40 protein-coding genes, 1 pseudogene and 1 riboswitch are annotated in these 44,733 nt (G+C 71.1%); of the genes and pseudogenes, 32 read left to right on the plus strand and 9 right to left on the minus strand.

Annotated elements, in window-relative coordinates; translation table 11 throughout:
• Positions 1 to 49: 49 nt before the first annotated feature.
• Positions 50 to 113: riboswitch (cobalamin riboswitch) on the plus strand.
• 108 nt (positions 114 to 221) lie between these two features.
• The 3 genes from E1193_RS08875 to E1193_RS08885 all read left to right on the plus strand — a co-directional run bounded on the left by E1193_RS08875 (position 222) and on the right by E1193_RS08885 (position 3,092).
• The gene (locus tag E1193_RS08875) at positions 222 to 1,157 is read left to right on the plus strand and encodes an ABC transporter substrate-binding protein (RefSeq protein WP_132182044.1); all 936 of its coding nucleotides are present in this window, start codon (positions 222 to 224) and stop codon (positions 1,155 to 1,157) included.
• A 100-nt stretch (positions 1,158 to 1,257) separates the two neighbouring features.
• Positions 1,258 to 2,286, plus strand: a complete 1,029-nt coding sequence (locus E1193_RS08880) for an iron ABC transporter permease (protein WP_243707440.1) — start codon at positions 1,258 to 1,260, stop codon at positions 2,284 to 2,286.
• Entirely contained in the window at positions 2,283 to 3,092 is an 810-nt protein-coding gene (locus E1193_RS08885) for an ABC transporter ATP-binding protein (RefSeq protein ID WP_132182046.1), read from the plus strand. Before E1193_RS08880 ends, E1193_RS08885 begins: the two co-directional genes overlap by 4 nt.
• Before the next feature lie 87 nt (positions 3,093 to 3,179).
• On the opposite strand, the gene E1193_RS08890 is transcribed toward E1193_RS08885, so the two are convergent.
• The 4 genes from E1193_RS08890 to E1193_RS08905 all read right to left on the minus strand — a co-directional run bounded on the left by E1193_RS08890 (position 3,180) and on the right by E1193_RS08905 (position 7,059).
• Complete coding sequence (locus tag E1193_RS08890; RefSeq protein ID WP_132182048.1) at positions 3,180 to 3,938, minus strand: VOC family protein; 759 nt, start codon at positions 3,936 to 3,938, stop codon at positions 3,180 to 3,182.
• A gap of 179 nt (positions 3,939 to 4,117) precedes the next feature.
• A complete protein-coding gene (locus E1193_RS08895; protein ID WP_132182050.1) occupies positions 4,118 to 5,356 on the minus strand; it encodes a serine hydrolase domain-containing protein in 1,239 nt (412 codons plus the stop codon).
• 135 nt (positions 5,357 to 5,491) lie between these two features.
• Positions 5,492 to 6,181: a response regulator transcription factor gene (locus E1193_RS08900; RefSeq protein ID WP_279433310.1), complete on the minus strand. Its 690-nt coding sequence runs from the start codon at positions 6,179 to 6,181 to the stop codon at positions 5,492 to 5,494.
• A 17-nt stretch (positions 6,182 to 6,198) separates the two neighbouring features.
• Positions 6,199 to 7,059 (minus strand): histidine kinase, encoded by an 861-nt coding sequence (locus tag E1193_RS08905; protein WP_132182054.1) that lies wholly within the window; start codon positions 7,057 to 7,059, stop codon positions 6,199 to 6,201.
• 262 nt (positions 7,060 to 7,321) lie between these two features.
• On the opposite strand from E1193_RS08905, the gene E1193_RS08910 reads away from it, so the two are divergent.
• Genes E1193_RS08910 through E1193_RS08920 form a run of 3 tightly spaced genes read left to right on the plus strand, consistent with a single transcriptional unit; the run spans position 7,322 to position 10,336 of the window.
• Entirely contained in the window at positions 7,322 to 9,277 is a 1,956-nt protein-coding gene (locus tag E1193_RS08910; protein ID WP_243707437.1) for a hypothetical protein, read from the plus strand.
• A gap of 11 nt (positions 9,278 to 9,288) precedes the next feature.
• Positions 9,289 to 9,963 (plus strand): ATP-binding cassette domain-containing protein, encoded by a 675-nt coding sequence (locus E1193_RS08915; protein ID WP_132182058.1) that lies wholly within the window; start codon positions 9,289 to 9,291, stop codon positions 9,961 to 9,963.
• Positions 9,964 to 9,979: 16 nt separating this feature from the next.
• Positions 9,980 to 10,336 carry a hypothetical protein gene (locus tag E1193_RS08920; protein WP_132182060.1) on the plus strand — a complete coding sequence of 119 codons (357 nt, stop codon included), beginning with the start codon at positions 9,980 to 9,982 and terminating at the stop codon, positions 10,334 to 10,336.
• Between the two features lie 101 nt (positions 10,337 to 10,437).
• Here E1193_RS08920 and E1193_RS08925 read toward each other — a convergent pair whose 3' ends face one another.
• The gene (locus E1193_RS08925; RefSeq protein ID WP_132182062.1) at positions 10,438 to 12,513 is read right to left on the minus strand and encodes an AAA family ATPase; all 2,076 of its coding nucleotides are present in this window, start codon (positions 12,511 to 12,513) and stop codon (positions 10,438 to 10,440) included.
• A gap of 498 nt (positions 12,514 to 13,011) precedes the next feature.
• Here E1193_RS08925 and E1193_RS08930 point away from each other — a divergent pair, with 498 nt between their 5' ends.
• Entirely contained in the window at positions 13,012 to 13,863 is an 852-nt protein-coding gene (locus E1193_RS08930) for a menaquinone biosynthesis protein (protein WP_132182064.1), read from the plus strand.
• 14 nt (positions 13,864 to 13,877) lie between these two features.
• On the opposite strand, the gene E1193_RS08935 is transcribed toward E1193_RS08930, so the two are convergent.
• Positions 13,878 to 14,819: a hypothetical protein gene (locus E1193_RS08935; RefSeq protein ID WP_132182066.1), complete on the minus strand. Its 942-nt coding sequence runs from the start codon at positions 14,817 to 14,819 to the stop codon at positions 13,878 to 13,880.
• Positions 14,819 to 15,796: a hypothetical protein gene (locus E1193_RS08940; protein ID WP_132182068.1), complete on the minus strand. Its 978-nt coding sequence runs from the start codon at positions 15,794 to 15,796 to the stop codon at positions 14,819 to 14,821. The genes E1193_RS08935 and E1193_RS08940 overlap by 1 nt, the downstream gene beginning before the upstream one ends.
• A gap of 360 nt (positions 15,797 to 16,156) precedes the next feature.
• On the opposite strand from E1193_RS08940, the gene paaA reads away from it, so the two are divergent.
• The 5 genes from paaA to paaE all read left to right on the plus strand — a co-directional run bounded on the left by paaA (position 16,157) and on the right by paaE (position 20,145).
• A complete protein-coding gene (gene paaA / locus E1193_RS08945) occupies positions 16,157 to 17,221 on the plus strand; it encodes a 1,2-phenylacetyl-CoA epoxidase subunit PaaA (protein WP_132182070.1) in 1,065 nt (354 codons plus the stop codon).
• Entirely contained in the window at positions 17,218 to 17,529 is a 312-nt protein-coding gene (gene paaB, locus E1193_RS08950; RefSeq protein ID WP_132182072.1) for a 1,2-phenylacetyl-CoA epoxidase subunit PaaB, read from the plus strand. Before paaA ends, paaB begins: the two co-directional genes overlap by 4 nt.
• 116 nt (positions 17,530 to 17,645) lie before the next feature.
• A complete protein-coding gene (gene paaC, locus E1193_RS08955) occupies positions 17,646 to 18,377 on the plus strand; it encodes a 1,2-phenylacetyl-CoA epoxidase subunit PaaC (RefSeq protein ID WP_243707438.1) in 732 nt (243 codons plus the stop codon).
• A gap of 173 nt (positions 18,378 to 18,550) precedes the next feature.
• Positions 18,551 to 19,027, plus strand: a complete 477-nt coding sequence (paaD, locus tag E1193_RS08960; RefSeq protein ID WP_132182074.1) for a 1,2-phenylacetyl-CoA epoxidase subunit PaaD — start codon at positions 18,551 to 18,553, stop codon at positions 19,025 to 19,027.
• Positions 19,024 to 20,145 (plus strand): 1,2-phenylacetyl-CoA epoxidase subunit PaaE, encoded by a 1,122-nt coding sequence (gene paaE, locus E1193_RS08965; RefSeq protein ID WP_132182076.1) that lies wholly within the window; start codon positions 19,024 to 19,026, stop codon positions 20,143 to 20,145. Before paaD ends, paaE begins: the two co-directional genes overlap by 4 nt.
• Here paaE and E1193_RS08970 read toward each other — a convergent pair.
• Positions 20,123 to 20,317 (minus strand): hypothetical protein, encoded by a 195-nt coding sequence (locus E1193_RS08970; RefSeq protein WP_132182078.1) that lies wholly within the window; start codon positions 20,315 to 20,317, stop codon positions 20,123 to 20,125. The genes paaE and E1193_RS08970 overlap by 23 nt on opposite strands.
• 275 nt (positions 20,318 to 20,592) lie before the next feature.
• On the opposite strand from E1193_RS08970, the gene mqnC reads away from it, so the two are divergent.
• The 20 genes from mqnC to E1193_RS09075 all read left to right on the plus strand — a co-directional run bounded on the left by mqnC (position 20,593) and on the right by E1193_RS09075 (position 44,260).
• Complete coding sequence (gene mqnC, locus E1193_RS08980; RefSeq protein WP_132182080.1) at positions 20,593 to 21,783, plus strand: cyclic dehypoxanthinyl futalosine synthase; 1,191 nt, start codon at positions 20,593 to 20,595, stop codon at positions 21,781 to 21,783.
• 455 nt (positions 21,784 to 22,238) lie between these two features.
• A complete protein-coding gene (locus tag E1193_RS08985) occupies positions 22,239 to 23,462 on the plus strand; it encodes an LPXTG cell wall anchor domain-containing protein (protein ID WP_132182082.1) in 1,224 nt (407 codons plus the stop codon).
• 124 nt (positions 23,463 to 23,586) lie between these two features.
• Positions 23,587 to 24,297 carry a demethylmenaquinone methyltransferase gene (locus tag E1193_RS08990; RefSeq protein WP_132182084.1) on the plus strand — a complete coding sequence of 237 codons (711 nt, stop codon included), beginning with the start codon at positions 23,587 to 23,589 and terminating at the stop codon, positions 24,295 to 24,297.
• 375 nt (positions 24,298 to 24,672) lie between these two features.
• On the plus strand, positions 24,673 to 24,897 hold the full coding sequence (locus E1193_RS08995) for a hypothetical protein (protein ID WP_132182086.1): 225 nt from the start codon (positions 24,673 to 24,675) through the stop codon (positions 24,895 to 24,897).
• 167 nt (positions 24,898 to 25,064) lie between these two features.
• Positions 25,065 to 26,339, plus strand: a complete 1,275-nt coding sequence (locus E1193_RS09000; RefSeq protein WP_132182088.1) for a geranylgeranyl reductase family protein — start codon at positions 25,065 to 25,067, stop codon at positions 26,337 to 26,339.
• Between the two features lie 141 nt (positions 26,340 to 26,480).
• Positions 26,481 to 26,846, plus strand: a complete 366-nt coding sequence (locus E1193_RS09005; protein WP_132182090.1) for an NADH-quinone oxidoreductase subunit A — start codon at positions 26,481 to 26,483, stop codon at positions 26,844 to 26,846.
• A gap of 14 nt (positions 26,847 to 26,860) precedes the next feature.
• Complete coding sequence (locus E1193_RS09010; RefSeq protein WP_132182092.1) at positions 26,861 to 27,538, plus strand: NADH-quinone oxidoreductase subunit B; 678 nt, start codon at positions 26,861 to 26,863, stop codon at positions 27,536 to 27,538.
• Positions 27,535 to 28,272 (plus strand): NADH-quinone oxidoreductase subunit C, encoded by a 738-nt coding sequence (locus E1193_RS09015; RefSeq protein ID WP_132182094.1) that lies wholly within the window; start codon positions 27,535 to 27,537, stop codon positions 28,270 to 28,272. The genes E1193_RS09010 and E1193_RS09015 overlap by 4 nt, the downstream gene beginning before the upstream one ends.
• Before the next feature lie 115 nt (positions 28,273 to 28,387).
• On the plus strand, positions 28,388 to 29,713 hold the full coding sequence (locus tag E1193_RS09020; protein WP_132182096.1) for an NADH-quinone oxidoreductase subunit D: 1,326 nt from the start codon (positions 28,388 to 28,390) through the stop codon (positions 29,711 to 29,713).
• Positions 29,714 to 29,825: 112 nt separating this feature from the next.
• The gene (gene nuoE / locus E1193_RS09025; RefSeq protein WP_279433311.1) at positions 29,826 to 30,776 is read left to right on the plus strand and encodes an NADH-quinone oxidoreductase subunit NuoE; all 951 of its coding nucleotides are present in this window, start codon (positions 29,826 to 29,828) and stop codon (positions 30,774 to 30,776) included.
• On the plus strand, positions 30,773 to 32,089 hold the full coding sequence (gene nuoF / locus E1193_RS09030) for an NADH-quinone oxidoreductase subunit NuoF (RefSeq protein ID WP_132182100.1): 1,317 nt from the start codon (positions 30,773 to 30,775) through the stop codon (positions 32,087 to 32,089). The genes nuoE and nuoF overlap by 4 nt, the downstream gene beginning before the upstream one ends.
• A gap of 55 nt (positions 32,090 to 32,144) precedes the next feature.
• A complete protein-coding gene (locus tag E1193_RS09035; protein ID WP_132182102.1) occupies positions 32,145 to 34,646 on the plus strand; it encodes an NADH-quinone oxidoreductase subunit G in 2,502 nt (833 codons plus the stop codon).
• Positions 34,643 to 35,995 (plus strand): NADH-quinone oxidoreductase subunit NuoH, encoded by a 1,353-nt coding sequence (gene nuoH, locus E1193_RS09040; RefSeq protein WP_132182104.1) that lies wholly within the window; start codon positions 34,643 to 34,645, stop codon positions 35,993 to 35,995. Before E1193_RS09035 ends, nuoH begins: the two co-directional genes overlap by 4 nt.
• Position 35,996: 1 nt before the next feature.
• Positions 35,997 to 36,638, plus strand: a complete 642-nt coding sequence (nuoI, locus tag E1193_RS09045; protein ID WP_132182106.1) for an NADH-quinone oxidoreductase subunit NuoI — start codon at positions 35,997 to 35,999, stop codon at positions 36,636 to 36,638.
• Positions 36,635 to 37,405: an NADH-quinone oxidoreductase subunit J gene (locus E1193_RS09050; RefSeq protein WP_132182108.1), complete on the plus strand. Its 771-nt coding sequence runs from the start codon at positions 36,635 to 36,637 to the stop codon at positions 37,403 to 37,405. The genes nuoI and E1193_RS09050 overlap by 4 nt, the downstream gene beginning before the upstream one ends.
• A gap of 112 nt (positions 37,406 to 37,517) precedes the next feature.
• Positions 37,518 to 37,817: an NADH-quinone oxidoreductase subunit NuoK gene (gene nuoK, locus E1193_RS09055; RefSeq protein ID WP_088959269.1), complete on the plus strand. Its 300-nt coding sequence runs from the start codon at positions 37,518 to 37,520 to the stop codon at positions 37,815 to 37,817.
• A gap of 21 nt (positions 37,818 to 37,838) precedes the next feature.
• Entirely contained in the window at positions 37,839 to 39,791 is a 1,953-nt protein-coding gene (gene nuoL / locus E1193_RS09060) for an NADH-quinone oxidoreductase subunit L (RefSeq protein WP_243707443.1), read from the plus strand.
• Positions 39,792 to 39,852: 61 nt separating this feature from the next.
• On the plus strand, positions 39,853 to 41,469 hold the full coding sequence (locus tag E1193_RS09065) for an NADH-quinone oxidoreductase subunit M (RefSeq protein ID WP_132182112.1): 1,617 nt from the start codon (positions 39,853 to 39,855) through the stop codon (positions 41,467 to 41,469).
• Between the two features lie 61 nt (positions 41,470 to 41,530).
• Positions 41,531 to 43,084 (plus strand): NADH-quinone oxidoreductase subunit NuoN, encoded by a 1,554-nt coding sequence (nuoN, locus tag E1193_RS09070; protein ID WP_132182114.1) that lies wholly within the window; start codon positions 41,531 to 41,533, stop codon positions 43,082 to 43,084.
• A gap of 90 nt (positions 43,085 to 43,174) precedes the next feature.
• Positions 43,175 to 44,260, plus strand: a complete 1,086-nt coding sequence (locus tag E1193_RS09075; protein ID WP_132182116.1) for a polyprenyl synthetase family protein — start codon at positions 43,175 to 43,177, stop codon at positions 44,258 to 44,260.
• Positions 44,261 to 44,359: 99 nt separating this feature from the next.
• Here the strand turns inward: E1193_RS09075 and E1193_RS09080 are convergent.
• A pseudogene (locus E1193_RS09080) lies at positions 44,360 to 44,733 on the minus strand (MFS transporter); the annotation flags it as partial.

Genomic DNA, 44,733 nt, shown 5'->3' on the forward strand with positions numbered 1-44,733 from the left:
GACAGCCGCTGGTCGTGCGCTACCGTGGCACCGATCAGCCCGCAGCGAAGCCGGTGCGAAACCGGCGCTGTCCCGCAACTGTGATGCCCCGCCGGAAGCGGGGACGAGCCAGGTCGCCTGCGGGCCGGTCGCGATACGCGCTCTCGAGGAAGGGCGCCTCGCGGACGGGCACGCGCAGCGGACCCTGTCGGCGAAGCACCACCTCGACCGACAGGAGGAACATGTCCCGCCGTACCCCCCGGCTCTTCGCCGCCGCCCTCGCGGTGGCGGCGCTCACCCTCGGCGCCTGCGCCGAGAAGACCTCGCACGACACCCCGGCCACCGGCAGTTCGGCGGACGCCGCCTTCCCGGCCACCGTCGGGAGGCTGACGCTGGAGAAGCGGCCCGAGCAGATCGTGTCGCTCTCGCCGACCGTGACCGAGATGCTCTTCGCCATCGGCGCCGGCAAGCAGGTCGCCGCCGTCGACGACCAGTCGAACTACCCGCCGGAGGCGCCGAGGAGCGAGCTGTCCGGCTTCCAGCCGAACGCCGAGGCGATCGCGGCCAGAGGCCCCGACCTGGTGGTCCTCTCCAACGACACCAACAAGATCGTCGACCAGCTCACCGCGCTGAAGATCCCGGTGCTGCTCACCCCGGCCGCGGCCACCCTGGACGACAGCTACCGGCAGATCACCGACCTGGGCACGCTGACCGGCCACCCGAGCGAGGCGGCCGACGTCACCCGGCGGATGAAGGACGAGATCGCCAAGCTCACCAAGGACCTGCCGCAGCGGCCGGAGAAGCTGACCTACTTCCACGAGCTGGGCCCCGAGCTGTACACCACGACCAGCAAGACCTTCATCGGCTCGATCTACGCCCTCGCGGGGCTGGAGAACATCGCCGACGGCGCCGACCCCGACGGCAAGGCCGGCGGGTACCCGCAGGTCTCCCAGGAGGTCATCGTCAAGGCCGACCCGGACTTCATCTTCCTCGCCGACGTGCAGCAGGCGAAGCAGAGCGCGGCGACCGTCAAGGCACGCGACGGCTGGGCCGGGCTGAGCGCCGTCAAGAACGACCGGGTCGTGGAACTCGACGACGACGTGGCCTCCCGTTGGGGCCCGCGCGTGGTCGATCTGCTCCGCGCGATCGTCGAGGCAACCGCCAAGGTCCCCGCGTGAGCCCGACCCGTCCGTGACGGTGCGCACCACGCCACTTCGGCGGGCCGGCACGCCCGACCCGGCCCGGCCCGCCGGCGTACCCGCCGGCCGGCCGGCCGGGCTGCGCAAGCGGTGGCTCGCCGCCGGTGTGCTGGCGGTGCTCCTCGCCCTGGTCGCCGGGGTCTCCCTCGGCCCGGTCAGCCTGCCGCCCGGCGGTGTCGCGGCCGAACTGCTCAACCTGCTGCCCGGGGTGCACCTCGACAGCGGGTTGACCGCCGGGGAGACCGCCATCGTCACCCAGCTGCGACTGCCCCGGGTGGTGCTCGGCCTGCTCGTCGGCGGATTGCTCGCCCTGGCCGGCGGGGCGTACCAGGGGGTGTTCCGCAACCCGCTCGCCGACCCGTACCTGCTGGGCGTGGCGGCCGGGGCGGGGCTGGCGGTCACCGCCGTCATCGCCCTCGGCGGGGCGAGCGACCCGCTGTCCGGGCTGCCGCTGGCCGTGCCGCTGGCTGCCTTCGTCGGCGCGCTCGGCGCGGTGACGATGACGTACCTGCTCGGCGCTGCCGGTGGGAAACGCCGCTCCCCGGCGACGCTGATCCTGGCCGGGGTGGCCGTCTCGGCGTTCCTCTCCGCCGGGCAGACCTACCTGCTGCAACGGCACTCCGACAGCATCCAGCAGGTCTACTCCTGGCTGCTGGGCCGGCTCGCCACAGCCGGTTGGCACGACGTCCTGCTGGTGCTGCCGTACTTCGCGCTCACCGCCGTCGTGGTGCTGCTGCACCGCCGGGAACTGGACGTGCTCTCCCTCGGCGACGACGAGGCAGCCGGCCTCGGGCTGCACCCGCAGCGCTCCCGGTACCTGCTGATCGCCGCCGCCTCGCTCGGCACCGCCGCGGCCGTGTCCGCCTCCGGCCTGATCGGTTTCGTCGGGATCATCGTGCCGCACACCGTGCGGCTGCTCGCCGGGTCGAGCTACCGGGTGATCCTGCCGCTGTCGATGCTCTTCGGCGCAGCGTTCCTGGCGATGACCGACGTGGTGGCCCGGACCGCCGCCGCGCCCGCCGAGATCCCGATCGGCGTGGTCACCGCCCTGCTCGGCGGCCCGTTCTTCGTCCTGGTGCTGCGAACCGCCCGGCGGGTGCTCTCGTGAACCCTGGTAGCACCGGCACCGGCACCGGCACCTCCCCGGCGGTTCAGGTGCGCGACCTGCACGTCACCCTCGGTGGCGCGCCGATCCTGGCCGGCGTCGACCTGACCGTCGCCGCCGGGGAGTGGGTCACCGTGATCGGCCCCAACGGCGCCGGCAAGTCGACCCTGTTGCGGGCCGTCGGCGGCCTGCTCCCCGCCGGGCACGCCGTCACCCTCTGCGGTACGCCGCTGCGGGCGATGCGTCCCCGCGCGCGGGCCCGGGTGGTGGCCACCGTCGCCCAGTCCCCGGTGGTGCCGGCCGGCATGTCGGTCCTCGACTACGTGCTGCTCGGCCGCACCCCGTACATCCCGCCGTTGGGCCGCGAGTCCGCCGCCGACCTGGCCGCCGTGCACGAGGTGCTGGACCGGCTGGACCTGGCCGCCTTCCACGGCCGGGAGTTGGCGACCCTCTCCGGCGGGGAGCGGCAGCGGGTCTTCCTGGCACGGGCGCTGGCTCAGGGCGCCACCCTGCTGCTGCTCGACGAGCCGACCAGCGCGCTGGACATCGGCCACCAGCAGGAGGTGCTGGAGCTGGTCGACCAGCTCCGCCGGGCACACGGCCTGACCGTGCTCGCCACCATGCACGACCTCTCCATCGCCGGCGAGTACGCCGACCGCCTGGTGCTGCTCGCCGACGGCCGGGTGGTCGCCGACGGCCCGCCCGTCGAGGTGTTGACGGAGGAACTGCTCGCCACCCACTACCGGGCGCACGTCCGGGTCGTCTCCGGCGAGCACGGCCCGCTCGTCGTCCCGGTCCGCCCGCGCTGACGGCGCTTCTGCCGCGACCTGCCGCAGATCGCGGTGTCCGTCGATGGAGATACCGCGACCCGGCGTACCTTGTGACGGCGGGAGTCCTCAGGCGGCGAGGGCGAGGATGGCGAAGAGGGCGCCCTGCGGATCGCGGAGGATGGCCCGCCGACCCTGGGGGGAGTCCCGGGGCGGGACGAGGACGGTGCCGCCCAGCTCCACCGCGCGGTCTGCGGCGGCGGCGTCGGCCACCGCGAAGAACACCGACCAGTACGCGTTCACCTCAACGGGCCGCCCCTCCGGCGGCGACGTCATACCGGCCACGATCCGCGCCCCGCACCGCCAGCCCGTGTAGGTGATCGACCCCGTCGGCTCGTCCATCGGGTGCCAGCCGAAGACCAACTCGTAGAAGCGCCCGGCGCCTTCCGGGTCCGGAGTGACCAACTCGTTCCAGGCCATCGCCCCGGGAACCCAGAGCACCTCCGCGCCGCGCATCGCCATCGGCTGCCAGACACTGAACGTGGCCCCGGCAGGGTCGGCGAAGACGCCCATCCGCCCCTGGTCGAAGACGTCGAAGGGGGCGACCAGCACCTGCCCGCCGGCCGCCTCGACCCGGGTGGCCGCCAGATCGGCGTCGTCGGTGGCCACGTACGTCGACCAGACCGACACCTGGTCGGAGACGGCCGGTGGACCGGCCCCCGCCACCGCTCGGCCGTCCAGCAGGAAGGTGGTGTAGCCGCCCGCCTCGGGCTGCCGGGACACCCGGTCGGTCCAGCCGAACAACTGCCGGTAGAAGCGTCTCGCGTCCGCCAGATTTGGGGTGGCCAGGTCGGCCCAGCAGGGCGTGCCAGGCTCGACGCCGCTCACGGTGACCCCCTCCGCTGGTGGGGTGGCCGGACGGCTCACCCTGCCGGCATCGTGGCACCGCCGGATCGGCCGCCGGGCCGGAACCGGACAAATGGTCAGGTGAAGCGGCGTTCCTCGTCCCGCCGGCACGGGGTGCCACGCGTACCGCCGCCCGGCCCCGCGCCGGCCACGGCTTTGCGTCAGCGTCGCGCCGCGACCCGCTGCCCGGGCGCCACCGGCAGCGGACGGACCAGCGCCGGCCCGCCGGGGAGCGGGGCCACGGTGCGTGCCCCGGCCGGAGCCACCGTGCGCGCCGCGGACGACGCGCCGCCGAGCGCCGTGACCAGGAAGGCGAAGGTGGCGTCCGCGATCGGGTCGGGTGTGCCGGGCACGGCGTAGTGCGTGACGTTGCTGCCCAGGGTCACCTGGCGGGTGCCGTCGGGGCTGTGCAGCGAGATCGCGCTGTGGCCGAAGACCAGGCCGTCGTGCCCCCAGTAGGGCCCGCCGGGCAGAGCCAGCCAGAACAGTCCGAGGCCGTACCCGCCCACCTCCGGCTGCTCGGGCACCAGCGGCACCGTGGTGCGCATCCGGGCCAGTTCGGCCCGGCGCAGCAGCCGGCCGCCGAGCAGGGCCCGGAAGAAGCGGTTCAGGTCGGCCGACGTGGAGATCAGCTCCCCGGCCGTCCACGCCCACGACATGTTCGTCTCGCTGAAGTCCCGCAGGGCGCCGTCGTACCAGGGCAGGTAGGCGGCGCTGTGCGGGCCGGCGATCCGGGTGCGGCGGCCCGGGAAGTACGTGTCGGTCAGCCGCAGCGGGCGGATCAGACGACGGCCGATCTCCTCGGTGGCGCGCCGTCCGGTCACCTGTTCGATGAGCAGCCCGGCCAGGATGTAGTTGGTGTTCGAGTAGTCGAACCGTTCGCCCGGCGCGCCGGTCCGTGGCGCGGCCAGCCCGAGCCGGACCAGCTGATCCGGGGTGAACGTGGTGTACCGGTGGCGTTCGACGTCCTCACCGGAGGTGAACAGGACGGTGTCGTAGTCACCGATGCCGCTGGTGTGGTTGAGCAGCATCTCGACGGTCACCCCGTCGACGGCGTACTGCGGCAGGTGGCGGTCGATCGGGGCGTCCAACGCCAGCCGGCCCTCGCCGACGAGTTGCAGCAGCATGGTGGCCACGAACGTCTTGGTGATGCTGCCGACCCGGTGCTGGAGGCAGTCCCGCATCGGCCGCCCGGTGTCCAGGTCGGCCAAGCCGCTCGCACCCCGCCAGCGGCTGCCGCCGTCGCGCGCCTCCGCAAACACGCCCACCATCCCGGCGTCGGTGACGGCGGACAGCCCGGCGGCCAGTGCCTCCCCGGGCAGTCGTCCCGCCGCCTCCGCCCGTTGCGGCGTGCCGGCCAGTCGTGCCGCGACCGCCAGCGCGCCGCCGGCCCCGGCCATCAGTAAACCTCGTCGTGACAGCTGCCTCGCACTCCCTCATGGACGATCACCGTCCATGGTCGCCGGTGTGGGCAAGCCGGGTCACGTCAGCCCAGCCATGGAAACCGACACACTCCCGCCCTTTCCGGATGAGCGCTATGGCCGTTGGTCAGGTGCGGGGGGAGACGCGGGATTCACGAGGCCGGCATCGTACGCGGCGATCACAAGCTGCACCCGGTCGCGGGCCGCGAGCTTGCTCAGCAGGTGTGAGATGTGGGACTTGACGGTCTTGACGGCGATGCTGAGGTGCGCGGCGATCTCGTCGTTGGACAGCCCCTGCCCGATGAGGCCGAGCACCTCGGCCTCCCGGGCGGTCAACTGATCGAGCCGGGACTGCGCGGAACCGGCAGCGACGGTGTGCCGCCGGTAGACGTAGTGCTCGACCAGGCGCGCCAGAATCGACGGGGCGAAGAGTGACTCACCGCTGTGCGTACGCCTGATGGCATTGAGTAGATCGTCGGGCCGGCTGTCCTTGAGTAGAAAGCCGCTAGCCCCGGCACGCAGAGCGTGGAACACATACTCGTCGAGGTCGAACATGCTCAGGACCAGCACCCGGGTGTGCGCGAGCTCCGAGAGCCGGCAGATGCCCCGGGTCGCCTCGATGCCGTCGAGCCGCGGCATCCTGACATCCATGATCACCACGTCGGGCGCGGTGGCCCTGGCGGTGGCAACAGCCTCCACACCGTCGCCGGCCTCCCCCACCACGGCGAGATCAGGCTCGGCACTGATGATCATCGCGAGGCTTTGCCGGAGCAGGGGCTCGTCGTCGACGAGTACGACCCGCACGGGCCGATCGCACTCGGTCACGCCGCCCCCTCGGGAATGATGGCTTCGAGGCGGAACCCCGCAGGTTCTCCCTGCTCCTTCGCCCGCGGCTCCGCCGTCAGGGTCCCACCCAGGCTGCTCACCCGTTCCCGCAACCCGATGAGGCCGTGGCCGGCGCCGGGCCGGACGGCCCAGCCCCGGGTCGGCCCGGCGTCGTCGATGGTCACGCTGACCGCCGCCGGGGTTCGCGTCAGGCGGACGTCGACGGTGGTCGAGCCGGCGTAACGCGCGCTGTTGGCCAGCCCTTCGCGGACGACCCGGCAGATCGCCACCTGAGCGCCCGGAGACACGGCGCCGAACTCTTCCTGGGTCAACTCCACGCGCAGGCCGGCCCGGCGGGCACCCTCGATGATCTCCGGCAGGGATGCCAGGGTCTCCGTGGGGTGGCGGGCGGGACGGTCGTCGACCTCCCGCAGCGCGTCCAGCATGCGGCGCAGTTCGACCGTCGCCTTCCGGCTGATGGCTTCCACGTCCTCGATGGCGGCCAGCAGCGCCTGATCGTCCGGCTTGCGGGCGTGCAGATGCGCGGCGGCCGCCGCTCGTACGGTGATCATGCCGAGGCCGTGGGAGACGATGTCGTGCAGGTCGCGGGCGAGGCGCAGGCGCTCGGCGAGCACCGCCTCCGCGACATCCCGCCGCGCCATCGCCCTCTCGTGCTCGGCCCGCTCGACCAGCAGCCGGACAATCGCCCAGACGGAGACCGCCGCGAAGCCGAACAGCAAAACGGTGACCCACGGCCAGGTGAGCCCGAGCGCGAGGACGGCCATCATCACGATGAGCAGCGCACCGGCCGGCAACAGTAGCCACGATTGACGGGAGCGACGCCGGCTCTCGGTCATGCGGTGAACCCTACCGTTTTCCGGTTCTCCCGGTTGTGTCGGTGGGTCCGTGGTCCCTCGGTCATCTTGATCCGGGAGGTCGCGGGTACCCGCATCGGACCACGGTCTGACGGGCTCAGGGCCGACAAAGGACTCCGGATACCGCCCACGGCCCGATGTTCCGTCGCGCTCCGCCTGGTTGTTTGGAGTACGGCGGGTGGCACCACCTCCCGCAAGAGTCTCTAGAGATCGCCCGGGAGGGTCGTTGTACAGGCGCGTGGTAATGGTGGTCGCAGCGGCCCTGTTCTCTCTGCTGGCTCTGGTGGCGGTGATCGTCACCGATCTGCACGACCGGGACTTTCCGCAGGCCATAGGCGCGGAAAGCAGGCTGGGCCTGGACTTCGGGGAATCGCAGTTCAGCGACCGGGAGGCGTTCTCGGCACTGGCGCAGATGGATGCCGACTGGAACCTGGGACTGGTGAGGATCGCACCGGACCTGGCCGGCGACAGCGACGGGCTCGTTCTCGTTGCCCTCAACGACGGGAGCCTGCCCGCGACGTTCCGCTGGTTCAGCGGCTCCGGTGTGGGAAAGGTCGTTGGCAGGGATCGGCTGGCCAACTCCTCGCCCGACGGATCCTATCTCGTCACAGGCGACAGCGCCCGGCTCGGCGAGTTCGAGAGCCGGCTGGGCAGCGCGGGCGTACGGGTGACCCGAACCGACGCGTCCATCACCGACAGTCTCCGGTTCGCCATGCGGGAGGGCGGTTTCGCCGCGGCCGTCCTGGCCGCATTCGCCCTCATCGCGGCGCTGGCGCTGTTCTGGCTGTCGATGAAGGCGCGTAGCCGCGCGCTCCGGGTGCTCGGTGGCTGTCCCACGTTGCGTATCCAGGCACAGGACCTGGGCGGGTTCGCGGCCGCACTGCTCGTTCCGGCAGCCGCTGTCACTCTCGCGGCCGCCGGCTACGTAGGCCTTGCTCGTGGTTGGCTGTACGTCAGCGTCTTCGTCAAGGCGCTGGCCGGCGTGGAGATCGCGGTCATCGCCGTGTCACTGCTGGTTGCCCTGGCCATGTCGGCCTCCGCTTGGCCTAGTGCCACCATGCTGGCCACCCGCCAGCCCGCGGTGAAGAGCCTGCGCTCGGCGGCCGTGATCCTCCAGGCGCTGACCTTCCTGTTGGTAGTGGGCGCGGCCGGACCGGCCTGGTCGGCGTATCGCAGTTCGTCCGCCACCGCCGCCGAGATGGCGCAGTGGAAGAACCTGGCGGACCAGGTCGTCGTCCAGTTCGGGATCAGCGACGAGGAGATGACCAGCCTCGAACCGCAGATCGGCAACCTGATCAAAGACGGTGAATCGGCCGAAGCGGTCGCCTTTTCGTACACCTTTTCGGCGGAGCAGTGGGAGGGCGATTTCGGCGACTACTCGGCGGTCAGCTTCGTGAACCAGCGATGGCTCGACCTGATGACCACGAGCGCGCCGCCGGACGCGCTCACGCCGGTGCCGTACGACCGCGTGAAAGACATGGTCACCCGAGAGTTCGGCGAGACGTTCAAACTGTGGTCGAGAAGCCAGGGTGCCAGTGGGGAGATCCTGTCGGGCTTCGGATACCTGCGGCCCGCGGACGGATTCCGACTGCCGGTCGGTCGGGGTGGCGGCGGCGGGAGTCTGAGTTTCCTGGACGATGTCCTTGTCGCCGTCATGCCGTCCCTGCACTCGACGATCAATGACCAGGACCTGACGTCGATGGCCTCGAGCAGGAACATCCTGTTCACCGGCGTAGCGGCCACCCAGGCGTTGTTCGAGCGCAACAGGCTCGCCGCAGCGGCCCTGAGAGACCGGGGGGTCAAGGGCGAACTGGGTGTCGTCTACGTCGCGGAGGACGGGATTCTTCGGGCGCAGTTCATGGCGTACCTGGTCTGGCTGATGAATCTCGCGCTCGCCGCCCTGGTCGTCGCCTTCGCGGTCGCGGCCGCGATCAGTGCATTGATCACGGCCCTGTTGCACGCGAGGCGCGACTTCCCGTTGAGGTTGTCCGGCCGGTCGTGGGCGCGGATTCTGCAGAGCCGGGTGGTCAAGGAGTTGCTGGCCAGCGTGGCGCTCGTGGCCCTGGTCGCGCTGTTTCAGAGACCCGAGGCGATGGGGCCCCTGCTGGTGGCCGCGCTGTTGGGGGTGTTCGTTGTTCCGCTGAGCCATCTGTGTGCCGCGAACTGGTGTTTCGCCGGTGTCAGCAGGCGTCGAATCTGATGGGAGTTCCAATGCTGGTTGAGGCCGAGGACGTTTCCGTGGCGATCGGCGGGCGGCAGGTGCTCGACGGCGATTTCGTACGCTGCGAGCCCGGGACGATGACCGCCCTGGTCGGCCCGAGCGGGTCCGGGAAGACCACGCTGCTGCACTGCCTCGGGCTGCTGTTCCCGGTCAATCGGGGCCGCATCCTGATCGATGGGAGGGACGCCACGAAGTACGGCTCGGCGGCGCGGCGCCGGTTCTGGCGTGACCACGCGGCGTTCGTGTTGCAGGACTACGGGATCATGGATGAGGAGTCGGTCGCCTTCAACGTCTCAATGCAGTCGAGCCTGCTGGGCAGGCGGGCCACCGGCGACGGGAAGCGGCTGGAGCAGGTTCTCGAGCAGACCGGGCTGGCGGGCCGGCAGGACGAGGTGGCCAGCCACCTCAGCGGTGGCGAGAAACAGTGGCTCGCGCTGGCCCGCGCCATCTACAAGCGAGCCGCGGTCGTGTTCGTCGACGAGCCCACCGCGTCGCTCGACGCCGCCAACCGGCGAAAGGTCATCGCCCTGTTCGCGGAGTTCGCCGCGAGTGGTCGCACGGTCATCGTGTCCACGCACGACTCGGAAATGATCGAGGCCTGCAGCTCACGGCACGAGATCGGGAGCGGACGAACTGCCGCGCACCCCGTCAGTCAGTCCCACTAGGGCGGAAGGACTCCCCATGTCACTGGAATCCAAGATCGCGATCTGCGCTGTGGTGGTGGTCACCGTCGGCGCGGGCGCGGCTGCGGTTCTCGGCGGTGTGATCCCGATGTCGAGAAACACTCACCCACCTTGCGGGGAACTACCAACCACGGCCGAGGCCACTGCGGCGCTCACCAGGAACCAGGCCTTCGCCACCGACATCGAGGCGTTGGGGAAAGGCATCTCCGTCAACGTGGGCTCGCCGTGCCCCAAGGGCCAGGACCGTGCGCTGATCCAGGTGACCTACGGATCGAAGCCCGAGCGTGAGGCCATCGACAGCCTGCTCGCGCGCCGTGACGGGTTCGGTGTTCCGATGTATCTCGTCGAGAAGTAGCGGAGTGACCGGGTCGTCGGTCGACAACGCCACCACCGCGACGTCGGCGGCTGCGCCCTTGCTGCGGGCGGTCGTGCGTCTGCCGCAGGTCGGGACGCCAGTCAGCCCAACGGGGCGGGCAGCGGGGCGGTGTGCAGCACGGTGAGTCGGGAAACCGCCCGGGTCAGCACCACGTAGAGCCGGTGCAGGCCACGTGGCTCGGCGGCCACGATCGCGGCCGGCTCGACGACGACCACGTGGTCGTACTCCAGGCCCTTGACCAGGGTCGCGGGGACCACGGTGACCCGCGCCGCGGCCTCGACGTCGTCGGCGGTCGCGGTGTCGATCCCGGCGGCGGCCAGCGCCGCGCGCAGCCCGGCCACCGCGTCGTCGGCGGTGATCACGCCGACCGAGCCGTCGTGGCCGAGCGCCGCCCGCACCTCGGCCACCGTCGCGGCCGTCAGGTCGGTCACGGTACGCACGTCCAGCGCGCCGTCGCGGCGCAGCGACTCGGCCGGGGGCACGTCGACGGCGAGTGCCGGCAGCAGCCGGTTGGCGAACGCGACCACCGCGGCGGGCACCCGGAAGCCGACGCTCAGCGGCACCACCGTCGCGTCCGGCTTGCCCAGGTGGGCCAGGGACTCCCGCCAGTCGGTGGCGGCCCAGGGCGCGGTGCCCTGGGCCAGGTCGCCGAGGAGGGTGATCGAACCGTGCTCGCTGCGCCGGGCGATCGCCCGGCACTGCATCGGGGAGAGATCCTGTGCCTCGTCGACCACCACGTGTCCGTAGCCGCCCGGGCGTTCGACCAGCCCCGCCGCCTCGTCGACCAGCACCGCGTCGGCGGCCGTCCACCTCGTTGCCTTCGGGGTGCGGCCGAGTCTCGTGCCGGTCGCGTCCCGGCCCGCCGGGGCGCCGAGCGAACGGCTCTGGAGCAGTGCCTGCTCGTCGGCGGTGAGCAGTCCGTCGGCCGCCGCCGCGAGCGCGTCGGCGTCGGACCAGAGTCGGTGCAACAGCCCTTCCGGGGTCAGCGCCGGCCAGACCGCGTCCAGGAAGGCGGTGACCGGCTGCGCCTTGCCCATCCGGCGCAGCCAGGCGTCGTTGGGCGATTCGGCGCGCCGCGCCTCGGACTGGCGTTGCAGCAACCCCACCACCCGGGCGCGGACCCGTTCCCGCCCGGTGGCGTACGGCAGGCCCTCGCCGCGGGTCTCCTCGACCACCCGGTGCAGCGGGTCCAGGCCGATCCGCCAGCGGTACGAGCCGTCCGACACCATGATCGGCTCGGTGGGTGTACCGATGTGCGCGTCGACGGCCCGGCGCAGCACCTGGGCCATCCGGACGTCGTGCTTCAGCACTGCCACGGTGGGGTCGTCGACCGCCCGGACCGGCACCCGGGCGACCAGGTCCTCCACGGTGGCCTGCGCGACCTCGACCTCGCCCAGCGCGGGCAGCACCGCCGCGATGTACGACAGGAACGCCCGGTTCGGACCGACGATCAGCACACCCGATCGGCGCAGCCGTTCCCGGTGCAGGTAGAGCAGGTACGCGGCCCGGTGCAACCCCACTGCGGTCTTGCCGGTGCCCGGCGCGCCCTGGACGCAGATCGAGTCTGCCAGGTCGGCCCGGACCAGTTCGTCCTGCTCGGGCTGGATGGTGGCGACGATGTCCCGCATCGGGCCGACGCGGGGACGTTCGATCTCGGCGGTGAGGATCCGGCTGGCGGTGCCCAGCTCCTCACCCCGGTCCAGGTGCTCGTCCTCGAAGCTGGTCAGCACCCCGGCGTTGAAGCCGAACCGGCGGCGGACGGAGACGCCCTGCGGATCACGGGCGCTGGCCCGGTAGAACGACCGAGAGACCGGGGCCCGCCAGTCCAGCACCAGCGGTTCACCGAGGTCGTCGGTGACGTGCCGCCGCCCCACGTGGTAGTCCCGCCCGGCGTGGTCGGGGTCGACCGGCCCGAAGTCGAGCCGGCCGAAGAAGAGCGGCGTGGTCGGGTCGTCGGCCAGCTCCTTGACCCGCCGGGCCATGTGCCGGCCGAGCTGCTCGGCGGTGTACGCGTCCCCCGCGACCTTGTCACCGGTGGCGAAGAGCGCCTCGGCACGGTCTCGCATCCGGCGCAGGGCGGCGCGGGAGGCGTCCAGGTGGGCGCGTTCGGCGGCGAGTTCGCCGTCCAACGACTGTTCTTGGGCGTGCAGGGTCATCCACGTACTCCTCGACACGGGAAACAACACTGCCGCTCGCGTTTCCGACAGGGTGGTCGGCGCGGGGACGTCCGCTGCGGTGCTACACACCGCGGCCGCCGGGCGGGACAGAGCAGTTTACTCCGGGCGACGGGCCGGGCAACCGGATTTTCGCCGGTGGGCGCAGAACCGCTGGGGTCCGGGCGCGGCCCTGAACCGGCTGTGGAACCTGGGTGCGAATATGGTTCGCCCGGGGGCGCTGCTCCCCGTCACCTATCGATCGTCCCAGCCGGGAACACGGGGGAGGCGACCCGGGCTCTGCTGGTCCACGGCCTCCAGGTCGATGACCCAGATCTGTCTTCAAGTCCCATAGTCTGCGCTCAAGTCCCGTGCTGGTCACCGGCGTACGGTCAGCCACCCGGGGGACGCGCCGGTCGAGGCGGGCCCGAGGGTGCGGGGTTGGCCACTTCCGGGCCGGCCCGCTGAGCCGGGCGCGTACGGCGGGGATACGGTCGGGCCATGGCTGAGCGCGTGGCCCGCCCCCGGGTCGGACACATCCAGTTCCTCAACTGTCTGCCGATCTACTGGGGGCTGATGCGTTCCGGCGCGCTGCTCGACGTCGACCTGCACAAGGACTCGCCGGACCGGCTCAGCGCGGCGCTCGTCGCCGGTGACCTGGACATCGGGCCGATCACCCAGGTGGAGTACCTGCGGCACGCCGACGAGCTGCTGCTCCTGCCGGATCTGGCGGTCGGCAGCGACGGGCCGGTGCTCTCGGTCAACGTGGTCTCCACCCGGCCCCTGGCGGAGTTGGACGGCGTGCGGGTCGCCCTCGGCTCGACCTCCCGGACCGGGGTGCTCCTGGCCCAGCTCCTGCTCGCCGAGCGTTACGGGGTTCGTCCCGACTACTTCCGCTGCCCGCCCGACCTGACCCAGATGCTGCTGGAGGCCGACGCCGCGGTGCTGATCGGCGACGTGGCGCTGCGCGCCCTGTACGAGGCACCCCGTCGTGGGCTGGAGGTCACCGACCTGGGCCAGGCATGGCGGGACTGGACCGGCCTGCCCATGGTCTTCGCCGTCTGGGCGGTACGCCGCGACTTCGCCGCTGCCCACCCGGGCATGGTGAAGGAGGTGCACGAGGCGTTCCTGCGCTCCCGTGACCTCTGTCTCGCCGAGCTTGACCAGGTCGCCGAGGCGGCGGCCCGCTGGGAGCCGTTCGACACCGCGACCCTGGCCACCTATTTCCGCACCCTCGACTTCTCTCTGGGTGAGCGGCAGGTGGCCGGGCTGCGCGAGTTCGCCCGGCGGGCGGCGGTGGCCGGGGAGACCCCGCCGTTGCCGGCGACCGGCCCGCAGTTCTTCGCCGGCTGAGCCGGCCGAACCGCTCAGACGTCCTTGCCGAGCACCGCCTCGGTGATCTTCTGACAGTTCTTCATGCCGTACTCGTAGCCCAGCCCGATCGGGTAGCGGACCATCACGCCCATCGTCCAGTCGTCCGCGATCGCCAGGCAGTTGACGTGGATCTCCTGCTCCCGGGTCCGGTCGACCCAGCCGTTCTTGATGGCGATGGTTCGGCGCTCGGCAGCGGGGAACGCCTTGCGGATGCCGAAGTCACCGGTGCCGCGGACCAGCCGCATCTCGTTCAGCAGCCACTTCGTCCACTTCGGACCGGCCGCGCGCCCGTCCTTGATGCAGGCGCCCAGCCGGGCGGTGTCCCGGGGGGAGAGGTTCGTCCGGCTCCAGCCCTTGTCGGCGGACGGGCTGCTGTCGGTGGTCTCGCAGATCGAGATCATCCGCTTGATCGAGGCGGACCGCCCGACGGAGTTGTAGAACTGCTCGGTCCGGGTGTTGTCGCTGTCCCGGATGATCAGCGTCGCGTCGGCGAGTTTGGCGTCGCTCGGGGTCTTCCCGTCCTCGGCGGTGGTGCGCAGATAGTCGGCGACGATCCAGGACTTGATCAGCGAGGCGGTGGTGCTGGTCTCGGCCATGTTCTCCGAGCCGATGAACTTTCCGGTCCGGGCGTCCAGGACGCTCCAGGCGTACCAGCCCTTGAGATTCAGGTCGACCTGCTCGTTCTGGAACGGCAGCGGCTCCAGCGACGGCGACGGCGTCGGGGACGCGGCCGGCCGGCTGCTGCGATCGGACGGCTGGCTGGTGGACCGCTCCGTAGTGGACGGGTCGCCCCAGCGGGCGGCCGCCGCCGAGGCCAGCGGGGAACCGGGGAGCAGTCGCAGCGACACCAACACCAGACCGATCAGCAGGGCGGAGAAGGCGGCCAGCCGCAGCACGGACGAGTCACCGCGCCGTCCGCGCCGGTTGCCGGCCATCAGAGCTTCCCGACCGGCTGCTGCGGCACCTTGAGGGCCGCGCCGGGCTGCGGCGTGACCAACTGGGTGGCGACGCTGGCGCAGACCTTCGCACCGTATCCGAGCTTGCTCTTCTGCGGGTAACGCAGCATCACGGCGAGGCTCCATTTGTCGGTGACGGCAAGGCAGTTTACGTGCCAGTTGCCGTCGTAGTTCAAAGCCGTCCAGCCGTTCTTGATGCTCACCGGCCCCTGTGCCTTGATGGCGGCGGGCAGGCCGTCGATGATGCCCCATTTGCCGCCGCCCGAACGCAACTGCTGGTCGGTGACGCTGCCGCGGACCTTGGCCATCTCGTCCAGCACCCACTTCGTCCACTTCGGGCCGGCGGCCCGACCGTCGGCGACGCAGTCGCCGAGGCGGACGGCGTCGCGGGGGGACATCCGGGTGAAGCTCCACCAGCCCTCGTACGGGGACACGTTGCCGCGCTTGGTGTCGGTCAGGCCGCAGATCCTGATGGCCCGCCGGATGACCGGGTCGGGCTGTCCGTTCCCCTCCACCCGGTACGTGCCGCCGGCGGCGGCGAAGACCTTGTTCGCCCCGGTGTCGTCACTGTCCCGGATCGCGGTGCTCGCCGCCTTCTTCAACGCCGCCGGCGGCTCCTTGTCGCCGAGTTGGCGCAGGTAGTCCGAGACGATCCAGACCTTGAGCATGGACTCGGTGGAACTGGTCCGCGCCATGTTCTCCGAGCCGGCGATCTCACCGGTTTCCCGGTCCATCAGGGCCCAGCCGAAGAACTCGCCGGTGAAGTTCACCGAGACCTTGCCGGCGGCCAGGGTCGGTGCCGGGGGCTCGGTGGGCTCGGGAACGGGGACCTGCTCGGCCCCGCCGCCGAGGCCGCCGTCGCCGTCGGACAGCCGCGCGTACGCGGCCGGAACCAGCAGACCGACGCCGAGCAGGACCGCAGCTACGGCGAGCACCATGATCACGCGAGATCGCATGAGTGGGTGAACTCCAGATGTCAGGGCCGGGGGGACCGGCTGTGCCGTCAGGGGTCGACTCGATCGCCCGGCCGGGGGATGGTGGCCGTTGTCGGCGATCGTCAGCAGCCGATCGGTGTGACGGGGGAAGTCTACTTTCGGAAAGGCGACACGCCAGTTCCGACGCGTATGTAATTGCTGTGAAGGCGGGTTATAGAACCGATATGCACGACTTGGGGGGATTCATCTTGAAGAAGTGGCACAAGTCATAGCCGGTTTCCGGTCGATGCCGCCGGGCGGCGGCAGCCCGGCGACCCGAGGGATCTCGGAATCCTGTTACACCCTCTGGTGTCGAATAGATGGAGCTGTAACACTTGGGGCATGTATGGCAACGACTTCGCCGCGGTGGATGCTCCCGACGGTGGCCTCCTCGGCCAGGTCGAGGCGGCTGAGGCGGCACTGCGCGCCGCGGCGGCCCGTGGTCGCGGCGGCGCAGTGGCAGCCGGCGCCGATCCCGAGTCGTACTTCGCCGACGTGATCAACGCCGACCAGAAGATCGAACCGCGCGACTGGATGCCGGAGGCGTACCGGAGGACGTTGATCCGACAGATCGCCCAGCACGCGCACTCCGAGATCGTCGGGATGCAACCCGAGGGAAACTGGATCAGTCGCGCGCCGTCGCTGAAGCGCAAGGCGATCCTGCTGGCCAAGGTGCAGGACGAGGCTGGCCACGGCCTCTACCTCTACGCCGCCGCCGAAACCCTGGGAGTCAGCCGCGACGAACTGGTCGACCTGCTGCTCAGTGGCCGGCAGAAGTACAGCTCGATCTTCAACTACCCGACGCTGACCTGGGCCGACGTCGGCGTCGTCGGCTGGCTGGTCGACGGTGCGGCGATCGTCAACCAGGTGCCGCTGTGCCGCTGCTCCTACGGGCCGTACGCGCGGGCCATGATCCGGGTCTGCAAGGAGGAGTCGTTCCACCAGCGGCAGGGCTACGAGATCCTGCACACCCTCGCCCACGGCACCCCGGCGCAGAAGGCGATGGCGCAGGACGCGGTCGACCGCTGGTGGTACCCGTCGCTGGCGATGTTCGGCCCGCCGGACGGCGACTCCACCCACTCCGCCCAGTCCATGGCCTGGAAGATCAAGCGCTTCTCCAACGACGAGCTGCGCCAGCGCTTCGTGGACATGTGCGTGCAGCAGGCCGAGACGCTCGGCCTCACCCTGCCCGACCCGGGCCTGCGCTGGAACCCCGAGCGTCAGGCGTACGACTTCACCCAGCCCGACTACGACGAGCTGATGCGGGTCATCTCGGGCGACGGGCCGTGCAACCGGCAACGGATGGCACACCGGCGGCGCGCCCACGCCGAGGGCGCCTGGGTCCGCGAGGCCGCCGCGGCGTACGCCGCGAAGCGGGCGCGGCACGAGGAGAGGGTGGCGGCGTGAGCGAGCGAACCGGTCGGCCAGGCGAACGGCAGCCTTCGCCGCTCTGGGAGGTCTTCGTGCGGGCCCGGCGTGGGCTGTCGCACACCCACGTCGGCAGCCTGCACGCCCCCGACGCCGAGCTGGCCCTGCGCCACGCGCGGGACCTCTACACCCGCCGACAGGAGGGGGTGTCGATCTGGGTGGTCCCGTCCGGCGCGATCACCGCGTCCAGCCCCGACGAGAGGGACGCCTTCTTCGACCCGGCCGCCGACAAGGTGTACCGCCACCCCACCTTCTACGAGGTGCCGGACGGGGTGGCCCACCTGTGAGCGCGAGGAGTGAGCCGGTTCTGCGAGCCCCGCAGTCGGGAACGGAGACCAGCCCTGTGAGCGCGAGGAGTGAGCCGGTTCTGCGAGCCCCGCAGTCGCGAACGAAGACCAGTCCTGTGAGCGCGAGCGGCCCCTTCGAGTTCACCCTCGCCCTCGGCGACGACGCGCTGGTCGCGGCGCAGCGGCTCGCCGAGTGGACCTCCCGCGCGCCCGAGATGGAGGAGGACGTCGCGCTGTCCAACATCGCCCTCGACCAGCTCGGCGCGGCCCGCCTGCTGCTCACGTACGCGGGCGAGCTGGAGGGCGCCGGCCGGGACGAGGACGCGCTGGCGTACCTGCGTGACGACCGGGAGTTCCGCAACTGCCTGCTGGTGGAGCTGCCCAACGGCGACTTCGCGGTGACCATGGCGAAGCTGTTCTTCCTGGCGGCGTACCAACTTCCGCTCTACACCGCACTGGCCGGCTGCGGCGACGAGCAGCTGGCCGCGATCGGCGGCAAGGCGCGCAAGGAGTCCGCGTACCACCTGGACCACGCCGCGCTGTGGGTGCGGCGGCTCGGTGACGGCACCGGGGAGTCGCACCGCCGGATGCAGGCCGCCGTCGACGGGACCTGGCCGTACGTCCACGAGTTGTTCGCGGCGGACCCGGCGGCGCCGGTCGACCCGGCCACCCTGCGGGCCGACTTCGACGCCACCGTCACGACCGTGCTCGCCGAGGCGACCCTGACCCGGCCGGAGAGCGGCTGGGCGCCGGCCGGCGGCCGGGACGGCGTGCACACCGAGCACCTGTCGTACCTGCTGGCGGAGATGCAGGTGCTGCACCGTGCCCACCCCGGGGCGCGGTGGTGAGCGCGAGGAGTGCAGCGCAGCGGAGCCCCGCAGTCGCGAACGAAAGGCTGGCACTGTGAGCGCGAGGAGTGCAGCGCAGCGGAGCCCCGCAGTCGCGAACGAAAGGCTGGCACTGTGAGCGCGAGGAGTGCAGCGCAGCGGAGCCCCGCAGTCGCGATCGGAGGCTGGCACTGGTGAGCACGGCGAGGGCCGCGGTGGCGGCGGTGGTGGACCCGGAGATTCGGGTGATCACCATCGACGAGCTGGGCATCCTCCGGGCGGTGGACGAGGATCCGGCGACCGGCCGGGTGACCGTCACGATTACCCCCACGTACACCGGCTGCCCGGCGATGGACGTGATCCGGGCGGACATCCGCCGGGCGCTGGCCGCCGCTGGCCACCCGGACGCGGAGGTACGCACGGTCCACGCGCCCGCGTGGAGCACCGACTGGATCTCCGAGCGCGGGCGGGCGAAACTGGCCGAGGCCGGCATCGCCCCACCCCCGCCGGCCGCGTCCGGCGGGGTCGTGCCGCTGACCCTGGCCGTGCGTTGCCCGCGCTGCGGCTCGCCCGAGACCGAGCAGATCAGCCGCTTCGGCTCCACGGCGTGCAAGGCCCTCTGGCGCTGCCGCGACTGCGCCGAACCCTTCGACCACCTGAAGGCGTTGTGACTGTCACGATCACCCGGCCGGCCCGCCGCCGGCCGGTCTTCCACCCGCTGCGGGTCGCCGCCGTCGACCGGCTCACCGACGACGCCGTGGCGATCACCTTCGCCGTGCCGGAGGAGTTGCGGGAGATCTTTGCGTTCGCCGCCGGCCAGCACCTCACCGTGCGGCGTCCGGCCGGTTCCGCCGATGCCGACGGCGCGGACGTGCGGCGGTCGTACTCGATCTGCTCGGCGCCGGACGAGCTGGCCCGGCACGGCCGGTTGCGGATCGGGGTGCGGGAGGTTCCCGGCGGCGCGTTCTCCGCGTACGCCTGCGGCGCCCTGCGGCACGGTGACACCGTCGACGTGCTGCCCCCGCTCGGGCACTTCACCACGGCGTTCGCGCCGGACCGGGTGCGCCGCTACGGCGCGGTGGTCGCCGGTTCCGGCATCACCCCGGTGCTCTCGCTGGTCGCGACCGCCCTGGCCGTCGAGCCGGCCAGCACCTTCACCCTGGTGTACGGCAACCGTACGGCCAACACGGTGATGTTCGCCGAGGAGTTGGCCGACCTGAAGGACCGCTACCCCACTCGGCTGCACCTGGTGCATGTGCTCTCCCGCGAGCGGGGGGAGTCGCCGCTGCTGTCCGGCCGGATCGACGCCGAGCGGCTGACCCGGCTGCTGGACACCATCGTGCCCGGCGAGGCGATCGAGGAGTGGTTTCTCTGCGGCCCGTACGGGATGGTGGTGGACGCCAAGGCGGTGCTGGCCGGGCGCGGGGTGCCGGAGTCGGCGGTGCGCAGCGAGCTGTTCCACGTCGACACCCCGCCGGAGCCGGTCCGCCGCCCGGCCGGTGAGCCGGGAGCGGGCACGGAGGTGACGATCGTGCTGGACGGCCGCTCGTCGACCTTCACCATGGGGCGTGCGGAGCGGGTGCTGGACGCCGCGCTGAAGGTCCGCGGCGAGCTGCCGTACGCCTGCAAGGGCGGGGTCTGCTCCACCTGCCGGGCGAAGATCGTCGACGGCGAGGTGACGATGGCGCGCAACTACGCGCTGGAGCCGGCCGAGGTCGCCGCAGGGTACGTGCTCACCTGCCAGTCCAGCCCGACCACCGACACCCTCACCGTCGACTACGACGCGTGAGGCGGCGGGCGGTCCAGTGGGTGAGGTCGGAGTGGTGCTCGACGAGCTTCACCGGCTCGCCGCAGGCCTCCTCGATCACCTTGACCGCGTCGTCCAGGTGCGCCGGCGACGTGGCCGCGATTCTCAGCAGCGCCAGGCAGGAGAGAAGCGCTGCCCGTCGACGGACTGACATGCTGATACATCGTTCGACGCACTTTGCCGCCGGTCGCCGCCAGCTGAAGGGCGCTGACCACCCGCTCGGGGATCCCGCGTTGGCGGACCCATTGGTCCAGCAGATCCCAGTGGTGGCTCGCCTGGTCGATTCGCTCCCGAACCAACTGAGCTTGCTGATGGTGGCATCATTCGAGCAAACCTTGGTTTGCGTCGTCGGCTCATCGTTCCGGTGGTTGGTCACAGCGGGCGGATGTCGCCGACGTAGCTCCCGACAGGCGACGTACCCTCGGAGGCGTGACGGTGAGCCGGGAGATCGACGACATCCTGCAACGCGGCGCGGACGGTGGGCGGATCACGCCCGAGGAGGCCCTGCTGCTCTACACCGAGGCGCCCTTCCACGCCCTCGGCGAGGCGGCGGACGCGGTCCGTCGGCGGCGCTACCCGGACAACATCGTCACGTACCTGATCGACCGCAATATCAACTACACGAACGTCTGCGTGACGGCGTGCAAGTTCTGCGCGTTCTACCGGGCCCCCAAGCACCGGGAGGGCTGGACCCACCCGACGGAGGAGATCCTGCGCCGGTGCGGCGAGGCGGTCGAGCTGGGCGCGACCCAGGTGATGCTCCAGGGCGGGCACCACCCGGACTACGGCGTGGAGTACTACGAGGAGCTGTTCTCCTCGGTCAGGAAGGCGTACCCCCAGCTCGCCATCCACTCGATCGGGCCGAGCGAGATCCTGCACATGGCCAAGGTCTCCGGGGTCAGCCTGGACGACGCCATCGCCCGGATCAAGGCGGCCGGGCTCGACTCGATCGCCGGTGCCGGTGCCGAGATGCTGCCGGACCGTCCCCGCAGGGCGATCGCCCCGTTGAAGGAGTCCGGCGCCCGCTGGCTGGAGGTCATGGAGTTGGCTCACCGGCAGGGCGTCGAGTCCACCGCCACGATGATGATGGGCACCGGCGAGACCAACGTTGAGCGGATCGAGCACCTGCGGATGATCCGCGACGTGCAGGACCGCACGCGGGGCTTCCGGGCGTTCATCCCGTGGACGTACCAGCCGGAGAACAACCACCTCAAGGGCCGCACCCAGGCCACCACCTTGGAATACCTGCGGCTGGTCGCGGTGGCCCGGCTCTTCTTCGAGACGGTGCCGCACCTGCAGGCGTCCTGGCTGACCACCGGCAAGGACGTCGGCCAGCTCGCCCTGCACATGGGGGTGGACGACCTGGGCTCGATCATGTTGGAGGAGAACGTCATCTCCTCGGCGGGCGCCCGGCACCGCTCCAACCTGCACGAGCTGATCGGCATGATCCGCTCGGCGGGCCGGATCCCCGCCCAGCGGGACACCCTCTACCGGCGGCTCGCCGTGCACCGGACGCCGACCGACGACCCGACCGACGAGCGGGTCGTCTCGCACTTCTCCTCGATCGCCATGCCGGGCGGCGGTGCCGGCAAGACCCTGCCGCTGGCCGAGGCCCGCTGACCGGCCGAAAGGTTCGATGGTGGTCGCCGGGACGGCATTCGTGGTGACCGTTCGGACGACGAACATGGCCGATGCTCCACGGCGGGAGTCGCCGATCCGATAATCCCGGATGACGATCCGGCATCGGTTCCGTCGCCGCGCCGCGCGGGGGGTGGCGGCGTCGTGTCCAGGACGGCTAACGTGCGGCGCGCACACGTTCCGCCGCAGGTCGGGACGGGTGTGGCGAGGCCGGTCGGCCCGCCCCCAGGCGCGTCCTCCATCGGCCCATGAGGGCCGTTCACATATATGCACGGCAGTGAAGGCGGGATGGTTCACCATCCCGCCTTCACTGTTTCCTCCGTACGGTCAGTGATCACCGCGAATCGCGTTACGTCGCTGGCGAACCGAGGGCGATCTCCGATACCGTCCGCACGGTTCGTACGCCAATCCACCTGTCCCTAACCCCCGGGGGATCGATGACTCCGCTTTACCGTTCGGCCCTGGCGCGTGTCGGCGCCGTGGCCATGCTCGCCGCGGGTGGCCTCGCCGGCGTCGCCGCCCCGGCGCACGCCGCCGACGGGGCGGACCTCGAGCTGATCCCGCTCAGCTACCAGCTGGCCAAGGGCGTCAAGGAGGCCAGGGCCAAGCCGTTCAAGTTTCACGTCGTCAACCACAGCGGCACGGTCGACGCCAAGGGCGTCCGGGTCGAGGTCGAGACCAAGGGCCTGAAGGACCACAAGGTGGGCGTGGTGAAGCCGGACGGCTGTGAGGAAGACGGCACCCGCTTCACCTGCCTGCTCGGCGACCTGCCCGCCGGCACCACCGAGGACTTCGGCATCCCGATCTTCTCCACCGGTGGTCGCGGTGCCGCCGGCACGCTACAGGTGACGATCAGCGCGGCAACCGCCGACCCCGACGGGGAGAACAACACCGTCGAGCACGACATCACCGTCGCCAAGCGCGGTTACGACCTCACCACCTGGGTGCAGGACGTGTACGCCGACGTCGAGGTCGACGGCGACGAGGCCGACGAGGCGAACCTCAAGCCGGTCCGGCCCGGCCAGACGGCTCCGCTCGACTGGGCGGTCTACAACGACGGCAGCCGCAGGGCCACCGGCCTGGTCTACGGCATCGCCCTGCCCGCGGACGTCACCTTCGACAAGCTCCCCGAGGGCTGTGTCGAGCAGGAGCTGGGCGGCCTCGCCCAGGCCTACTGCGAGGACAGCGGCGTGGTGCTGCGGCCCGGCGAGTTCTACACCGCCGAGGTGCGGGTCAAGGTGGCGGCGGGAGCCACCGAGAAGGTGCTCCGCCCCGGCTTCGTCTTCGCCGCCGGGCTGGACGGCGCCGAGGGTGAGCCGGAGGAGACGCCGCAGGTTGCCAGCTCGGCGCAGCGCAAGGCATTCGTCGAGACCGACGACGGCGACAACACCGCCCAGTTCGACGTCTTCGTCGACCTGAGCCCGGCGCCGAGCCCGTCGGGCGAGCCGACCCCGACCACGACGCCGAGTGCCCAGCCGACGGCGAGTCCGCCCCCGGGTGACGGGGGCGGTGGCGGCGGGCTGCCGGTGACCGGTGTGCAGGCCGGCCTGATCGGTGGCATCGGTGGTGCGGTGCTGCTGGTCGGTGGCGCGCTGCTGGTGCTCTCCCGTCGCCGGAAGGTCGTCCTGGTGACGCCGGGCGACGAGAAGTCCGAGGACTGACCGGGCACGACGCACCGAAAGGGCGGGGTGGGCGGCCACCCCGCCCTTTCGTGTGCCGGCGTCCGGCGGCAGGGCGGTACGCCCCAGCGGCCGTGCGTCGGGGCGCGGCTGGCAGAGTGGAGGGGTGAGCCGTACCCCGCAGGGCCAGCGCGCCAGCCTGGACAAGCAGCCGCACGAGGTCGCCGCGATGTTCGACGGCGTGGCGGCCCGCTACGACCTGACCAACACCTTGCTCTCCTTCGGGCAGGACCGGTCCTGGCGGCGGGCGACCCGGGCGGCACTCGACCTGAGCCCGGGTGAGCGGGTGCTCGACGTGGGCGCCGGGACCGGCGTCTCCACCGAGGAACTCGCCCAGTCCGGGGCGTACGCGGTCGGCGCGGACCTGTCGCTCGGCATGCTGTCTGCCGGAAGGCGAACCCGGGCCGGTGTGCCGCTGCTGGCCGGTGACGCGCTGCGGCTGCCGTTCGTCGACGCCAGCTTCGACGCGGTGACCATCTCCTTCGCGCTGCGCAACGTCAACGACACCGACGCGGCGCTGCGCGAGCTGGCCCGGGTGACGAAGCCGGGCGGCCGGTTGGTGGTCTGCGAGTTCAGCACCCCGGTCAACCCGGCGTTCCGCACGGTCTACCTGTCGTACCTGATGCGCTCGTTGCCGGCGGTGGCGCGTGCCGTGTCGAGCAACCCCGACGCGTACGTCTATCTCGCCGAGTCGATCCGGGCCTGGCCGGACCAGTCGGCTCTCGGAGCGCGGATCGGCGCGGCGGGGTGGTCGAAGGTCGCCTGGCGCAATCTCACCGGCGGGGTCGTGGCGTTGCACCGCGCGGTTCGCGCCTGAGCCCGTTCTCGCCGCGTTGGCGGGCGGGGGATCGCGATCACCGTGGGTGAGCGGCAATGCTCTGTCGCTGACTGTCACTCCACGCCAGCCTCGCCGTGCTCCCCGGTGCCGCTCTGCTGCCCGCACGGCGACACCGTCCATGGTCAGGGATGATGACGCGAGCGGTGGACGAAGGGTGACTCCTTTGGGTAGCTGTCGCGTCGATGGCAGCAGAGCAGAGTGGGGTACGGGTGGGAGGTCCGGTCCGCCCTGTGAACACAGTGAGTGACGCGCAATTCTCGTGTTGCCGCAGCGGTGATAACGGCCGAGAGGGCCGAAAGCGCCTATTCTGTAAATATCCGGTTATGTGCCGTCTTAGCACGTAGGCTGCCCAGCATGATGGGAGCCGAGCCTGCGGACGTGGCCACCGAGGACGACGCCGCCGAGCTGGTCGCGCAGCTCAGGGAGCTGGCCGGCGCGGATCCGGCCGACGCGCGCCAGGTCGTCGCCGAGGTCCTGACGGCGCTCGACCGGGTGGCCGGCGGCGCGCTGCGGGAACACCTGCCGGCAACGATCCGTGCCGACGCCGGGCTGGACAACGGCGCGCCGGCGCCCCGCTGAGGCCCGGCCGCGCCGCCGTGCCATCTCGGCCAGCGTCGAGGCGTCCCCCACCGGGACTGTTTCCGAAAAGTTAGGCACCCCTCACGCACCCCTGGTGTAACCCCGGTCATAGACTCCAACCCGATCGGCTTGTGAACCATTTCACGAGCATGCGGGAGGAGGCGCAGATGACCGCGGTGGAGAACGACGCCGACGTCATCGTCGTGGGCGCCGGTCCCGGAGGATCGGCGACGGCGTACCACCTGGCGCGCCATGGCGTACGCGTGTTGCTGCTGGAGAAGACGGAGTTTCCCCGGGAGAAGGTCTGCGGTGACGGGCTCACGCCCCGCGCCGTGCGGCAGCTCGTCCGGATGGGGGTGGACACGTCGCCCGAGGCCGGCTGGTTGCAGAACAAGGGCCTGCGGGTGATCGGTGGCGGGGTACGCCTGGAACTGGACTGGCCCGACCTGGCCAGCTTCCCCAACTACGGCCTGGTCCGGACCCGGCTGGACTTCGACGACCTGCTCGCCCAGCGCGCGGTCGCGGCCGGGGCGAAGCTGCGTACCGGTGTCAACGTGCTGGGGCCGGTGCTCGCCGCCGACGACCGCGTGACCGGCGTGCAGGCCGAGGTCGGTCCGGACAGGGAGCCGGCCACCTTCCACGCCCCGCTGGTCGTCGCCGCGGACGGCGTCTCCGGCCGCTTCCCGCTCGCCCTCGGGCTGGCCAAGCGGGAGGACCGGCCGATCGGGGTGGCCGTGCGGCGCTACTACCGCTCGCCCGCCCGACACGACGACGACTACCTGGAGTCCTGGCTGGAGCTGCGGGCCAAGGGCAGCGACGCGTTGCTGCCCGGCTACGGCTGGATCTTCGGTCTCGGTGACGGCCGGGTCAACGCCGGCCTCGGCATCCTCAACTCGTCGTCGGCGTTCGGGAAGACGAACTACCGCAAGCTGCTCACCGACTGGCTGGCCAACACCCCCGAGGACTGGGGGATGACCGACGAGACGAACGCCGAGGGGCCGATCCTCGGCGCGGCGCTGCCGATGGGCTTCAACCGGGTCCCCCACTACACCCGCGGCGTGCTGTTGGTCGGTGACTCCGGCGGCATGGTCAACCCGTTCAACGGCGAGGGCATCGCCTACGCGATGGAGTCCGGCGAACTGGCCGCGGAGGTCGCCGTCCAGGCGCTCGCCCGGCCGGCCGGCGCCGACCGGGAGCGGGCGCTGATGGCGTACCCGCAGGAGCTGAAGGCCCGCTTCGGCGGCTACTACCGGCTCGGCGGGATCTTCGTGAAGCTGATCGGCCGCCCGGAGGTGATGCGGATGGCGACCCGGTACGGCATGCCGCACCCCACGTTGATGCGGTTCGTGCTGAAGCTGCTGGCGAACCTGACCGACCCGCGCGGCGGGGACGCGATGGACCGGGTCATCAACGCGATGACGAAGGCGACGCCGGCCGTGTAGCCGACGACCACTGCGCCCGCGGCCAGCGTCGGCCCGGGCTCGTAGAGAGATCGACCCCCCGCTGACGCAGGTCACGAGGGACGCGAATAGTGTGATTTTCGCCAAGGACCAGGGGCAGGGGAAGGACGAGCAGGAGAAGAGATGTCGCTCTCGCCTTACGCACCGATCATCGGGCTGTTCGCCCTCGCCGCGGGGTTCGCGCTGTTCTCCGTGGCCGCCGCCCGCTTCGCCGGTCCCCGGCGTTTCAACAAAGCCAAGCTCGAGGCGTACGAGTGCGGCATCGAGCCGAGCCCCGAGCCGGTGGGCGGCGGGCGGTTTCCGATCAAGTTCTACCTGACGGCGATGCTCTTCATCGTCTTCGACATCGAGATCATCTTCCTCTACCCGTGGGCGGTCTCCTTCGACGCCCTGCCGATCTTCGGCTTCGTGGAGATGGTCCTGTTCATCGTCGCGGTCTTCGTCGCGTACGCCTATGTGTGGCGACGCGGCGGCCTGGACTGGGACTGAGGGAGGTACGTCAGATGGGCATCGAGGAGAAGCTCCCCGCCGGCGTCCTGCTCACCTCCGTGGAGAAGCTGGTCAACTGGTCGCGGAAGTCGTCCGTCTGGGGCGCCACCTTCGGCCTGGCCTGCTGCGCCATCGAGATGATGGCCGCCGGTGGCCCGCACTACGACATGGGTCGGTGGGGCATGGAGGTGTTCCGCGCCTCGCCGCGACAGGCCGACCTGATGATCGTGGCCGGCCGGGTGAGCCAGAAGATGGCCCCGGTGCTGCGCCAGATCTACGACCAGATGGCGGAGCCTCGCTGGGTGCTCTCCATGGGGGTCTGCGCCAGCAGCGGCGGCATGTTCAACAACTACGCGATCGTGCAGGGCGTCGACCACGTGGTGCCGGTCGACATGTACCTTCCCGGCTGCCCGCCGCGCCCCGAGATGCTCATCGACGCGATCCTCAAGCTCCGCGAGAAAATCATGTACGAGCCGCTGGGCCCGAACGGCCGGAAGATGCTCCAGGCCCGCCAGGAGCGCGGCGACGTGCCCGTGGTGCCGTACGGCTCGATGCCGTCGTCGTACCGCAACGACAAGGCCCGGCGTGCCGAGTGGACGAAGGCCGTCCGCGAGGGGCGCGAGGAGCAGCTGCGGATCGAGAACTGGATGAAGGCCCAGAACCACCTGCACCAGCACGGGGGCATCAAGTGACCGCACCCAACGACAGGAACGACACCGGGGGCCTGCCGGTACCGGTGACGCCTGCCGGCGCCAGCAGCGGCGCCCCGGCCGAGCACCCGCCGTCCAGCCCGGCCGGTCGGGGCATGTTCGGCAACCACGGCACCGGCGACGTCTCCGGGTTCGGCGGCCTGGTCCGCCAGCGCAAGCCGGTCGAGGAGACCCCCCGGCCGTACGGCGGCTACTTCGACGAGGTCCGCGACGCGCTGGAGGAGGCGTACCCGGCCTTCGGCGACGCGATCGAGAAGGTCGTCGTGGACCGGGGTGAGCTGACCCTGTACGTGCGTCCGGAGCGGATCGCCGAGGTCTGCCAGGTGATGCGCGACGACCCGGCGCTCCGCTTCGAGCTCTGCTCCTCGGTCTCCGGCGTGGACTACCTGGGCGCCGACGAGCGCCGGCTGCACGTGGTCTACCAGCTCACCTCGATGACGTACCGGCGTCGGGTCCGGCTGGAGGCCGCCGTCTCCGCCGAGCACCCACACCTGCCGAGCGTCACGGCCGTCTACCCGACCGCCGACTGGCAGGAGCGGGAGACGTACGACATGTTCGGCATCGTCTTCGACGGCCACCCCGCCCTGACCCGGATCCTCATGCCGGACGACTGGGAGGGGCACCCGCAGCGCAAGGACTACCCGCTCGGCGGCGTGCCCGTCGAGTACAAGGGCGCGGAGATTCCCCCGCCGGACAAGCGGAGGTCGTACCAGTGAGCGCGAGGAGTGCAGCGGAGCGGAGCCCCGCAGTCGCGAACGGAGGGCCGGCACTGGTGAGCGCGAGGAGTGCAGCGGAGCGGAGCCCCGCAGTCGCGAACGGAGGGCCGGCACAGTGACCACGTCCAACTACGCGACCGAGCGCGAGACCACCGAGGGCAAGGTCTTCACCGTCACGGGTGGGGACTGGGACGAGGTCGTCTCCGGCACCGACCCGATCAACGACGAGCGGATCGTGGTCAACATGGGTCCGCAGCACCCGTCGACGCACGGGGTGCTCCGGCTGATCCTGGAGCTGGAGGGCGAGACCGTCCGCGAGGCCCGCTCGGTCGTCGGCTACCTGCACACCGGCATCGAGAAGAACCTGGAGTACCGCAACTGGGTCCAGGGTTCGACGTTCGTGACCCGGATGGACTACCTCGCCCCGCTGTTCAACGAGACGGCGTACGCGCTGGCGGTGGAGAAGCTGCTCGGCGTCACCGACGAGGTGACCGAGCGGGCAAACACCATCCGGGTGCTGATGATGGAGCTGAACCGGATCTCCTCGCACCTGGTGTGGCTGGCCACCACCGGCATGGAGCTGGGCGCGATCTCGATCATGCTGTACGGCTTCCGGGAGCGGGAGTACATCCTCGAGATCTTCGAGATGATCACCGGCCTGCGGATGAACCACGCGTACGTCCGGCCGGGCGGTGTGGCGCAGGACGTGCCGGACGAGGCCATCGTCAAGATCCGCGAGTTTCTCAAGATGATGCCGAAGAAGCTCAAGGAGTACGAGGACCTGCTCTCCGGCCAGCCGATCTGGATCGAGCGCACCCAGCACGTCGCGGTGCTGGACGTGACCGCGTGCCTCGCGCTCGGGGTGACCGGCCCGGTGCTCCGCTCCGCCGGCCTCGCCTGGGACCTGCGCAAGACGATGCCGTACTGCGGCTACGAGACGTACGAGTTCGACGTGCCGACCCACACCGACGGCGACGTCTGGGGCCGCTACCTGGTTCGGCTCGCCGAGATCCGGGAGTCGCTGAAGCTGGTCGAGCAGGCGCTGGACCGGTTGAGGCCGGGCCCGGTGATGGTGGCGGACAAGAAGATCGCCTGGCCGGCCCAGCTCGCCATCGGCGTCGACGGCATGGGCAACTCGCTGGAGCACGTCGCGAAGATCATGGGCCAGTCGATGGAGTCGCTGATCCACCACTTCAAGCTGGTCACCGAGGGCTTCCGGGTTCCCCCGGGCCAGGTGTACGTCGGCATCGAGTCGCCCCGCGGCGAGTTGGGCGTGCACGCGGTCTCCGACGGCGGCACCCGGCCCTACCGGGTGCACTACCGGGAGCCGAGCTTCGTCAACCTCCAGGCCCTCCCGGCGATGGCCGAGGGCGGCCTGATCGCCGACGTGATCGCCGGTGGCGCCTCGCTGGACCCCGTCATGGGGGGGTGCGACCGGTGAGCGCGAGGAGCGCAGCGAAGCGGAGCACCGCAGTCGCGAACGAAGGGCGGCTGCAGGTGAGCGCGAGGAGCGCAGCGAAGCGGAGCACCGCAGTCGCGAACGAAGGGCGGCTCTGATGACGACGACTTTCACCGAAGAGACCCGGGCCCGGGCGCGGGAGATCATCGCCCGGTATCCGGCCGACCGGTCCCGGTCGGCGCTGCTGCCGCTGCTGCACCTGGTGCAGTCCGAGGAGGGGTACGTCTCCCCGGCCGGGGTGGAGTTCTGCGCCGAGGTGCTCGGCCTGAACAAGGCCCAGGTCGGCGCGGTCGCCACCTTCTACACCATGTACAAGCGCCGCCCGACCGGTGACTACCTGGTCAGCGTCTGCACCAACACCATGTGCAACGTGCTCGGCGGCCAGGGGGTCTACGACACCCTCGCCGAGCACCTCGGCGTCGGGCACGACGAGACCACCGCCGACGGCAAGATCACCCTGGAGCACGCCGAATGCCTGGCGGCCTGCGACTACGGGCCCGTCATGACGGTCAACTACGACTTCTTCGACGGCGTGGACCCGCAGACCGCCCTCGGCGTGGTCGACGAGCTGCGCGCCGGCGGCCGGCCGATGCCGACCCGGGGCGCCCGACTCTGCACCCTCAAGGAGATGGCCGTGCAGCTCGCCGGCTTCGCCGACGAGCGGGAGGGCGCGGTCGCCGACGGCGGGCCGGGGGAGCCGACCCTGCGGGGTCTGCGCCTGGCCGAGCAGCACGGCATCTCGGTGCCCGGCTTCGACCCGAACACTCCGATCCGCAGCAAGGCCGAGGCCGACAGGGCCGCCGCCGAGGCGAAGGCGAAGGCCGAGGCCGCGAAGCCGGCCCCGGTGGACACCACCCCGCCGGCGCCCCGCGACGCGCGGGCGGCGCAGGCCGCCGGGGTTGCCGCCAACCCGCCCGCCGGGGACCGCAAGCCCGCCGGCGACGAGGCCGGGGCACAGCAGCGCAACCTCTCAGAAGCCGAGGCAGGGGCGGGCGCCACCGGCGCGGGTTCCGCCGTCGCGAGCGAAACGGGGGTCCAGAAGTGACCGCTCCCCGGTCGGAGACGCTGGCCAAGCTGACGCCGGTGCTGACCAAGCGCTGGCTGTCGCCGGACGCCTGGCGGATCGGCACCTACGAGAAGCTCGACGGCTACGCGGCGCTGCGTAAGGCCGTCAAGGCCCACCCGGACGACCTGATCCAGCTCATCAAGGACTCCGGCCTGCGGGGTCGGGGCGGCGCGGGCTTCCCCACCGGCCTGAAGTGGGGATTCATCCCGCAGGGCGATGGCCGGCCGCACTACCTGGTGGTCAACGCCGACGAGGGCGAGCCGGGCACCTGCAAGGACCTGCCGCTCATGACCCACGACCCGCACTCGCTGGTCGAGGGCGTGATCATCGCGTCGTACGCGATCCGGGCCAACCGCGCCTACATCTACATCCGGGGCGAGGCGGTGCACGCCGCGCGGCGGCTGCGCAACGCCGTGCGGGAGGCGTACGCCAAGGGCTACCTCGGCAAGAACATCCTCGGCTCGAGGTTCGACCTCGACCTGGTGGTGCACTCGGGCGCCGGGGCGTACATCTGCGGCGAGGAGACCGCGCTGCTGGACTCGCTGGAGGGCTTCCGGGGCCAGCCCAGGCTGCGCCCGCCGTTCCCGGCGACCCACGGCCTGTACGCCAGCCCGACGGTGGTCAACAACGTCGGCACCATCGCCAGCGTGCCCTACATCGTGCTGGGCGGCGCCGAGTGGTGGAAGACCATGGGCACGGAGAAGTCCTCCGGCCCGATGATCTACTCGCTCTCCGGCCGGATCGCGCACCCCGGCCAGTACGAGTGCTCGATGGGGATCACGCTGCGCGAGCTGATCGAGTTGGCGGGCGGGATGCAGCCCGGGCACAACCTGAGGTTCTGGACCCCGGGCGGCTCGTCGACCCCGCTGCTCACCGCCGAGCACCTGGACGTGCCGTTGGACTTCGAGGGAGTGGCGGCGGCCGGCTCGATCCTGGGCACCACGGCCACCCAGATCTTCTCCGACCAGGACTGCCCGGTGTACGCGACCTACCGGTGGCTGGAGTTCTACCACCACGAGTCGTGCGGCAAGTGCACCCCGTGCCGGGAGGGCAACTACTGGATGGTCCGGGTCTACCGGCGCATCCTCGCCGGCCAGGGCACCCACGAGGACCTGGACACCCTGCTCGACACCTGCGACAACATCCTCGGCCGCTCGTTCTGCGGCCTGGGCGACGGTGCGACCAGCTCGGTGACCTCGTCGCTGAGGTACTTCAAGCAGGACTACCTCGACTACATCGAGGGACGTACCGCGCCGAGGCTTTCCGACAAGCAGCTGGTGGGGGCCCACTGATGAGCGCGAGGAACGAGCTCGCGAGTCCCGCAGTCGCGAATGGAAGGCGACTCTGATGACCGACGTAGCCAAGCAGGCCGAGACTGTCACGCTCACCATTGACGGCGTCGAGGTCACCGCCCCGAAGGGTGCGCTGCTGATCCGGGTCGCCGAACAGTTGGGCACGGAGATCCCGCGGTTCTGCGACCATCCGCTGCTGGCCCCGGCGGGCGCCTGCCGCCAGTGCCTGGTCGAGGTGGAGGGCCAGCGCAAGCCGGTCGCCTCCTGCACCCAGACGGTCGCCGACGGCATGGTGGTCCGCACCCAGCTCACCTCCCCGGTCGCCAAGAAGGCGCAGGAGGGGGTCATGGAGCTGCTGCTGCTCAACCACCCGCTCGACTGCCCGATGTGCGACAAGGGCGGCGAGTGTCCGCTGCAGAACCAGGCCATGTCCACCGGCCGCTCCGACTCCCGCTTCCACGAGCACAAGCGGGAGTACGAGAAGCCGGTGGAGATCAGCACGCAGGTGCTGCTCGACCGCGAGCGGTGCGTGCTCTGCCAGCGCTGCACCCGGTTCTCCGAGGAGATCGCCGGCGACAAGTTCATCGACCTGATGGGCCGGTCGTCCGCCGAGGAGATCAACATCTACCGGGACGAGGAGTACGGCGAGGAGGGCGACGCAGGTGACGTCCCGTTCAACTCGTACTTCTCCGGCAACACCGTGCAGATCTGCCCGGTGGGCGCGCTGACCGGCGCCCAGTACCGGTTCCGGGCCCGGCCGTTCGACCTGGTCTCCAGCCCCAGCGTCTGCGAGCACTGCTCGGCCGGCTGCGCCCAGCGCACCGACTGGCGGCGGGGCAAGGTGCTGCGCCGGCTGGCCGGCGACGACCCGCAGGTCAACGAGGAGTGGAACTGCGACAAGGGACGCTGGGGCTTCCAGTACACCCGTGCCGTCGACCGGCTCGCCACCCCGCTGGTCCGTGACGAGCGCGGCGGCGAGCTGCGGGAGGCGTCCTGGAGCGAGGCGCTGACCCGCGCCGCCGAGGGGCTGCGCGCCGCCCGCGACGGCGGGCAGGGAGCGGCGGTGCTGACCGGCGGTCGGCTCACCGTCGAGGACGCCTACGCGTACGCGAAGTTCGCCCGGGTCGCCCTGCGCACCAACGACATCGACTTCCGGGCCCGGCCGGTCTCCCGCGAGGAGGCCGACTTCCTGGCCAGCACCGTCGCCGGGGCCACCGAGGTGACCTACGCCGACGTGGAGAAGGCGCCCGCGGTGGTGCTGGTCGGCCTGGAGCCGGAGGAGGAGTGCCCGATCCTCTTCCTGCGGCTGCGCAAGGCGTACCTGAAGAAGAAGCTGACGGTCTACGCGATCGCCCCGTTCGCCACCCGCGGCCTGGAGAAGCTCGGCGCCAAGCTGGCCCGGGTGGTGCCGGGCGAGGAGGCGAGCGTGCTCGCCGAGCACGACACGGTGGCCGAGGCGCTCAGCGCCGAAGGGGCGATCCTCTTCGTCGGCGAGCGGCTGGCCAGCGTGCCGGGCGGCCTCTCCGCCGCCGCGGACGTGGCCCGGCGTACCGGCGCGAAGCTGGCCTGGGTGCCACGACGCGCGGGTGACCGCGGCGCGGTCGACGCCGGTTGCCTGCCCAACCTGCTGCCCGGCGGGCGGCCGGTGACCGAGCCCGCCGCCCGCGCCGAACTCGGCCAGGCCTGGGACATCCCGGCCGGGGTCATTCCCAGCCAGGCCGGTCGGGACACCGACCAGATACTCGCCGCGGCGGCCGACGGCCGGATCGGCGCCCTGGTGGTGGCCGGCGTGGACCCGGCCGACCTGGCCGACCCGCGCCTGGCCGAGCAGGCCCTCGACGCGGTGCCGTTCCTGGTCAGCCTGGAACTACGCACCTCGGCGGTGGCCCGCCGGGCGGACGTCGTCTTCCCGGTCGCCCCGGTGGTGGAGAAGGCCGGCAGCTTCCTGGACTGGGAGGGCCGGCTGCGCACCTTCGAGGAGGTGCTGCACACCGGCGCGCTGACCGACGGCCGGGTGCTCGACGCCCTCGCCGCGCAACTCGACGTCCGGCTCGGCACCGGTGACGTGCCGAGCATCCGCCGTGAGCTGGGCGGGCTGCCGCCGACCCGGGTGACGCGTCCCGCCACGCCGTCCGTCGCGGCGACGGCGGTGCCGCAGCCCGGCGCCGGCGAGGCCGTGCTGGCCACCTGGCACCAGCTCATCGACCTGGGCAGCCTCACCGACGGCGACGAGCATCTCGCCGGCACCGCCCGCCCGCCGGTGGTCCGGCTCGGCAAGGGCACCGCCGAGGCGCTCGGCGTCGCCGACGGGGATGCGGTGACGGTGGGCACCGACCGGGGGGCGGTGACCCTGCCGGCGCTGATCACCGAGATGCCGGACGGGGTCGTCTGGCTGCCGACCAACTCACCCGGCTCGACCGTGCGACGCAGCCTCGGCGCGACGTCCGGCACGGTCGTCCGGATCTCCGCGGCCGCCGTCCCGGCCATACCGGCCGAACGGGTCGCCGCGGACGAGGCGGACCGCCCCGCAGTCGCGAACGAAAGGTGGGCACAGTGACCGTCCTCCTCGCGCAGGACCCGACGCTGGCCGACTTCGGCCGGGACCCGTGGTGGCTGGTCCTCGGCAAGATCCTGTTCGCCTTCGTCTTCGGCCTGCTGGCCACGCTGCTCGGCGTCTGGTTCGAGCGGCGGGTGGTCGGCTACATGCAGGTCCGGCCCGGCCCGAACCAGGTCGGCCCGTTCGGCCTGCTGCAGACGCTCGCCGACGGACTGAAGATGGCTTTCAAGGAGGACATCCTCCCGCGGGCCGCGGACAAGGTCGTCTACTTCTTCGCGCCGGTCATCTCGGTGGTCTGCGCGGTCACCGCCCTGTCGGTGATCCCGTTCGGCCCGATGGTGAGCATCTTCGGCCACCGGACGCCGTTGCAGGTCACCGACGTGCCGGTCGCGGTGCTGGTGCTGCTGGCCTGCTCCTCGCTGGCCGTCTACGGCATCGTGCTCGGTGGTTGGGCCTCCGGCTCGACGTACCCGCTGCTCGGTGGGCTCCGCTCCACCGCCCAGATGATCTCGTACGAGGTCGCGATGGGGCTGAGCATCGTGGCGGTCTTCATGACCGCCGGCACGATGTCCACCAGCGGGATCGTCGCCGCCCAGGCGAGCGGCACGCAACTGAGCCTCGGCGGTGTCGAGGTCCCGGCCCCCGGCTGGTACGCGATCCTGCTGCTGCCCAGCTTCATCATCTTCTTCATCGCCATCGTCGGTGAGACCAACCGGGCGCCGTTCGACCTGCCCGAGGCGGAGTCGGAGCTGGTCGCCGGCTTCATGACCGAGTACAGCTCGCTGAAGTTCGCGCTCTTCATGCTCTCCGAGTACGTCGCGATGGTGACCATGTCCGCGGTGACCACGACGCTGTTCCTCGGCGGCTGGCGGGCCCCGGCCCCGATCACCACCTTCTGGGCGGGGGCCAACTCCGGCTGGTGGCCGATGCTGTGGTTCTTCGGCAAGGTGCTGATCCTGGTCTTCGTCTTCGTCTGGCTTCGGGGCACCCTGCCCCGGCTCCGGTACGACCAGTTCATGCGCCTCGGCTGGAAGGTCCTGCTGCCGATCAACCTGGTCTGGATTCTGGTCCTGGCCGGGCTGCGGTCGATCGAGGACTGGCAGTCGCGGGACCGGCTGCTCGTCACCGCCATCGGTGCGGGCGTGCTGCTGCTGGCCACGATCCTCTGGCCCAGCCGGCAGCCGAAGCCGAAGCCGACTCTCCAGGAGCAGGTCGACAGCCGTCCGCCGGGCAGCTTCCCGCTGCCTCCGATGGATCTTCAGGTACCACCGAGCCCGCGCACCAAGCGCGTGGTCGCCGAGCGGGAGCCGGCCAACATCGCCGCCGGCTCGGACTCCAGGGAGGTGTGACGTGGGCGCGATCACCGGAACGTTCAAGGGCTTCGGAGTCACCTTCTCGCACATGTTCAGGAAGGTCGTCACCACCGACTACCCGTTCAAGCCGCCGGTCTCGGCGCCGCGTTACCACGGCCGGCACATCCTCAACCGGCACCCGGACGGCCTGGAGAAGTGCATCGGCTGCGAGCTTTGCGCCTGGGCCTGCCCGGCGGACGCGATCTACGTGGAGGGTGGCGACAACACCGACGAGCAGCGTTTCTCGCCGGGTGAGCGGTACGCCAGCAACTACCAGATCAACTACGCCCGGTGCATCTTCTGCGGGCTCTGCATCGAGGCGTGCCCGACCCGCTCGCTCACCATGAGCAACGAGTACGAGCTGGCCCGGGACAACCGGCAGGATCTGATCTTCACCAAGGAGCAGCTGCTCGCGCCGTTGCTGCCGGGCATGGAGCAGCCGCCGCACCCGATGCGGCTGGGTGACAGCGAGAAGGACTACTACGTCGGCGCGCTGGACAACCCGGGCATCTCGGCCGGGGCCGAGCGCTCCGCCAACAACCCGGGCCGCTACCAGCTGGAGGAGCACCCGGGGGTGACCTTCCCCGGCGCCGAGCAGCACGCCCAGCGGGCCGAGGCGGGCAAGGGAGCAGAAGCATGACCACGCAGACGGTGCTCGCCGCGGCGGGCGGGGTGTCCGGGGGCGAGGAGGTCACCTTCTGGATCCTCGCCCCGCTGGCGCTGATCGGCGCGATCGGCATGGTGTGGGCCCGCAACGCCGTGCACTCGGCGCTCTGGCTGGTGCTGACCATGCTCTGCCTGGGCGTGTTCTACGTGCTCCAGGCGGGCCCGTTCATCGGCATGGTGCAGATCATCGTCTACACCGGCGCGATCATGATGCTCTTTCTCTTCGTGCTGATGCTGGTCGGCCGGGACGCCTCCGACTCTCTCATCGAGACGCTGCGCGGCCAGCGGATCGCCGCGGTGGTGCTGGGCCTCGGCTTCGCCGGCCTGATCGGCACCGGCCTGCGCCGGGCGTTGGACGGGACCAGCGCGGCGGGCCTGGAGCAGGCCAACGCCGAGGGGAACGTGCAGGGTATTGCCCGGCTGCTCTTCACCAAGTACGTCTTCGCCTTCGAGCTGACCTCGGCGCTGCTGATCACGGCGGCCGTCGGCGCGATGGTGCTGGCGCACGTCGAGCGGCGCAGGGAGGACCGGATGGACCAGGTCGCCACCATGAAGGCCCGGTTCCGTCCCGGCAACTACCCGGGCCCGAAGCCCGGCCCCGGTGTCTTCGCCACCTCGTCCTCCGTGGTGACCCCGGCCCGCCTTCCGGACGGCCGGCTTTCCGAGCGCAGCACCCCGGAAATCCTGCCGGTGCGGGAGATGACCGCCGAGGAGACCTCGCTGAAGGGGACGGACCGGTGAGCGCGAGGAGTGAGCTTGCGAGCCCCGCAGTCGCGAACGAAAGGCTGGCTCCGGTGAGCGCGAGGAGTGAGCTTGCGAGCCCCGCAGTCGCGAACGAAAGGCTGGCTCACGCATGACGCCCGACTACTACCTCATCCTCGCGGCGGTGCTCTTCACCATCGGCGCCGTCGGCGTGCTGGTCCGGCGCAACGCGATCGTGCTGTTCATGTGCGTCGAGCTGATGCTCAACGCGGCGAACCTGACGCTGGTCACCTTCAGCCGGATCAACGGTGACCTCAACGGCCAGATCATGGCGTTCTTCGTGATGGTGGTGGCTGCGGCCGAGGTCGTGGTCGGGCTCGCCATCATCATGTCGATCTTCCGGACCCGGCGCTCGGCGAGCGTCGACGACGCCAACCTGCTGAAGTACTAAAGGGGCCCTGCGGTGGATGAGATTCTGACGTACGCCCAGGCAGAGCCGGCCAGCGCCGTCGCCTACGCTGCGGCCGGTGGTCTGCTGAGCAGCGTCTGGCTGCTGGTGGCGATTCCGCTGGCCAGCGCGGCCATCCTGTTGCTGCTGGGCCGGCGGGCCGACCGCTGGGGGCACTGGCTCGGGGTGGCCGCGATCGGCGTCGCGTTCGTGCTCGGGCTCGGCTTCCTCCTTCAGCTGCGTGGCCTGGAGAACAAGTCCGTCGAGCTGAGCCTCTGGGACTTCATCACGGTCGGCGACCTGAGGGTGGACTTCGGGCTGCTCTTCGACCCGCTGGCGGCGGTCTTCGTCCTGCTGATCACCGGGGTGGGCTTCCTGATCCACCTCTACGCGGTCGAGTACATGGCGCACGACGAGGGCCGGCGGCGCTTCTTCGCGTACTTCAACCTGTTCGTCGCCGCGATGCTGCTGCTGGTGCTCGGCAACAACTACGTGATGCTCTACTTCGGCTGGGAGGGCGTCGGGCTGGCGTCGTACCTGCTGATCTCCTTCTGGTACGGGCGGCCGAGCGCGGCCACCGCCGGTAAGAAGGCCTTCCTGATGAACCGGGTCGGCGACGCCGGCCTGGCGATCGGCATCTTCATCATGTTCGCCACCCTCGGCACCACCCAGTACGACGAGGTTTTCAACGGCGTCGGCGGGCTGGCCGGCGGCACCGTGCTGGTGCTGGGCCTGCTGCTGCTGCTCGGCGCGTGCGGCAAGTCCGGCCAGTTCCCGCTCCAGGCGTGGCTGCCCGACGCGATGGAGGGCCCGACCCCGGTGTCGGCGCTCATCCACGCCGCCACCATGGTCACCGCCGGGGTCTACCTGATCGCCCGGTCGAACCCGATCTTCTCGGCCAACACCACGCTCCAACTGGTCGTGGTCAGCGTCGGGGCGGTCACGTTGCTGATGGGCTGCCTCATCGGCGCGGCCAAGGACGACATCAAGCGGGTGCTCGCCTGGTCGACGGTGAGCCAGATCGGCTACATGTTCCTCGGTGTCGGCCTGGGCGGCGGGGCGTACGCGCTGGCCATCATCCACCTGCTGGCCCACGGCTTCTTCAAGGCCAACATGTTCCTCGGTGCCGGCTCGGTCATGCACGGGATGAACGACCAGGTCGACATCCGCCGCTTCGGCGGCCTGTCGAAGCACATGAAGGTCACCTGGATCACCTTCATGATGGGGTGGCTGGCCATCATCGGCATCCCGCCGCTGTCCGGCTACTTCTCCAAGGAACCGATCATCGCGTCCGCCTTCGAGCGCGATGACTGGACGGCCTGGCTCTTCGGCGGGGCGGCGCTGCTCGGCGCCGGGCTCACCGCGTTCTACATGACCCGGCTGTTCGTGCTCACCTTCCACGGCCCGAAGCGGTGGACCGAGGACATCGCGCACCCGCACGAGTCCCCGAAGCTCATGACCATCCCGCTGGTCCTGCTCGCGATCGGCTCGGTGCTCGCCGGTGGCCTGATGGCGTGGAACGACGGCCTCGCCTCCTGGCTGACGCCGGTGCTCGACGCGGAGGCCGGCGGCGAGGCACACGGGGTGCTGTCGCACACCGTGATCACCATCCTGTCGCTGCTGGTCACCGTCGCTGGCGCCGGACTCGCCTGGTCCCTGTTCCGCAACGGCACGGCCACCTCGCCGCAGCCGGCGGGCGTGCTGGTCACTGCCGCCCGGCGCAACCTCTACACCGACGCCTTCAACGAGGCGGTCTTCGAGAAGCCCGGCATCTTCCTCACCCGGGCGCTGGTCTTCCTCGACAACCGGGGCGTCGACGGGCTGGTCAACGGGCTGGCCGCGGCGGTCGGCGGCGGGTCCGGCCGGCTCCGCCGGTTGCAGACCGGCTTCGTCCGGTCGTACGCGACGTCCATCCTCACCGGCGCGCTGCTGGTGGTGGCGGCGTTCCTGGCCGTGCAGGCGGGGTGGTTGGCGTGATCGACCTTCAGGCGGCCGTCGCCGGCGGACCGCGCAGTGACGACGGAGGTAAGGCCGAATAATGTCCGACTTCCCGTTCCTCTCGGTGCTCACCGTGGCGCCGCTGGTCGGCGCACTGGTGGTGGCCTTCCTGCCACGGCGGCGGCCCGAGCTGGCCAAGCAGGTGGCCCTCGGCTGGTCGCTGCTGGTGCTGGCGCTCTCCGTGGTCATGTGGGTGTCGTTCCAGGTCGGCGGCGACCGGCTGCAGTTCCGTGAGTCGTACCCGTGGATCCCGGCCTGGGGGGTCCGCTTCACCTTCGCCGCGGACGGCATCGCGCTGGTCATGCTGATGCTGATCGCGGTGCTGGTGCCGCTGGTGATACTGGCGTCCTGGCACGACGCGGACGGGGGTTCCGGGGCGTCGACAGTGTCCGGCCGGGGACCCGGCGCCGACGCGGAGGAAGGTGCCGCGCGCGCCGGAGCCCTCGCCTCGCCGAAGCGGTCGGTGCCGGTCTACTTCGCCCTGCTGCTCGTCCTCGAGTGCACGATGATCGGCGTCTTCGCCGCCGCCGACGTCTTCTTGTTCTACGTTTTCTTCGAGGTCATGCTGGTGCCGATGTACTTCCTGATCGGCAGCTACGGCGGCCACCAGCGGCAGTACGCGGCGGTGAAGTTCTTCCTCTACTCGCTCGTCGGCGGCCTGTTCATGCTGGCCGCGGTGATCGGCCTGTGGGTCGTCGGTGGGAAGACCTTCGACTGGCAGACGCTGACGCAGGTGGACATCTCCACCGGCACCGAGCGTTGGTTGTTCCTCGGTTTCTTCCTCGCCTTCGCCATCAAGGCGCCGTTCTTCCCGTTCCACACCTGGCTGCCGGACGCTGGTGGGGCCGCCCCGGCGGGCGCCGCCGCGCTGTTGGTCGGCGTGCTGGACAAGGTCGGCACCTTCGGCATCCTGCGGTACTGCCTGCCGCTGTTCCCCGAGGCGTCGAAGTGGTTCGCGCCGTGGGCGCTGGCGCTGGGCCTGATCGGCATCATCTACGCGGCGCTGCTGGCGGTCGGGCAGTCCGACCTCAAGCGGCTGGTGTCGTACACCTCGATCGCCCACTTCGGCTTCATCGGCGTCGGCATCTTCGCCTTCACCACCCAGGCCGGCACCGGCGCGGTGCTCTACATGGTGAACCACGGGCTCGCCACCGGGCTGCTCTTCCTGGTCGTGGGCATGCTGATCGCCCGCCGTGGCTCGGCGCTGATCAAGGACTTCGGCGGCGCGGGCAAGCTGGTGCCGCTGCTGGCCGGGGTCCTCTTCTTCGCCGGCCTGGCCTCGCTGGCACTGCCCGGCACCGCACCCTTCGTCTCCGAGTTCCTGGTGCTGATCGGCACGTTCACGGTGAACAAGCCGGTCGCGGTGATCGCCACCCTCGGCATCATCCTGGCTGCCGCCTACGTGCTGTGGATGGTGCAGCGCACCACGCAGGGCACGCTCAACCCGGAGTTGGCCACGGTCGAGGCGATGCACCGCGACCTGAGCCTGCGGGAGAAGGTCGTGGTCGCCCCGCTGATCGCCCTGATCGTGCTGCTCGGCTTCTACCCGAAGCCGGTCACCGATGTCATCAACCCCGCCGTCCAGGCGACCATGCAGGACGTCGGCAAGACCGATCCCGCCCCTGAGGTCGGCAGCGTCCAGGAGGCTAGCCGGTGAGCGCGAGGAGTGAACGAGCGCAGCGAGTGAGCCCCGCAGTCGTGAACGAAGGGTCAGACCAGTGACCGAGCTGAAACTGCCGTCGATCGACTACGCGGCGCTCTCCCCGATCCTGATCATGCTCGGCGTGGCCCTGCTCGGGGTGTTGGTGGAGGCTTTCGTGCCGCGCCGCCACCGGCATCTGACGCAGCTCTCGCTCGCCCTGGTGGCGGTGCTCGGCGCGCTGGCGATGGTGGTGTTCAACGCCGGCGAGCGACTGGTCACCATCGGTGGCGCGATCGCGGTCGACGGTCCCACGCTGTTCCTCCAGGGCGCCATCCTGGTGCTCGCCGCGATGGCGCTGCTGCTGATCGGGGAGCGCTCGGTGGAGCGCGGCGGAGCGTTCGTCGCCCACGCCGCGGTGACCGCCGAGTCGGCCGACGACCGGCGGCAGGCCGAGGGGAGCAACGGGGCGACCGAGGTCTACCCGCTGACCACCTTCGCGATCGGCGGCATGCTGATCTTCGTGGCGGCGAACGACCTGCTGACCATGTTCATCGCGCTCGAGGTCTTCTCGCTGCCGCTCTACCTGCTCTGCGCGCTGGCCCGCCGCCGGCGGCTGCTGAGCCAGGAGGCGGCGATGAAGTACTTCCTGCTCGGCGCGTACGCCTCCGCGTTCTTCCTGTTCGGCGTGGCGCTGGTCTACGGCTTCACCGCCGGGATGCCCGGCCGTGCGGCCGGTGTTGACTTCGCCACCGTGCACGCCGCGGTGAAGGACTCGCCGGCCAGCCCGGTGCTGCTCTTCGCCGGCATGGCGCTGCTCGCCATCGGTTTGCTGTTCAAGGCGGCCGCGGCGCCGTTCCACGTCTGGACGCCGGACGTCTACCAGGGTGCCCCGACGCCGGTCACCGCCTTCATGGCGGCCTGCACCAAGGTCGCCGCCTTCGGCGCCCTGCTCCGGGTCTTCCACGTCGCGTTCGCGGACGCCGCCTGGGACTTCACCCCGATCCTCGGCGCGGTGGCGGTGCTGACCATGTTGGTGGGCGCGGTGCTGGCGGTCACCCAGACCGACATCAAGCGGCTGCTGGCGTACTCGTCGATCGCCAACGCCGGCTACCTGCTGGTGGGCGTGCTCGCCCCGACCGGCGAGGGCGTCGCGGGCACGATGTTCTACCTGGCCGCGTACGGGTTCTCGGTACTGGCCGCGTTCGCCGTGGTGACTCTGGTCCGGGACGCGGACGGCGAGGCCACCCACCTGTCCCGCTGGGCCGGGCTGGGCCGCCGCTCGCCGTTCTACGCCGGCGTCTTCACCTTCATCCTGCTGGCCTTCGCCGGAATCCCGCTGACCAGCGGCTTCATGAGCAAGTTCGCGGTCTTCGGTCCGGCGCTGGAGAGCGGCCAGGCGTGGCTGGTGGTGGCGGGCGTGCTGACCAGCATGGTGCTGGCGTTCCCGTACCTGCGGGTCGTGGTGATGATGTGGCTCTCCGAGCCCGGTGACACCACCCCGACGGTCGCCGTGCCGGGTGGGCTGACCGCCACCGCGCTCATGATCGGCGTGGTGGCCACCCTGGTCCTCGGGGTGCTCCCGGCGCCGCTGCTCGATCTGGCGACAGACGCCGCGGTGTTCGTCAGATGACCCGTCTTCTCCCGGGTCCGGGGCCGGTGCGCGGTGGCGCACCGGCCCCGCGCCGTATCCCCGCCCCGGAGCAGGTCGAACGGGTGTGGCATGGTTGAAGGCGTGGTGAATCCGGCTGGCGAGCGTTCAGAGGCCGTCGGCTCCGGCGGTCGTCGGGGCCGGGCGGGCACGGGTCAGATCAGCGCGCTCGGCGTCCATCTCGCCGACCCGCGCGTCGAGTCCTCCGTGTTGGGTCTGCTCGATGCCGTCGAGACCGAGCTGCGGGCCAGCGTGGCCAGCGCCGACCCGTTCGTCACCGAGGCGGCGCGGCATCTGGTGGAGGCCGGCGGGAAGCGGTTCCGGCCGCTGCTGGTGGCGCTGGGCGCCCAGTTCGGCGACGCGCGTGCCCCGCAGGTGGTCCCGGCGGCGGTGGTGATGGAGCTCACCCACCTGGCGACGCTCTACCACGACGACGTGATGGACGAGGCGGCTGTCCGGCGCGGTGCCCCGAGCGCCAACTCCCGTTGGACGAACTCGGTGGCCATCCTGGTGGGCGACTACCTCTTCGCCCGGGCTGCGGACCTCGCCGCCGACCTGGGCCCCGAGGCGGTCCGGCTCCAGGCGCGCACGTTCGCCCGCCTGGTCCACGGCCAGATCGCCGAGACCGTAGGCCCCCGGGCCGACGAGGACCAGGTCGCCCACTACCTGAACGTGATCGCCGACAAGACCGGCTCGTTGATCGCCACCTCGGCCCGCTTCGGCGGCATGTTCGGTGGAGCGCCGGTCGCGCACATCGAGGCCCTGGCGGGCTACGGCGAGACCATCGGGGTGGCCTTCCAGCTCTCCGACGACCTGCTCGACATCGCCAGCGAGTCGCAGCAGTCGGGCAAGACGCCCGGCACCGACCTGCGCGAGGGCGTGCCGACCCTGCCGGTGCTCTACGCCCGGGCCGCCGACGACTCGGATGCCGCCTCGGTGCGGCTGCGGGAGGTTCTGGCCACCGGCCCGCTGGTCGACGACGCGCTGCACGCCGAGGCGCTCGGCCTGCTGCGCGAGTCACCCGCCCTCAAGCGGGCCCGGGAGACGGTGCGCAGCTACGCCGAGGACGCCCGAGCGCAGCTCGCCCCCCTCCCGCAGGGCCCGGCCCGGCGCGCCCTCGAATCGCTCTGCGACCACATCGCCGACCGCACCAGCTGACGCCCGCCCGCACCGCGGGGCAAGCGGGAAGACCGGCCCGGTGCCGGACCTCCTGACCGACCGGGCCGGTGGGAGCGCCGACGGGCCCGGACCAGGTGCTCAGCGGGTGAGCAGGCGGCTGCCGGTGAGCATGAGGGCGGCGGCGGCGACCATGGCCACGGCGGCGGCCAGCCACATCACCGGGTAGCCGAAGGCGGCGGCGGTCGCGCCCAGGCCGAGCGGACCGAGGCAGCCGCCCGCGTACACCCCGGTCTGGGTGATCGAGGTGGCGGCGGCCGGGGCCTGCGGGTGCAGCTTGACCACGGCGAAGTTCATCAGCCCGGGCCAGGCCCAGCCGAGACCGAAGCCGAGCACCACCCCCACCACCAGTGGCACCGTGCCGGGCACCGCGAGCAGGCCCAGGCCGGCTGCGCCCACCACCAGCATCCCGGCGATCAGCGCGACGTGCCCCTCCGCACGACGGTCGGCGAGCC

The sequence above is a fragment of the Micromonospora sp. KC606 genome (genome assembly GCF_004348675.1).
Taxonomy (GTDB): domain Bacteria; phylum Actinomycetota; class Actinomycetes; order Mycobacteriales; family Micromonosporaceae; genus Micromonospora.

Excerpts from the sequence above, each read along its gene's own strand:
- E1193_RS08930 (WP_132182064.1), top strand. The coding sequence starts at position 13,012 with ATGGCTGAGCGCGTGGCCCGCCCCCGGGTCGGACACATCCAGTTCCTC.
- nuoK (WP_088959269.1), top strand. The coding sequence starts at position 37,518 with ATGACGCCCGACTACTACCTCATCCTCGCGGCGGTGCTCTTCACCATC.
- E1193_RS08970 (WP_132182078.1), bottom strand. The coding sequence starts at position 20,317 with ATGTCAGTCCGTCGACGGGCAGCGCTTCTCTCCTGCCTGGCGCTGCTG.
- E1193_RS09075 (WP_132182116.1), top strand. The coding sequence starts at position 43,175 with ATGGTTGAAGGCGTGGTGAATCCGGCTGGCGAGCGTTCAGAGGCCGTC.
- E1193_RS08925 (WP_132182062.1), bottom strand. The coding sequence starts at position 12,513 with ATGACCCTGCACGCCCAAGAACAGTCGTTGGACGGCGAACTCGCCGCC.
- E1193_RS08935 (WP_132182066.1), bottom strand. The coding sequence starts at position 14,819 with ATGGCCGGCAACCGGCGCGGACGGCGCGGTGACTCGTCCGTGCTGCGG.
- E1193_RS09035 (WP_132182102.1), top strand. The coding sequence starts at position 32,145 with ATGACCGACGTAGCCAAGCAGGCCGAGACTGTCACGCTCACCATTGAC.
- paaA (WP_132182070.1), top strand. The coding sequence starts at position 16,157 with ATGTATGGCAACGACTTCGCCGCGGTGGATGCTCCCGACGGTGGCCTC.
- E1193_RS08995 (WP_132182086.1), top strand. The coding sequence starts at position 24,673 with ATGATGGGAGCCGAGCCTGCGGACGTGGCCACCGAGGACGACGCCGCC.
- E1193_RS08910 (WP_243707437.1), top strand. The coding sequence starts at position 7,322 with ATGGTGGTCGCAGCGGCCCTGTTCTCTCTGCTGGCTCTGGTGGCGGTG.
- E1193_RS09010 (WP_132182092.1), top strand. The coding sequence starts at position 26,861 with ATGGGCATCGAGGAGAAGCTCCCCGCCGGCGTCCTGCTCACCTCCGTG.
- E1193_RS08905 (WP_132182054.1), bottom strand. The coding sequence starts at position 7,059 with ATGACCGAGAGCCGGCGTCGCTCCCGTCAATCGTGGCTACTGTTGCCG.
- E1193_RS08920 (WP_132182060.1), top strand. The coding sequence starts at position 9,980 with ATGTCACTGGAATCCAAGATCGCGATCTGCGCTGTGGTGGTGGTCACC.
- E1193_RS09050 (WP_132182108.1), top strand. The coding sequence starts at position 36,635 with ATGACCACGCAGACGGTGCTCGCCGCGGCGGGCGGGGTGTCCGGGGGC.
- E1193_RS08985 (WP_132182082.1), top strand. The coding sequence starts at position 22,239 with ATGACTCCGCTTTACCGTTCGGCCCTGGCGCGTGTCGGCGCCGTGGCC.
- E1193_RS08875 (WP_132182044.1), top strand. The coding sequence starts at position 222 with ATGTCCCGCCGTACCCCCCGGCTCTTCGCCGCCGCCCTCGCGGTGGCG.
- E1193_RS08940 (WP_132182068.1), bottom strand. The coding sequence starts at position 15,796 with ATGCGATCTCGCGTGATCATGGTGCTCGCCGTAGCTGCGGTCCTGCTC.
- E1193_RS08895 (WP_132182050.1), bottom strand. The coding sequence starts at position 5,356 with ATGGCCGGGGCCGGCGGCGCGCTGGCGGTCGCGGCACGACTGGCCGGC.
- E1193_RS09000 (WP_132182088.1), top strand. The coding sequence starts at position 25,065 with ATGACCGCGGTGGAGAACGACGCCGACGTCATCGTCGTGGGCGCCGGT.
- E1193_RS09065 (WP_132182112.1), top strand. The coding sequence starts at position 39,853 with ATGTCCGACTTCCCGTTCCTCTCGGTGCTCACCGTGGCGCCGCTGGTC.
- E1193_RS09005 (WP_132182090.1), top strand. The coding sequence starts at position 26,481 with ATGTCGCTCTCGCCTTACGCACCGATCATCGGGCTGTTCGCCCTCGCC.
- E1193_RS08915 (WP_132182058.1), top strand. The coding sequence starts at position 9,289 with ATGCTGGTTGAGGCCGAGGACGTTTCCGTGGCGATCGGCGGGCGGCAG.